The sequence below is a fragment of the Pseudomonas sp. genome (genome assembly GCF_030683065.1).
Lineage (GTDB): Bacteria > Pseudomonadota > Gammaproteobacteria > Pseudomonadales > Pseudomonadaceae > Aquipseudomonas.
This window is the reverse complement of sequence record NZ_JAUXMX010000030.1, coordinates 114,262-166,638: the sequence shown is the minus strand read 5'-3', so window position 1 is coordinate 166,638 and position 52,377 is coordinate 114,262. Positions and strand designations below refer to the sequence as shown.

The window sequence follows — 52,377 nt, the reverse complement described above, 5'->3', positions numbered from 1 at the left end:
AATTTGTGGATTACGTCTGATAATGTGAGGAAAGGCGCCGCCTTGAACGCTGTGCAATTGGCTGAGTTATTGATAAAAAACTATCTGTAAAAGATACTTAGGCATAGAACTGAATAACCTTTCGAGCTTAGCAGCATCGGCTGAGTTGATTGCTGAATGGGGAGTCACCCTCGGGTGAATGCAGGCAGCAACTATCAAGATCCTCTCGGATATCGATAAAAAAAGATAAAACAAGGGATAACGCTATGGTTCGGGTTCGCAAACTGGTGCTGGCAATCGCAGCTGCTTCGGCATTCTCCTCCGGTATGGCGCACGCGTTGGGGCTGGGTGAAGTGACCTTGCAGTCGGCGCTGAATCAGCCGCTGGTGGCTGAGATCGAATTGCTGGAGGTGCGTGACCTGGCTTCCAATGAGTTGCTGCCGAACCTGGCGTCCCCTGAAGAGTTCACCAGGGCGGGGGTTGATCGTCAGTACTTCCTTACCGACCTCAAGTTCACCCCGATCCTCAAGCCCAATGGCAAGAGCGTCATCCGCGTTACCTCGAGCAAGCCGGTGCGCGAGCCCTATCTGAATTTCCTGGTCGAGGTGATGTGGCCCAATGGCCGCCTGTTGCGCGAGTACACGTTGCTGCTCGATCCGCCGCTTTACTCGCCACAAACTGCCGCCGCCGCAGCGCCTCAGCTACCCGTAGCCGCCCCGGGGCCACGCCCGCTAGCCGCACCAGCCCCGCAGGCCAGTGCTCCGGTAGTGCGTGCGCCGGTCGCTGCGCCAAGTACCTTGCAAGGCGACGAATACAAGACCACTGCCAATGACACGCTGTGGGAAATTGCCCAGCGTGTGCGTGGTGGTGGCAGCGTGCAGCAAACCATGCTGGCCATTCAGGACTTGAACCCTGACGCTTTTATCGGCGGCAATATCAATCGCCTCAAAAACGGTCAGGTGTTGCGTCTGCCCCAGGGTGAGCAAGCAGGCAGTCGTGCCCAGGCTGAAGCTGTGGCCCAGGTTGCTGAGCAAAATGCCGCCTGGCGCGAGGGGCGCAGCCTGGCTGCCGGTGCGCGTCAAATGGATGCAACCAGGCGCAGTGCCGCTGGCGCAGCGCCAGCGGAAGCGAAAACTCAGGACAGCCTCAAGCTGCTATCTGCTGATACCGGCAAGGCTGCGAGCGGTAATGATGCTGGCGCCGCCGCCAGCAAGGCGCTGACCGACAAGTTGGCGGTAACCCAGGAGGGGCTGGACTCTACCCGCCGCGAGAATGAAGAGCTGAAAGGCCGCGTGAGTGATCTGCAAGGTCAGCTCGACAAGCTGCAGCGTCTGATTCAGCTGAAAGATGATCAGCTTGCCCAGTTGCAGGCGAATCTCGCCGCGCAAGGGCAGGCTCCGGAGTTGGCGGCTGAAGTACCGGCCGCGGCGGCTGCTGAGGTCGCTGCGCCTGCAGACGCCGAGGCGCCTGACCTTAATTACGCTGAGGAGCCTCAGCCCCAGCAGCCGGTCGTTCAGCCGGCTACTGTTGTAGAGCCCATAGCGCAGCCGGCCCCAGTGGTAAAAGCGGATGAGCCAGTGACTGCTGCCAAGCCAGTGGAGCAGTCGTCACCAGTCAGCACGCTCGATGGTCTGCTCGCCAATCCCCTGTTGCTTGGGCTTGCTGGTGGTGGTGCCTTACTGGCGCTGTTGATCGGGCTGATGATGCTGTCGCGGCGCAACGCACTCAAGGAAGCCGAGTTGCAGGAAAGCCTGGCGGCTGAGAGCAGAGACAATGATTTCGATAGCGACATGGAGCTGCCAGCTGACAGTTTTCCTGACGACTTTCTCGACGCCACCGCCAGCACTGAGCCGGGCGACGAGCGTGTGATTGCACAAACCAATGATGCGCTGGGCGAGGCGGATATCTATATCGCCTATGGCCGTTTTAATCAGGCTGCCGAGCTGTTGCAGAATGCTATCAACGATGAGCCGCAACGCAGTGACCTGCGACTCAAGCTGATGGAAGTTTATGCCGAGCTGGGTGATCGTGACGGCTTTGCTCGTCAGGAAAGCGAATTGGGTGAAATTGGTGGCGCCGCTGCCGAAGTCGATCAATTGAAAGGCAAGTATCCGGCAATAGCAGCTTTCGCTGGCGCTGGTGTGGCCGCAGCCGCCTTGGCTGATGATGATTTTTCCAGCTTCAATCTAGACGAACTGATCCTGGATGAACCTGAGCCGCAGGTCACTGTTGCTGGTGATCTGGATGATGCCTTCGATCTGAGTCTGGATGATCTTGAGTCTGACCTTGAGGCGGATCTTCAGCGTGATCTGAACCCTCCAGGCGCGTCCGACCTGGACAGCCTGTCTCTGGACTCGGATCTGGATTTGGCCGCCTCGGCCGAGCCAGTTGCAGATAAGGATGATCTTGAATTCGATCTGAGCCTTGATGATGCCTCTACCAGCAGCGTAGAGCTGGGTGGAGATCTTGCAGATTTCAGTCTGGATCTGGATGCGCCAGGCACCCTGGAAGAAGCCGATGATGATGAGTTTCTGTTGAGTCTGGATGATGAGCCAGCAGGTAAGCCCGCTGAGCTGGCGACTGCCGATTTTGCTGAGTTGAGTCTCGATCTGCCGGGCGTAACCGAGAGTGATGATTTCGATCTTTCTGACGACTTCGATCTGTCGCTAAGCGACGAGCCGGTAGTTGAGCTCAGCAGCGACAGCTTCGCAGCCCAGCTTGATGAAGTGACTGCGCAGCTTGATCAGTTGTCGGAGAGTCTGGATCAGCCTGCCGAGTTGCCCCAACCGGCACCTGTCGCTGCGCTGCAAAGCGCTGACCTGGATGACGACGATGATTTTGACTTCCTTTCGGGGACCGATGAGTCGGCGACCAAGCTGGACTTGGCGCGGGCTTACATTGATATGGGTGACACAGAGGGTGCGCGTGACATCCTTGATGAAGTGGTCGCTGAAGGTAACGATGATCAGCAGCAGGAAGCCCGCGAGCTGATCGCTAACTTGGTTTGATACATGTCTGATGCACTACCCGCAACGGCAGCCGAATCGGCTGCCGTTTTGGTTTGTGCGTGCCAGTATTTGCACGGCTTTGCGCCCTGTCATTTCCGCAACTATTAGAACCGTTTCCGCAACTACCAGGCTATTTGACCGGGTTTACCACCTTGCCGACACGACGGTATACGCGCCGCGTCATGCCTTGAGTGGTGTGCCCGAGCAGGTCTGACGCATCTTCCAGACTGATGATTTCCGATGCCGCCTTGGGTCGTATGTCACGGAACTGGAACTGCATGATGGCTGCCGCCAGATCGGGGTCTTTGTTCTCGATGGCTTTCGCCGCGGCGCGCTTCCTGGCTGGCTCAAATCGCAGCCGTAGCATGTTCTCGGTGAGCTGGGCGCCCTGGTCGCTGGTAATCAGGTGCGGGCGACTCCGGTCGAGCTGATCAAGCAGCCGGCCAAGCCCGGTGCGTAGCCCGTCGATGTGCAGACGGATGCGCAGCTTGGTCGAGGTCTTGCCCTGGCCGACCATTAGGAAGTCATCGCCCACGTCAGCCCAGCGCATCTTGCGCACGTCGGCCGGTCGCTGCCCGGTGAGGTATGCCAGATCCATGGCCAGCCGTAAGTCGCTCGGTGCCTCGATGTACAGTGCCTGCCACACCTCGTCGGTGACGTACACGTCGCGCGGCTCTTCCTTGTTGCGCCTGACGCCGCGCGTAGGGTTCTCCCGGTTATAGAGCCCCCACTCCCTAGCCATATTGAACGCATGCGAGAGCAGGGCAATCTCCCGGTTTGCCCGCACTGGCGCCGTCCTGGCGTCCCGGTACTGGGCGATTATCTGCGGCGTGACAGCCTCCAGCGGCGCCCCATCGAACGCTTTGAGCAGCTGGGTCAGGCACTTGCGGTTGTCGTTCTGCGTTTTTGCGCCCTTACCTGGTATCACGTCGCGGTCGTAGCGACGCAGCAGGTCGCCGACGGTCTTAGCTGACAGCGGCACCTGCTTGCGTTCGAGCTGCGCCCACTTCACTCGCGCATCGTCGACATCAGTCCCCAGCGGTATCTCCTTGCGCTTGCCCGCCTCGTCACGTCCGGCGTAGTAGTAGCCTGTCCATTTCTCGCCGGACTTCAGCTCGCGCACCCGACGGATCATCCGTGGCGGCAGGTCGCGATTGGCGGGTTTCTTCGGGCGCATGATTTACCCCACGCGAGACAGATCCAGCGACCAAGGTTCAGTCACTGCGTTTACGGTCGACGGCCTGACCCCGGCCAGCTTGAGCCGGGCATACAGGCGGCCAACCACCGGGCGATTTGCTCCGCTGGTGACGAACTCCCAGCTTTTTTGCCGGAGCCAGGCAATCTGTTTTGAGGGTAGACGATAGCCGGTGATCGCCACCAGCTCGCCGTCGCTGAGTGTTTCGGGCTGATGCCCTGACTGCTTTTCTTTGGGCATAGATACCTCCGCGCCCGGCATGAGCGCGGGCGTGATTGATGGGGTTAGGCTGGACGGCTGAGCGTTATCGGGAGCGTGCCGACGAACTCCAGCGCGATCGCCAGGGCGGCCCGCATACCCTTTGACATGTCCTCTGTCAGCGTGACAGAGCAGTCGCTGCCGAAGTCGATGGTGGTTCCGGCCACTGCCCCGTCCTTGAGCTCTTGAAGCTGCCGAATCTTGTTCGCGTGCCAGTCGACCAGGCTCTCCATGGCGTCAGCCACACCCTCTATCTGCTCGACATGGGATTGCAGTAGGCCGTCGACCATGTCGCGCAGCTCTTCCTTCGCCTCTTCCGCGTCAGCCATCGCGTTACCACTGTCGAACACGCCGCCAACAAGAGACCAGGCCGAGGCGAACACCTGGGCTTGCTTCATGATGTGATCGGTGGGCGTTTGGTTTTTCTCAGGCATAGCAATATCCTCGCCGCCGACGCTGCCGGCAGCTTGTTTTATGGTGTGGGTTACTTGCGGAGGGTGGCGAGTGCGGCGTCGATGCGGGCAACTTCCAGCGCCATAACTCGCTTGGCTACGGCCTTCAGCTTTGGCTCCTGCGCCAGCACGGCCGACATTGTGCGAGCTGCGACCTCCAGCCTTTCCAGCAGATCCCTGGGTACGCTGCCCATCTTGCGCGCACCCTCAACATGGTCTGGCGCGCATCGGAAGCAGCCGCTCACGCAACCTGGGCACGCGAGCGGATCGGCGCTGTATACGCCGGTAGATGGCGCAGGGGCTGGGGCGGTGGCGAGAAGTTCGCGCATAGTCGTTTCGAGGTCGCCAGCGATCTGCATTAAGTGCATGTCGTTGTATTGCTGTTCACCGCCTTCTGCTGGCCGATTGTTGCGCAGAAAACGCAGAGCATAGACTGCCGTTTTTACGCAGCCGTTGTACCCCTCTCGCCTCCACTGCTCTGGCCACCAATCCGGCACAGCAGCGCTGGCGTTGAGGCGGGCGACTTCTTCCATAAGGCGCTGGATAAACAAATCGAACTCTTCAAGCTCGAAGTAGTACCCGCTGGCATCGTCGTCGGGCTGACCCTCCTCAAAAGCCATCTGCATGATTTCGTCAGTACCAGGCCATTGCACTACGCTCGGCTGTGCTTTCAGTGCGGCCCCAGCTGATTCGATGGCTCGCATGCAGTCTTCGCGCATGCGCAGGGCGGCGTTGTAGCCATCCATCCAGCTGTCGTCGATAGCATCCTCGGGCTGCTCTGGCATAACTGGCATCGGGATAACGATTGCCGGCGAAGCGGCCGGCAATTCGCCATATTCCCGGCCGATATCCCAGAAGCGCTGCGCCCAGTGGTCGGCTGGTGGTGGGTTGGTGTTTAGCCTGCCGAGCATCATGGCACCCACTACTGCATCCAGTAGGTCGCGCTTGTAGGCGTTGTCGCCGTCGATGGTCAGGCCGCTGGCGCGGAGTTTGTCGAGGATCGCGTCGCCGCTCTGCTGTGAGTTGTCGTCGTTGATCATTGCTGTGCCCTCTGGTGGCTGGCGACGAATTCGGTGATCTCTACGCCGAGCGCCTGGCCGCCGATGGTGGAGTGGGTGCCGACGTAGCGGTTGGCGCGGTTGAGCAGGGCGATCGCCTGGGCCAGGGTGATGCCGTTGGCTTGGGCGTTGATGCGTTGGACGGTGGGGCTTTCGGTCATGTTGCTCATGCGTGCCGTGCCTCGACTGCGTACAGCCAGGCGATAAACTCTTGTGCACCGGGCAGCAGGTGCAGGCCGCGATAGACGGGGATGTGCATGGCGTCGGCGCGGGCGATCTCGGCGAGGGTGCCGGCGCTGTTCTCCCAGCCGTCGACCAGCACGACGGCATCGCAGCGGGTCATCAGCTCCAGGGTGCCGGTCAGCCAGAACTCGTCGTTGTGGTCCAGGTCGAGTTCCATGTGGGCGGTGTTGGCGTGGGGGATCACCGGGTACCAGCCGAGGCGGGCGGCTTGGGTGCCGACCTGGCGGGCTGCGGCGATGTTGGCGGCCACGGCTTCGCGGGTCGCTGCCCGGTACCGGCCGGCGACGTAGATGAGTGGGTGCATGGGTTACTCCTGGATGCAGTAGACGACCAGGCCGCGTTCGCCCTGCTCGAGGTCGTTGGCGGCGGTGTTGAAGGTGCGGGCGAGGTGGCGCAGGTCTGCGGGGTAGAGCCCGCCGCAGAGGCCGGACAGGTTGTCGATCAGTTCGGCCAGTGGCTTGCCGTGCCGGTCTACGGTGTGGCGGATGCTCAGGGTGCGGCGCATGGCGTCGGCTCCTTGGGTGGGTTGCAGCGCAGGCAAGGGCAGTGGCCGATGCGCTTGCCGCTGGTACGGCAGAAGGTTGGGGCGTTCATGCGGGCGCCTTCCCAGCCACCATCGTGGTGTAGCTGACCGAGTAGTGCAGTTCTAGCGAGTACAGGCCGCCACAAACACCGCACTCGGCCTCGGCCTCGTCCTCATACCGATCATCGCTAGACTGCTCGCTGGCGCAGTGCGGGCAGAGAATTGCGTCGGTGTAGGAGCAATCGCTCTCGCTGTGCCCGCTCGCGGCAGCTTTGGCCAGTGCGTCAGCCTTGCGGGTCGCGTCCAGATGGTCCTGGCACGTACCGCATCTGAATCCTTCGCGCTTACCCCAGCGGGTCATGTTCTTGGGTAGTTCGGTGTTGTGGGTGTGGCAGGTGATGCAGCGGTCGTGCTCATGGCAGACGATGTAGCTGTAGCCCTTGCCGCGGTCCAGGCAGCGCTCGCAACCACAGACCCAGTACCAGGCCTCGCCGATGCGCTCGGCATACAGGCCCTTCTCCGGCGGCTCCATCCGCACTTCTGGCAGACCGTTTCTGTGGGGCCGGCCGTGCAGTGCCTCGTTCCAGATGTTGAGGTGACCGCTGCGAATGCGCGCAGTCCAGTCTCCCGGGATCTCTGGGATGAGGATCTTGGTTTTCTTGTCCATGACTGCTACCTCGCCAATTGGCGTGATTGGTAAATGGGGGCGATACTTGCGGGCCATCCGCCCGGCTAGCGCGTCAGGCAGGGAATGGCCGGGTAGGGTGGTTCTGGTTCTGGTTCAGGTTCAGGCTGCAAGCGCCTGGCGCTGATGGCTGCGCCAGGTGTCGTTGGCTGCCGCAATGGCTGCCAGCGGCGGTGGGCTTACGCTGTTGCCGCACATGTGGACTTGCTGGCTCTTGGTGAACTTCCGGCCATCGTGGCCGTGGGTGATGATGTAGTTCGGCGGGAAGCCTTGCGCGGCGTACAGCTCGTGGGGCTGGAGCATGCGCAGGTGGATGTCGACGATGACGTAGGGGTCGCCGCCGATCCACACGGTTACCAGGGCCAGGCGATCCTTTGTGGTGATCGTGCTGACCGTCTCGCCCATCCCGACGATGTTCTCGCCGATGCCGTGGTACTTCATGAGGAAGGCCGCACAGCGCAGGGCGCCCTCTTGCACGTCAGGCGAAAGCTGCAGCTCGACCAGTGCTGACTTGCCACCTCCGCCAGCGGTGATCACCGGGGCGGGTGTGTCCAGGCCTTGGCCTATGCTGGCGCCGAACTGCCGCGACAGGAAGGCGGTAGCCAGGCCGTGGTGCTGGCCGCCGGCACTGATGGTGTGCAGCGGGTCTACAACATCCCTGGCATCGCAGTTGCCGCGCAGGTGCACCAGGTTGGCGGTCACCAGTTGCTGCTGGCTGCCGGTGTTGGTGACGGTGGTCATCGGCTCCGGAAGCGCTTTGGAGTGTGTGGTGTTGAAGCCGCCGTTGGCCTGGGCCAGGAAGGCGGTGGCTACTCCCATTGCGTGCGCCGCACCCGCTGGCCGCTTGCAGTTGCCGCCCGATGTGATGGTAGGCAATGGCTGGTCGAGCGGTAGGCCGCCTTCATCGAAGCGAAACTTCACCAGATGCGGGGTGGCCAGCGCAAACGATCCACCCTTCGGCCATGCCGTGACAGTGTTCAGAGGCTGGTCAACTGGATGCAATGCGTCACGTGACCAGTTGGCGATCGGCACGATGAATGGCTTGGCCTTCTGCAGCACCTCGCGCTGGATGCCCTTGGCGATGCGGCGCATGGTGGCGTCGGCCAGGGGCTTTTTGCGTTCGAAGATGCTTTGGCTGGGCAGGCTGAAGTCGATGCACTCGGCGGCGGTGCGGTAGGGCTGCTGGCCCTTGGCCGGCTTGGCGGCGTGGGTTGGCTGCGGCCAAACGATGGGGTGGCCATCGCGGCGGGCCACCATAAACAGGCGCTCGCGGCTGGTTGGGGCGCCGAAGTCGCAGGCCTTGATGATGCGGTGCTCGACTACATACCCAAGCGCCTCGAGGCAGGCCAGTAACTTGTTCCAGGTGGTGCCTTTGCGCTTCGGGTCGGGCACCAGGAACTGTTCGCCGCGCGGTACCCGCTCGCCCTTGGCGGCAATGCTGCCATCGAGGCGCAGCACTCGGCCGGTTTGCTTGCAGCGCTTGGCGATCAGCGGGCCCCATTGGCGGATCTGCTTCACGTTCTCTAGGCTGATGATGCGCGGCTTGCCGATGCCCGCCCACTTGATCACCACCCAACTGAGGTCGCGGATCTCCTTTTTGCGCGGCTGGCCGCCGGCGGCCTGGCTATGGTGGGTGCAGTCTGGTGAGGCGTGAAACCAGCCGATGTGCCGGCCTGCCAGGACTTCCAGCGGATCCACTGCCCAGACATCGGTCTGCAGGTGCAGCGCGCCCGGGTGGTTGGCCTGGTGCATGCTGATGGCCGCGGGGTTGTGGTTGATGGCGATGTGTACCGGGCGACCAAGGCCCATCTCGATGCCGGTGCTGGCGCCACCGCCGCCGGCGAACAGATCGACGTTGATCTCTTCGTCTTGCTCGTTGAGGGGCAGGCCGTACTGGGTGTGGAAGTCGATCGGGGCGGGCTTCTTCATTGAAGTCATGCGGCGTATTCCTCAGAACAAACTGATCTGCGCCCCCAATACCGCCGTGCGGCCAACGGGTAGCGGTGGGGTGGGTAGGCGCTCGATGATGATCGGTGCTGGTGCTGGTGCTGGTGCTGGTGCTGGTACCGGTGCGCTGGCTGGATCCAGGGCGCTGCCGAGGGCATAGCCGCGGCGCAGCTTTTGGCTCCAGAGGCCGAGGATGTGGGCGGGGGTGTACCAGCGCTCGCGCTCTTCGACCAGCAGGGTGTTGCCGAGGATGATCACGGCGGGGATGTGCAGCAGGCTGAGTTGCAGGTAGGCCATGTGCACGCCGCGTGAGTCGATGTCCTGGGCGGTGACGTGTAGGTGGTGCTGGTAGTTGATGCCCTGCGCTTGCATCGTGGCGGCCATGGCTATGACCATCGCGCCGGCGCCACAGGTTGGCTCGCTGAGAGTGATGAAGCCGCGCGCGGCGATATGCTTGCGGATGTCGGCACCGTCACCTATCTGCATGCCTGCCATCAGCGCGCAGAGTGAGTAGGGCGTGAAGAACTGGCCGCGGGCTGAGTTGCCAAGCTCCAGTTCGCCGAACACTTGGCCGAGTACGTCGGCGGGGCCGAACTCGAGGGCCATGGTTAGCTCGCCGAGCATCTGCGGGAAGCGCTGCACTTCATCTGGCTCATAGCGTTTGATGATTGTCAGGTAGCGCTGCTCGCGTTCGTCGAACTGGGCCAGGTCTACCGAGTTGGCCATGGCCAGGGCCGCTAGTTCGATGAAGTCGCCGAACACTTCCCAGAGGTGACGCCGGCGGCTGTTGGCCTGCAGCAGGTTAACGAGGTTCTTGCGACATTCCGCCTGGGTGCGCGGCACCTGCTTAGCGCGTGCATTCATGCCTCAGACCCTCCGGCCTCGTCGCGGGTTTAGGAATGGTTTGCCGCGCTCTGCGGTGGCCGGCACGAACTGGGTGCAGATCACCACCACGTCGGCGCCGTCATGCCAGTGCACGGGCATGGTATGGAAGGGCAGGTGGCTGCAGTCGTCGAGGCGCTTGGCGCAGGCGCTGCAGCGGCCGCCTTTGGGGTGGTGGATCATGCGGCTGAGCCCTTGGGATCGATGCGGGGTATGAACACGCCAAGGTCTGCGAGCCTGGAAAGGGCGACCGCATTGTCATGGCCGAAAGCGAACATTGCGCTGCCGGCTCCAGAGCGTCCTTTCTTATGGCTGTTCTCGTGTCCGGGTATGAATTCGATTCGGCCAGCAATCAGCAGGGTTGCGGTGGCTGCAGCTATCGCTTCTTGGAACCATGCTGCGTCGGTTCTGCTGAACACCATGGCGATGCCGTTGCCGTGGGAGATGAGGCGCCGCATCCAGAAGCCTGTATCTGGTCCGTATGGCGGGTTCATCCATACCCTCCCGAACCATGGCTGGGCTAAGCCGTTGTCGAACATCGTGTACTTCACCTTGGCTGGCACCGGCGTTTCATAGTCGTGCGGGCTTGAAGGGTCAGTGTCGAATTGCAGGCCGAGACGATCAAAGACCCACGCCGGCGTGTACCACTCGACGCTCTTGTGCTTCGGCTGGGCCTCGCGGGCGCCGATCATTCCTGACATTGGTTGCTCCTGAGCGAAAGACGCCAGGCCGCGTGCTGGTGCTGCGGCGGGTGGGACGGTTGGGTTATTCGGGTTCGGGTGGTGGTCTGTATTCGGCGACCTGTCGCAACATCTCTTCGGTTGGCGTGAATTGGTGTCGCGACACGGCGAGGAAGCGCGCTGCGTCTGCGGGGGTGGCGTCGTGCAGGCGCTGGATGACGGTTTCGAGCAGCTCGCGCCAGTCTTTGAAGCCGTGCGCTTTGCGTACTGATTCGAGCTGGGTGTTGATGCCTGCGGGGATGGGCCACTTGCGGATGACGATGCCGAGGCGTTCGCGCTCGGCGGCGGCTTTGTCGCGGGAGTCTTTGCAGGCCTCGGCGTTGGTCTTGGCCATCAGCGTTTCCTTTCTTGGTTAGCTGGCGGTGGCCATGGCCAGTTCGGCGGCGATGCGGTCGAGCTGGCCGATCAGGTTGGTGATGGTGCTGACCGCACGGTCACGGTTGGCGGCCTGCAGCTCGGGCAGGACTTCCTGCAGGTTGCGGATGTTCTCTTGGGTGAAGCGGCGCTGGCTGAGCAGCTCTTGGGTGGTCATGAATGGCATGGATGCTCCAGGCGTGGCTTGGTCTTTGAGGGCGGCTAGTGCTGGCCTGCTGGTTGTTCGGCGGTGATGTGGCCGCCGATGGCGGGCAGGATCAGCAGCAGGCTGTAAAGCAGGATGGCGATGGCGGCCGATACCCAGGTGGCGCGGCGCTTGGCGCGCTGGTAGTTGGTCATTGGGCAAGCTCGCACACCCAGCGCCCGCCGGATTTGAACGGGGCGCGGGTGAAGGGCACTTCGTTGACCAACAAAAAGCCCTGCATGAACAGGGCTTCGGCAATTCCTTTGAGGCTTCCGGCGATGATGATCACGGGCGCTGCTCCTGTGGTTGGCGTGCATAGGTCGCGGCCCTGGCCGGAAGCAGACGCTTGGGCAAGGTCAGCCGGTCAAGGCCGCGGCGTATGTAGGCGCAATGAAAAGCCCGGCGAACCGGGCTTTTGTTTCGATCAATAAGCCGCCTTACGTGATCGAGCTGGGTTGAGGCCTTAGTCGTGCCGGCCTTGGCAGGGATTCACATGGCTGCGTGCTCCTGTTGTGCGCGCCGTTGGCATGTTGGCGGGCGCTCGCCTGGGTTGGTTGTTGATGCAGATGGCCGGCGCTGATCCCGGCCTGTTGACGCACAGCCAGCCTTTCGGCGCATCGGTCATGGCGGTTACGGGGGATTCAAGCCCTACCTCACCCACTCCATCGGTCAACGTGTCTCCGTCACACGCAGCAACTGCGCATTCATCTGCATCGGGGTGTGATCGGGGGTTGCGTTAGCGCTCCACGGCGTACCAGTTGCGCTGTTTTGCTCCCGTGCAATCACACTCCGATGCAGCCTCTTTCGAGGTGATCGGGACGCTCTTTCGCTAGCTGCGCGCCTACAACTCAATACGGCAACCGGCATTCACCGGCACCTTGGCTTCCTGTTTACTCGAACAGCAGCGCGCTTTGACCCGGGCGCTAACGCCTGGTCTGGCTGGATAAGGTCCAAGCCGCTAACGCTGCTGCATGCCGAACGAGGCACGGCGGTGAAGTAGTGGCCCTGACTGCCAGCGCGGGCGATTCGCTCTCATTACCCTGCGCAGCATCCGTGCGTTGCGGGGTGGCGTCCCGGTCGTTGGGCGGGATTCTTAGTCGGTCAAGCTGATTGATTGCTGACCCATAAGCTTCTTGATCTCTCTAAAGACCTGGCCGTCGAGATGTTCGATTTCCGCAGCAAGGCGGAGAGCCAGAGGTTTTGATACTCGGAACGCTCTGGCCTTGGCGGGTGCCTTTTCGCCCGTGCTCTTGTTCCCCTGGCAAGCGGTACAGTGGCTGGTGCTTGTGTAGCGCTGAGAGCCCCCGCACCGGCTGCAGGTCGCTCCCTGGTAGTACTTTCTGCCAGCCAGTTGGGCCTGAAGCTTTTCCTGGCTTTTCGGTCTTCCAGAAGCCATGTCTAACACCTCCTACTGTCAGTCGACGGCGATGTTGCCGCCGTCTACCCCGCGAATCAGTTTGTTCATCTCGCGCTGCAGTTGGCCGATGGCCCAGGAGGCGGCGAGGATGGCGTGGTCGCGCGGGGTGAAGTTGGCGTTGTGCAGTTCGAAGCCTGCCACCTGGATGCCGTGCTTGGTGATAGTCACCGTGCCGGTGAGCTTGATACGCAGGGGCGCGGTGTTGTCCATCGGTGTCTCCCGGTTGTCATCCCGCTGCACCCTGTTGCCAAGGTGCAGCAGTGATGCCTACTGCACGACGCGCAGTTCGTTGCGCGGTATCCATGCTGCGTCGACCTTGACCATGCAGCCGACGAATGCGGCATAGCGGGTGTCGCGGTCTGTCTGGTAGCCGTAGTAGGCGCAGGCGCCGCGGCTGGCTGCGGCGCTGATGCCTACGACCACTAGTACCGCCGCCACAGCCCACATGGCGAGCCTCCGGCTCATGCCTCGATGCCGAAATCTTTAACGCGCAGGCCGAGCTGGTTGCCGATTTCCGACAGAACCTTCAGTTCTTCCGGGCTGATGTTGCCGTCACCTTCCGCCACCGTGAGCATGTTGACGAACACCTCCTCGGCATCCATCGGGTTGTTCTTGATGTCGTTAATCTCACGCATGATGTTCATGCGCCCGAGACGGAAGCCTGCTTGAAGTTGCTCAGTGAACAGGTTGACCGTGGTGGTGATCTCGCTGCCGAAGTGTTCCAGCGCCTTGTTGGCGCGGATCTGCAGATCGATTTGCGCGGCTTCGTTCTTGCTGATCTCGCCGTCCGCGGCGGCCACCAACAGGCAGCCGCCGACGATGGCCTGCATCAGGTCACGATTCTCCAGCTTCTTCACGGCGCGCTTCGCGCCAAACAGTTTCTTGCCAATACCGAACATGGTGTTTCCTCTGGTTGGGTTGCTCAGCGCATCGCCCTGGTAGAAGGCGATCCGGTGAGCAACCAGGGCGATGGTTCGCCCTGGTGGAGTTATTCCGGTGCGTTAACCTGGGTGAGGCCGTAGTTGCCCGCCCCAAATCGCTGTGTCAGGCTCCGGTGGATGGCTTCAAGCGAGTAGTTGAAGCCGCTCAGGCGCGGCGCCCTGTAGTGGTAGGTGCCGCCTTTAACGAAGTAAGTGCATTGCATGGAGAAGCTCCGATGGTTGGGAAGATCAATCCGCGTTATGGCGTCGAGGTTTATGTCGGCGACTTGTTTGATGTGTGCGTAAAGCAGGAGCGCGATTCTCAGCAAGATGAACACGTGATCATTCTTCACCGGGATGAGGCGAAGGATCTGATTGCACTGCTTCAGGCAGCGATCAGTGAGTCCGAAGAGATCGAGCAGCAGGAAGCTGAAAACGCTTGATTCAACACTCTCCGCGAAGCCCTGCAGCAAGGCTTCCTGGAGAGCATCCGGCCCACGCTTGGCGGGCCGTTATCTCTGGCACTGCGACCCGCTACTGGCGGCGGTCGCGTGCGTTTTACTGATGTCAGTTGTCTCACCGCCGCGCCGGCCTGCCGTGCGCTGAAGCTTGATCTTCTGGGTTGCTGGCCGGGGTTACGCGCCACACCCGGCTGGGCGATGTCTTGTCGTTGCGTTGTCGGTATCACTTAGTGCGCTGTGCTGGTGTTGCGCCTTCATCTCAGGCATCCAGCAGGGAGCGTATTCGGTGCAACCCTTGGCCCGTTCTGCGCTATCGACTCGGTGACTTGAGTAGAGGGAGCGCTCGACCTGGCGTTGAGCAGGCTGGATTCTTCCAGCGATAGCCCGGTTCACGGGCGTAGCAGTCGGTTTTGCCACCATCGCTCAGGCTGTCGGCTTGCGCCGCACCTGTCGGGACTGCTTGGTGCATTGAGTTTTTAAAGAGTGGGCGCCCGGTTGGTTGGGCTGGCACTGCGGTGTTGCTGCGGCGTTGGTGCAACTCTATGCACTGGTGCATATTGTGTCAATGCGCACGTGCAATTATTTATGCATTTAGGCATGCGCCCATAAAAAAGCCCGCGCATTGGCGGGCTTGGTTTTGTTTAGGTGGCTCAGTCGTCTTGCGGGACCACCCAGAAGAGCTGCACGGCGCCGTCGTCGCGGTGGGCGAGGGTGACGTTCTCGGTCTCGGCTATCTCGCTGAGGATCTGCGCCCAGTCGTCTGGCGATTCATCAGGCAGGCGCTCGAGCAGGGCGGCCTTGGCCTTTTGTGCGGACTGGGAGTTGATGATCTTCTGGATGCGGGTTGCCATCAGCTCATAGGGGCTGGGCTGCTTGGGGGTGATGGGCTTTGGCTTGGCCATGGGTGGCGCCTTTACTGTATGGGTGTACAGTAGTTTGCCAGAGTGGGCGGGGAAGGGCGAGAGGGTGGCAGGCAGAAAAAAGCCCCGCGGGTGGCGAGGCTTGCGGTGGGCCGGTAAAGGTTATGCGCACTGGTCGACTTTTCCTTCCCAGCCTTTTTGTGTCTCTTCAAAGCAAAGCTTCCGCTCCTCTCGCTCCAAATCCTTGATCTGGGTAAGCAGCGCCTTCAGCGTCCCATCTTCACTCTGACCTTCTAGGAAGAGCTGGCGGAGGTTGGCGTCGGCGAGCTTGTGAATGCGATTCTCTCCAGACTCCCACTTCTTGATTGCCTCGTCGCTGTAGCCGAGTAGCTCGGCCAGGGTCCGGCGGGACATGCGCAGTTCTGTACGGAGGAATCTGAACTCGTCGCCAGTAAGCACGGACTCTTTCTCAGTCAGCGAGTGCCCAATGGCTCGGTGCAGATCTCGAACCTCTGCGATGCTAAAGAATGGCTCTCCCGCTTCGTCAACGGTCTCAGTGAAGCCGTTGGAAAGCCAGACGTTGGGTAGGCCACATGCGACATAGTGAAACATGTCACTCATCTTCTTTCTCCGCATACAAAACCATTAGTTTGTCTTCAATATTTAGCATTTTGATATCGACATAAATTGTGCAGTCACCGGTATGACATACCAGTTTTGCATAAGTGCCGTCTTCTTCGAAGTGCAAGTGCTCCTCCATGATCTCGCCATTCTCAAGGCAGTCCCAGATGTCGGCCATGAAAACAATCTTGTCCTTTACCAGGGCGTTGATTGTCTCTCTCTGGTAAATGACCTTGTCCAGGTCGGCCGCATAAGCTCTGACGCGGGCTAGAACCCGCGTAGGGTGGCGCCGGATTTCATGGACATTAACCATGTGCACCCCCGCCTTTCGCGAGCAGAGTATAGGTATGCAATACCTGCTTATCAATATAGCAGGTATCTGATACCTGTGCCGCCGGTCTCAAATTCATTCGCGAGCCTTCCCTGCGGTGGTGATGGATCAGAAGAACATGGCGCCCCAGAACACGCGGCCGATGAGGCTGATTTCGCGTTCTTGCATCTGTTCGGGGGTGTATTCCTCGTCGGGGTGTTCGTCGCGGTTGAAGCTGCGCATGCGTATGCCGCCGCCGGGGAGGCGGTAGAGCTGCTTCACGCGGAGCTGGCCGGCGTGGTTGAGGGCGTAGAGGTCGCCGTCGATGACTGTGGTTTTGCTGCGGTCTACGCCTACGGTGGCGCCGCTGCGCAGCACGGGCTCCATGGAGTTGCCGTAGATGGGCACGCACACGGCGTGCTCTACCTGGACGCCCTGCTTGCGCAGGGTGTACTTGCCGAAGCGCAGCTTGAAGCGGCTGCTTTCTTGGATGACCGTGCGTCCGCTGCCTGCGGAGAGTTCTACTTCCTTTAGAAACGGCACTTCTACCTCGTCATCGTCGAGTGGTGTGTCGTCATCCCAGCTGGTGACTGGGGTGATGCCTGGGTGATAGGCGGCGTTCGTCTCGCGGCCGCCGCCCGCTGTCCGACCAGGGGTAGACACGATTTCCGCGCGCCCCCTCATCTGATCGGTAGTGACCCCGAAGTAGTCCGCCAATGCTGAGACGTGTTTGTCCGAAGGGTCGGCGATTTTCTCGCTGAGGATCCTGGATAGGGTCGATTGCGCCACGCCGGATTGGCGTGACACCTCGGTCGGGGTCTTTCCTGATGCGCGAATCAAATCGGCCAGGACGGTGTGAACGGTGCGCTTGTGCATGAGTGCAATGCTGTCTGGCTTAAATGCATAAGGCAAATGCTGTTCTGCATTGACTTCTATGCACTGCCGCATAGAATGGGGGCGAACCATATCGAGACTCCTTGAATGAACGCCACTGACCTGCCTGCAAAAATCGAAGCAATCCGCGCGGCTGGCGTGACCTACACAGCCATCGCCAAAAGATCGAATTGCGATATCTCGACTTTGTTTCGTATCCGGCAAGGCGAGATCCCTGATCCGAAGTATTCGGTCGGCTCGGCCATCGACGCCATGTACATCGAACTCAGCAGCACAGAGACAAGCACCCCAAAGACCGCCGCATAGGAGACGAGCCTATGACACCAGATGCGCACGGAGGCGAAACCCCTTCAGCACGACTGGATGTCATGGCGCGACACCTTGAGCAGCTGACCGCTGACTTGGTGCAGCTACGGGAAGACCTGAAACACCAAGACTGACCGGCTGGCGCGCCTTGAGCGATGTGGTCGCCCGAGTGAAGCCAGCCAGGGCAGGGCCGCCGAGCTGACCACTGAGCAGCGCGGCGTGATGATCGAAGGCGGGCCAGGCCCGCAACTGAATACCCATAGGCAGCGCCGTAAGTAGCGCGGCCAGTAAGCAACGAAGGGCGAGCACTTCGCCCTGGAGTTCGGATAGGTCGGTTGGCATGGGGTCTTCCCTGTTGGTCGAGTGATTGCAGATTGCCAGCGGCCGCATTACGGCGGTACGCGAAACAAGACAGGGGATTCGCAGATGGAAACGTTCGAACGCGCCATTCACGACGAGGTGATCGCCCAGGGCGGCACTGAGTTGGCCAAGCGCATGGGGGTTAACCGCACACGCCTGCTGGATTGCGCCAACCCGAACAGGGAAGAGCACCGGATGAACCTGCAGATGTTCACCCAGGTGCTGGTGCATCTGCCGGATGAGTCGCGGCGGCACATTTTGAGCGTGCTGCTGGCTGAGTTTGGTTATGGGCTGGTGACGAAGGCTCGCCCGGTTACGGCGGGGCCTTTGCACGCGCTGCTGGACCTGCTGGCAGAAACCGCTGATGTGACGCGCGGGCTGCATGACGCGCTGGCGGATGGGCGGATCTGTGGCGCGGAGAAGCTTGCGCTGGCGCGGCATATCCGTGAGGTGGGCGCTTCGCTTGAGGTGTTGGATGCGTCGGTGAAGTCGGCCTGAGGACGCGCATGCGCGGATTAACGGATGCGAGAGAAATATTTTCACGAGGTGGCAGAAAAACGCGATTCCGGGGCCCTTCGGTTTTGCACTTAGTAATTACCGGGACGCAAATCGCAGGCACAAAAAAGCCGGTGGCTAGACCGGCTTCTTCTACAGCAACAAAACTGAGGTCGATTATGGACAACCCAACCACTCAAGGCAATAGCCACCATGTCGCGCCATGTTTTGGCGTTGGCGTGATGGTGTCGCGCAACGCGACGATGACCAGCGAGCAGTTGGCCGAGCTGTTGCAGATCGAGCATAACGAGCTGCGCAAGAAGGCCAACGCAATGGCGGCGAAGGGGCTGTTGGAGTTTCGGGAAGAATCTGCCCGTAACCCCCTCGGCGGCCGGCCACGCCTGGTGATGCACTTTGATAAGCGCAACAGCATGGTGATTGCGGCCAAGCTGAATGACCAGCTTTTGGCCGCGGTTGTCGATCGCTGGATTGCGTTGGAGCAACCCGCCAGCAGCCTGCAAATACCCCAGAACTATTCGGAGGCCCTGCGCCTGGCGGCTGACCTGTCGGAGCAGAACAACCACTTGCAGCTGGTGGTGAGCGAGCAGGCGCCGAAGGTGGAGGCTCTGGAGCGGATCAGTCAGGCACGCGGGACGATGTGCCTGACCGATGCCGCCAAACACTTGGGTGTGCAGCGCAAGCAGTTGCTGGAGTGGATGCGCGAGCACCGCTGGATCTACCGCCGGGAGGGTTCGACTCGCTGGGTGGCGTACCAGCCCCGGGAGGCCGCTGGCCTGCTGGAGCACAAGGTGACGGTGCTGGGCACTGAGGATGACGGCGAGCAGCGCCTGGCCTCTCAGGTGCGTGTGACGCCGAAGGGGCTTGCGATGCTGGCGCAGAAAATTGGGGGTGTGCTGTGAGACGTCCTGCTTTCCAGTTTTACCCGGCCGATTGGCGCAACAACGCGAAGCTGCGTCGTTGCTCTTGGGGTGCGCGTGGGGTGTGGATCGAGCTGATGGGTTTGATGCACGACAGCGATAACTATGGCGTTTTGGCGTGGCCTTTGAAGCAGATTGCACAGGCGCTTGGCGCGCCGATCAAGTTGCTGAAAGAGCTGGTTGATTGCGGCGTGCTTTATGGGATTGAGCAGGGCGACTGTGAGCCGATGATTTATACGCCTGTCAGTGGTCGGGTGAAGGGCGCTCCGGTCGAGCTGGTCGCCGCACAGCCTGGGCCGCTGTGGTTTTCGCCGCGCATGGTGCGGGACGAATATGTACGGCAGAGGAAGGGTGAAAGCACGCGCTTTGGTAGTGATTACGATGCACCAAGCCCTTCACCCAAGCCCCCCATTGGTGAAGGCAAGGGTGCTGCACCACGCCATCGGCAAGGTGACGGCTCTACATCTTCTTCTTCATCTTCTACTTCAGTACCTAACGGTACTTCAGCTGCTGCAGATGCGTGGCAGCGGTTCCCGATGGACGAGGGTTGGCTACCTGACGACGTGAGCCTGGCCAGCCAGCTGCGGGTTGCTGGCTTGACTCGGGACTGCGTCACCGCAGAGGCGGTCGCCGGTTTCATTGGGCACTACCTGACCCTGCCAGACACCGTGGAGAACGCAGCGGGCTGGTGCAAGCGGCTGGTCAAGTGGGCCAAGCGTCAACACGAATTCTCTCGAGGGAACGCCAATGAATCGTCCACAGCACGTGGCAGCCGTCCTGCCAGCGGCATCTCGCTCGCTGACAACCTCAACGACACCAGCTGGGCCGATGGGCTCGGCACTCTGCAGCCAGACTGAGCTGGCGGCGCGGGTGAATCTGATTTTTGCCACGTTCCAGACCGACCTTGGGCTGGCCAACGCCTTCCGCTGGGAGTTCCAGGCCGCTGATCCGCAAGACCCGAAGCTGAAGGCTGCGAAGGCGACGTGGTTTCGCCCTGAGCTGGCTCGGGTGCCGAAGGCGCTGTTCGAGTTGGCGCTGCGCCGGATCGGCCTGGAGTACCAGGTGGGCCGGGCGAGCAAGTCGCTGCCGAGCTTTGGGGATTTTATGGCGCTGTGCCGGCCCTCGCCCGAGGCGATGGGGATGCCGGGCAAGGATGCGGCCTGGGTTGAGGCGCAGCGGCATGCGATGAGCGCCCGGCATCGGTGGTCGCACGTTGCGGTGCTGATGGCGGTGAAGGCGGTTGGCGCGCATGACTTGCGCACGGCCGATGCCTACCAGGCCCGCGAGCTGCGGCAGCGCTTCGATCGGTACTACGAGCAGTTGGTGCTGCAGGTGGCAACGGGTGGCGAGCTGACTGCACCGCTGGCCGCGCTTGGGCATGACGGCAGCAAGCCGGCCACCCAGGTGCAGCAGGAATACGGCGAGCGGATGTTGCTCGAGCAGTTGCAGCGTCAGGGGCTGGCTGGTGCTGGGGCGAATGCCCGCGGTGCGTTGCTGGCGCGCATGGGGATCAAGCGGGAGGTGGTGAATGGCTGATTGGCAGATACCGGAAACGGCTCCGAAGGACCGCCAGATTCTGGCTGACACCGGCTGGCCTTGGCCTGTTGTCGCTGTCTGGAGCGAGTACCAGGGCGAATGGGTGACGGCGCAGCTTGAGGGGAACCTATGCGAAGGCAGGGGCGACCCGGGCTATGTGACTGAGTACGAGCTGACGCTCAAGGGTTGGATGGAATTACCGGAGGTGGTACGTGGGTGAGCTGAAAGAAACCAACCCTAAGGACGCTATCGGCTCGCAGAAGCTGCCGCTGCACCTTTGGCCAACCACCGCGACTGCCATGGGTTGCTTGGGTTTGATGGACGGCGCGTTGAAGTATGGCCGCGCCAACTGGCGGGTTAGTGGTGTGCGAGCTTCGATCTACTTTGACGCCGCAAGCCGCCACCTCAATGCGTGGTTCGAGGGTGAGGCGGTCGACCCTGATAGCGGCCTTCCGCATCTGTCTCATGCGCTGGCGTGCTTGGCCATTCTGGTTGACGCCGATGCGGCTGGGCTGCTGGTTGATGATCGGCAGGTGCCAGGCGGTTACCGCTCGTTGATTGATGCGCTGACCCAGCATGTGCCGCGCCTGCAGGATGTGCACGCTGATCGCTCGCCGAAGCACTTCACCATCGCTGACCAGGTGGGGCGCTGATGGCTTCTGCAATCAAGAGGGCTGGCGCAATGCGCACTACTGGCGACGTTGTTTTGTGGTGGGTTGAGCGTGTGGAGAAGAATCGCGAGACATCTGACAGCTACAAGAAAAACATGCGGTCTATGGTGCGCAAACACATTGTCCCCAAGGTAGGAAAGCTGACCATTGCTCGGCTGACTCGCCGCGCAATCGACGAAAAACTCATTTGGGCGATGCATGAAGAGGGGCTGAAGCCGCGAGTGCAACAAAAGGCATTGCAGGCATTGAGGCAGGCTTTTTTGATGGCCGAGGAAACTACCCGAATTAAGGTCAACCCGATGGCGTCTTTGACGTTTAGGAGCTTTTACAGGGGGGCCCTTCCTAGTAAGCCGGCGCGGCTTTCTAGGATTGACTTGCCAAGCCTTGTGCAGAAATTAGCCGAGAACTTTGATCGTGACCCGGTGAATGGGCTGCTGCCTCTGATGATGCTGGCCCATGGCACGCGCATCGGCGAAACACTGCAGGCGCAGTGGTCGCACATCTCGCTTGCAGAAAGGGCGTGGGTGCTTCCTGAGCTGAACTGCAAGTCTCGGCGTCAGCACATCCTGCCGCTGACCCCTCAGACGCTGGCTTTGCTGGCCCGCTATCGCCAAGCGCTGCCGGATGCTCGGGCGCAGATCGATTGGGTGTTCCCGGTACGCGGCGGTGCTCGCCTGTCGCCAACCACGGCCAGCGCAATGTTCCGTTCATTGTCGGGCGGCAAGTGGTCCAGCCATGACCTGCGCAAGCTGATGCGCGATTGCTTGGCTGACCTGGGCATCGACTTCTTTATCGGTGAGCGGCTGATCAATCACAGCCTCGGCAAGGTATCAGAAACCTACTTGACCCGTGACGTAATGGAGCGTTGCCGAGAAGCGTTGGAGCGCTGGCATGCCCGCCTAGATGAGTGTGGGTTTTCCATTGCTCACGACTTGAATGCGAGCACTCCTGCATATTCACAAAAAGCCGGAAAGGCAGAGCCTACGGGCGCTGCGGTCGATTCCTGACTATTCAGCTGTAGAGGATGAATATGAGCGATAAAGCAGGGTTTGAGGCGCAGACAGTGCTGCTGCCGTGGCCGCCCAAGGAGCTGAGCCCTAACGCTCGAGGCCACTGGGCGAAGCGCAGCCGTGCGGCCAAGGCGTACCGCATGCAGTGCTTTCTGCTGGCTCGCAAGGCCGGGCTAGTTGCGCCGATCGGGCGGCTGCTGCTGTCCCTGGAGTTCCTTCCACCGACAGCTCGGCGCCGGGACGACGACAACCTGCTGGCTTCGTTCAAGGCCGGTCGTGATGGGTTGGCTGATGCCTTACGCATCGACGACAGCGTGTTCGTCAGCCAGGTGCAGCTGAGCAAGCAGGTTCACCCGGGCGGCGTTGTGCGGGTACGGATCAGTCGCTTCGCGGAGGTGGCCGCATCGTGACGACTATCCCGCTCGGCCGCTGCGAGATCTGCCTGGGCAAGGGCGTCATCCAGGGCATCTTCCATCGCATGGAGTGCGCCGGATGCCATGGGGCTGGCTTGGTGCACAAAGAGACCGGCGAGGCCTTGGAGCCGGCGGTGATGGTTGGCCAACTGCGCCAGCGGCTGGGTGGGGTAGCGGGGGTTATTGAACAGCAGCGCCAGCAGCTCGAGCGGCAAGGGCTGGCCGGCGCGGCGAAGGATTATGCAGGGCAGAACAATAAGCGCCATCGGGGCGGTGGCAACTGGACTGGGGATTGAGGGGCATTCATGACCGTATATAGAGACGTTGGGCACGTAATCGCTCGAGTGATGAGCATCGAGACCATCGACGGCACGAAGAAGGCTGGATGGCAGCAGCGGTATCAGGCGGGCTTTCCGGAGGCGCGCAGCGGGGGCGAGGGGTTGTCTGAGCAGGAGCGGTTGACGCAGGACAGCATGACGCGCGCGGCGCTGCGGCGTGAACTGCCGACTATGGCTTGGAATGTCTTGGTGGCGAAGTACAGCATCAATGACGTTGAGGTAGCTGCGGCCATCCACTGGTTGATCCCGCGCGTTGTTTGCCCGGCCCATCATCTGTTCCGGATGAAGTGCGTGACAGCCTGGGCAATCCCCAGGCGGATGCCTGAGGGGTTCTATGTGCTGCACACCTGGGATGCGGACGGCACGCCGGAGGGAACGCTGCGGCGGTGGCGGTCGGTTATGAAGCGCTGGCTGGAGGCGAGGGTGAATGATGCCTTCGGGATGGCTGAGCAGGTCCTGGTAGAGCGTGGACTGATCGAGAGCGAAGCTGCTTGACGTGCGGTGAGCGAGTGAGCACTATTAAGGCCAATCTGCGGTCTGGTGCGTAATCATCAGATCCATCAAAAAGCCCTGGCCTAACCGCCGGGGCTTTTTCGTCTCTGCTCCGCGCTGCTCTCCCCAGTCAGCGCTGATTTGCCCGTCACCTGCGGGCCTTTTTATTCCTGAACTCCGGCGCCACTGCCTGCCTCTTTGCTCCAAGCGGATGGCTGCGCAGTGCTGTGCCGGATCTATTACTACCGGAGACAAACCTATGGCCGAGCCGAGCACAGCAGCCATCGTTGCGGCTGGCGCCCTGGGTGCCGGCTTCGCTGGGATGCTGGCGGGGATCAATGCCGAGGCCGCTGTCGGCGCGCTGTTCGGCGCCCTGCTTTATTTCAGCACCACGAAAGAGATGCCGGTCCTGCAGCGCACGCTGTTCTTCCTGACCTCATTCGTCATGGGTTATCTGTTCTCTCCTGCGGTTGGCGAGTTCGAGCTGTGGGGCATGCGGCCGTTTGCATTCCCCGGGCCTGCTGCGTTCGGCGCCTCGCTGTTGGTGGTGACTGTTTCGCTGGCCGCGATACGCAAGCGCGCGGGAGAGTCGAGAGGGATTGCTGATGATTAGCATCGCACTTACTCACATTACCCTGGCGCTGGCCGCGTCCCTGTTCTTCCGCCTGTTCACGTACCGCCGCGATGGCGCCCGGTTCCGCCGCGGCGTATCCCTGCTGGCAACATTGATCATGGGCTGCGCGGGCGCGGTGATGCTCTATGTGATGCAAGGCAAGCTGGTCGTCCCTGTTTACGCCTGGCCCCTGGTGGTACTGATCGCCGTGTTCACGGCCTCGGTGATGCGCTGCGGCGGCAATCTTTCCTCTGTGCTGCGCAATCCTACGGCCTGGGATGGACGGGAGCGCCGAGAGTGATCCGGATCGAGGTCAAGGGCTTACAGGCTCGCTTGGCCGAGATCACCGACCTCGAGCGTAATCAGCTGCCCTATGCCACCGCCCTGGCATTGACCGAGACTGCGAAGCAGGTGAAGGAGCGGCTTGAGGGTGAGATGCGGTCTGTCTTCGACCGGCCAACCAGCTGGACGCTAAACAGCCTGCGCCTGTTCCCAGCCACCAAGCAGAAGCTGGTCGCGCGGGTCTGGATGAAGAACGAGGCGGACAAGGCGGCACCTGCTACCAGGTGGCTCACGCCTCAGGTGTATGGCGGGCCGCGTGATGACAAGCGCAGTGAGAAACTACTTAGGGCAAAAGGGATATTGCCCGATGGCAAGTACATCGTGCCTGGTCGTGATGCCAAGCTGGACGGCTTCGGCAACATCGGCAGGGGGCAGATACAGAAGATCCTCTCGGGTCTTGGGTCGCAGTTCGACCGCTATTCGAACAGCACCGACAGCCGCCGCAGTATCGGCAACCGCAATCGTTTCTTTGTCATGCGCAAGGGCCGAGAGGCTATAGGCATCGGCGAGCGAGCAGGGCGCGGCAAGGGCAAGGTTAAGCTTGTACTGGCATTCGTTGGGCGGCCCGGCTACCGCAAGGAGTTCGACTTCTTCGCCATCGCTGACCAGGTCGCCGAGGACCAGCTGCCGATCCAGTTCGAGCTGGCACTGGCTCGCGCTCTCGCGACCCGCAACCGATGACGCACCATCATAGTGCGGCCAGGGGCCCCTGGGCGGTCAGGGGTCGTCGAGGGTAATTCGAGGCCCGACGTTTCACTTCATATGAACTTTTTACAGGGTGACCGCTTCCGGTTCCGCTCGGGGTATCCATGGCCACGCAACTTGAAGTTGGCGCTCACATAGATCTGAGCGACAGGCAGGTGCGTAGTTTGGTTGCAGACGGCGTCCTGCCTAGCTCCAAGGGGGCGGGCGGCCTTGATATTGAAGCCTGCCGCTTGGCGTATATCCGATATTTGCGCGGCATGGGCACCGGTCAGGTCAGACCGGAAGTGTCCCCCGATTTTGAGGGCGTTGATCCGTTCGCCGAGGCGCGGCTCACACAAGAGCGCTTGCGACTGACCTCGGCTCAGGCGGAAGGCCAGGAGCTGAAGAACGAGGTCACCAAGCGCAAGTCGGTGCCGTCCGGGTTTGCCACCTTTGTGCTATCGCGCCTGGCCTCGGAAATTGGCTCGATCCTCGACACCTTGCCGCTCACCCTGAAGCGCCGCCATCCGGATCTTGAAGTTCGGCATATCGAATCGGTACAGCGCGAGCTGGCCAAGGCGCGCAACCGGGCGGCGACCTTAAATGACCGCCTGCCCGGATTACTGGATGAATATCTCGACGCCGCAGATTGAAGAGCTGGCCGCCGCCATTCGTGTCGGTTTAGTTCCGCTGTCGCGTCCTTTGCCCATGACACCCGTTGAATGGGCCGACGCCGACGAAGGCTTCTACCTGTCGAGCGAATCGAGCTACCAGGAAGGCAAGTGGGAGACGCTGCCGTTTCAGGTAGCCATGCTCAACGCCATGGGCAATGACGAGATCCGCACGGTAAACGTGATCAAGTCGGCTCGGGTTGGCTACTCCAAGATGCTGCTCGCTGCGTCTGCCTACCAGATCGAACACAAGCGCCGGAACATCCTGTTGTTGCTACCTACAGACGGATCGGCTGAAGGCTTCATGAAGGCCCACGTCGAAACCATGATCCGCGACGTGCCTAGCGTGCGCGCCCTGGCGCCGTGGTATGGCAAGAAGCACCGAGACAACACACTGAGCACCAAGCGTTTCAGCCACTCCAAGCAGCTCTGGTGCCTGGGTGGCGCGGCCGCGAAGAACTACCGCGAGAAGTCAGTCGACACCGTTATCTATGACGAGCTGGCCGCATTCGAGCCGGACGTCGAGAAAGAAGGCAGCCCGACATTCCTCGGCGACAAGCGTATAGAAGGCTCGACCTTCCCGAAGTCGATCCGAGGCAGCACCCCGAAGATCAAAGGCACCTGCCAGATCGAGGCCGCAGCAAGCGAATCTCCACACCTATTCCGGCTTCATGTGCCGTGCCCGCACTGCCAGGCCGAGCAGTATCTGAAATGGGGCGGCAAGGACTGCGTCTTCGGCATCAAGTGGGACCCGCAAAATCCCGGCACTGCCTGGTACCTGTGCGAGCACACCGGGTGCGTGGTCCAGCAGCATGAAATGCAGGATCAGCACGCCAAGGGCCGCTGGATCTGCGAGAAGACGGGGATCTGGACGCGTGACGGGTTCGACTATTTCGACACGGAAGACGAGCCGATCCCGACACCGGACTCGGTAACCTTTCATATCTGGACGGCTTACTCGCCATTCACAACATGGGGCCGCATCGTCCTTGATTTTTATAAGGCCAAGGGCGACCTCAGCAAGCTGAAAACCTTCGTCAACACCACCCTCGGCGAAACCTGGGAAGAAGACGAAGGCGAGAAGGTCGAGTGGGAAAACCTCTATGCGCGCCGTGAAGTTTGGCAAGACATCCCCGCGCGAGCGGTGGTGCTGACTGGCTTCATCGACACCCAGGACGACCGCTATGAAGGCCGCGTTTGGGCCTGGGCAGAAGGTGAGGAGTGCTGGTTGGTACATCGCTGGATCATCTACGGCGACCCCGCAAGTGAGGAGCTGCGCCGCAAGGTCGGGCTACGCCTGCACCAGACCTATCGCCGCGACGATGGACAGTTGATGCGCACGGCACTGTGGGGCTGGGACTCCGGCGGCCACTACACCGACGAGGTCTATGCCGAGAGCCGCAAGCACGGGCTGCACTGGGTCATCCCGACAAAGGGCCACAGCATTTATGGCAAGCCGATCGCCGACTTCCCCAAAACGAAAAACAAGGCTGGCGTCTACCTGACCATGATCGGTACGGACAACGCCAAAGAGATTATCTACAGCCGGTTCAAGATCCAGCCACAGCCCAACCAGGCAGTGCCTGGCTGCGTGCACCTGCCAGCCGATGATGAGGTCTGCGACGAAAGCGAGCTGAAGCAGCTCACGTCGGAGGCGAAAATATCCAAGATCGAGAAAGGGCGCCGCGTTACCAAATGGGACGCCAGGGGCCGCCGCAACGAGGCGCTCGACTGCTTTGTCGGTGCGCTCGCCATGGTGCGCTTAGCCCAGCAGCGCTTCGGGGTTGACCTGCGCAGCTCTCCGGCACCCGTAACCACGCCACCGCCACCCACTCGCCGTAAGGCCGCAAGCAGCTACCTAACTCGGCGTTGATCGCCACAAGAGGCCACCATGAGCACAGCCCAACAGCGCCTGGCTGAAGTCCGGGCGTCGATTAAAGACGTCCTCGAAAATGGCCAGTCCATGCGCAAGGGCGATCGCCAGCTCGACCGCGCCCAGTTGGCTAGCCTGCGCATCCTCGAGGAGCAGTGCGCCAAGGCCGCAGCCCTTGAAGTGGCGGCAGCCTCCACCCGTCCGCGCATCTCGCGCCTGTTTCGCGCAGGCAAGGGGATCTAATGGCCCGGACTAAAGGAATCTCCAAGCGCATCAAGAACAGCTACGAGGCCGCCGGCACAGGCCGCCGCGCCGCGGGCTGGGATGCACCGGAAGGCGCGCTAAATGCCATCGCGCTGCCGGCGTTGCCTGCACTGCGCAAGCGATCGCGGGCTGCGGTGCGCAACGACCCCTACGCCTTCAGCGCCATCAGCAAGCGCGTCAGCAACATCATCGGCACGGGCATAACCCCGCGCGCGACGATCGATGACGCAGGTATCCGCGCCGCCCTGCGCCTGCTGTGGGAGGACTGGACCGACGAGTCAGACGCCGATGGAGTTGCCGACTTCTACGGCCAGCAGGCGCTCATTGCCCGCATGGTCGAGGAGAGCGGCGAATGCTTCGTGCGCATGCGCTATCGCCGGCCAGAGGACGGTTACGCCGTACCGCTGCAATTGCAGCTGCTGGCAGCCGAGTACGTCCCGATCGATAAAAACTTCAAGACCCGCGCCGGCAACATCGTCCGCGCCGGCATCGAGTTCAACGCTATCGGTAAGCGAGTCGCGTACTGGATGTATGGCACCCACCCGGGTGACCCCTCAGCCAGCAATTACAGCTACAACACCCTGCACCGGATACCAGCCAGCGAAGTGCTGCACATCTTCGAGCCAACTGAGGCTGGCCAGCTTCGCGGCTTGCCGCGCCTCTCGCCAGTGTTGCTGCGGCTCAAGTCGCTCGATGGCTACGACGACGCAGTGCTGTTTAGGCAAGAGGTCGCCAACCTGTTTGCCGGCTTCATCACCAAGAAGGCGGCCGCTGATTATCAGCCGGGTATCGACCCGCTCACCGGCCAGCCGATTGTTGCTGACCGTGACGGCGCGCCCCTGGTTGGGCTTGAGCCCGGCTCCATGCAGGAGCTGGGCGAGGGCGAGGAGGTCAAATTCTCCGACCCGCCAGACGCCGGCAACACCTACGTCGATTTCATGCGCCAACAGTTGCAGGGCGCCGCCGTTGGCGTGGACCTGCCCTATGAGCTTTTGACCGGCGACATGGGCGATATCAGCGACCGCGTGCTGAGGGTTTTGCTCAACGACTTCCGCCGCCGCATCGAGCAGCTGCAGTTCGCCGTTTACGTGTTCCAGCTATGCCGCCCCGTTCGCGCCGCCTGGCTGGATACCGCCGTGCTGGCCGGCGCCATCGTGCTGCCGGACTACATCGCTCGCCGCCGTGACTACCTGCGCACGCGCTGGGTGCCGCAAGGGCATCCGTACATCCATCCGGTGCAGGACGTTGAGGGCAAGCTGAAGGAGATCAACGGCGGGCTCAACAGCCGCAGCGAACACGTGCTGCGCACTGGCTACGACGCCGAGCAGATCGACGAAGAAAACGCCCAGGACAACGAGCGCGCCCAGAAGCTGGGCCTCAACTACAACAGCACCGCCACCCCGACGCCGGTACCGGCGAAAGACAAAGAGGACGACGAATGAACATCAAGCGCACCCACCGGCTCGCGCTGGCCGTCGCGATGGCGGCTCTTGGCGTCAGCACCCTTGCGCAGCCGCGCATCATGAACAAGGCTGGCACGCCCGACCTGCAGGCCGAACACTGGTACAGCATCCGCGCGGTTGGCGAGGCTGAGCAGAAGGCTATCGAGGTCTATATCTATGGCGAGATTGGTTACTGGGGTATTACCTCCGGCGACTTTATCCGCGACCTCAAATCCAGGGATGACGGCGTGTCTCCGGTGGTGGTGTTCTTCGACACCATCGGCGGCGACCTCTTCGACGGCATTGCCATCCATAACGCCTTGACCGCACTGGGCGAGCGCGCCACTGCTCGCATCGTCGGCGCCTGCTTCAGCTCCGGCAGCGTGGCAGCCTGTGGCGCCCACCGCGTAGAGATGGCCGACAACGCCCTGTTCATGATCCACAACCCCTGGACCTTCATGGCCGGCGGCAGCGAAGAGCTGCGCAAGATGGCAGACATGATGGACAAGGCGCTCGAGGGCATTGTCGCCAGCTACCAGCGCCGCCCGCTGACCATCGACGAAACTGAGCTGCGCCGCCTGATTGATGAAGAGACCTGGCTAACCCCCAGCGAGGCCTTGGCGCTCGGCTTCGCTGACGAAGTGATGGCCGGGAGCCTGCCGCAGGTCAGCAGCGGCGCACACGGCAAGATCCTCAATCGCTACCGCAATACCCCCCAGGCCGCTCGCGACCTGCTTGCGAGCGCCGACCCTGAGCCTGAGCCAGAACCAATTGCCGACCCTGACCTGCCGCCTGAGCCAGAACCAGAACCAGAACCGACCCCCGACCCCGCCGCCCTGGCCGCGCAGCTGGCCGCTGACTGCCAAGCCGCCGGCCTGAGTAACGTCGCCGCGGTGCTGATCAAGGCCAGCGGCCTCAAGAGCCAGGCCGCAATCAAGGCCCAGTTGGATCGCGCCAAGGCCGTGCGCGACCTGTGCGTGCTGGCCAAGCTGCCAGACGAAGCGGTCGGCCTGATCACCGCCGGCCTGGATGCCGACGCCGCGCGCCTCAAGCTGTTCGACAAAGTTCTGGAAAACAGCGGCAAGGTCGAGATCAGCAACAAACCACCCCTGCCGGAAGACCAGCCGGCGCCTACCAGCAACGCGGTCGACCCCGGCGCCATCTACGCCAGCCGCAAACCCAACGCCTCGAAAGGAGCGCATAAATGAGCATCAAAACCGAAGGCGTACACGCCGGTGAGTTCCTCCTTTCGGAGGCCAACGGCAGCCGCAGCCGCAAAGAAGTCATCATCACCGCTGGCGCCGGCATCCTCGCCGCCGGCACGCTGATCGCCATGATCACCGCCGCCAACGCTGCCGTAGCTACTGCAGTCGGCGGCAACGCCGGCAATGGCGTCATGGGCGGCATCACCACCGGCAGCGCTGCTGTCACCGGCACCTATGTCCTGACCATCACCGAGGCCGTCGCGGCCGGCGGCAAATTCGAGTTGGTTGATCCGCTCGGCAGCCTGGTGGGCGAGGGCAGTGTTGGCGTTGCATTCGTCGGCGGCGGCCTTAGCTTCACCCTGGCTGATGGCGCCAACGACTTTGCGGTCGACGACGCCTTCACCATCGCCGTGACTGCGGCCCTCGGCGAGTACCGCGCCTATGACGACGACGGCACCGACGACGGCCGCCGATCTGCAAGCGGCATCCTGTATGCCCCGGTCGACGCCACCCTCAACGACATCCGTGTTGCAGCCGTGGTACGCGATGCCGAAGTGATCGAGCGCCTGCTCACCGGCCTCGACGATTTCGGTCGCGGCGACTTGGCCACCCTGGGCATCGTCATCCGCCCCTAATCTGCCCCGCCAACCCTGACACCCTAAACCCCGCCATTGCGGGGTTTGTCATTTCTAGGAGCCCACCATGGCCGAGATATCCATTTTTGAAGACGAGGCGTTCAGCGTCACCTCGCTGCTCGCTACCATCAACGAAGAGCATCCCATCCCGGGGCAGATCGCCGCATCGGGCCTGTTCACCGAAGAGGGCAGCACCACTGTCACTCAGCAGATCGAGAAAGACGGCGACGTCCTCGAGCTGGTGGCCGCTGCCCCGCGTGGCGCGCCTGGTCAAGTGGTGATCGGCAGCAAGCGCGAACTGATCCCGTTCAACTGCGTGCACCTGCCGCAAGAGTTCACCATCATGGCGGACGAGATCCAGGGCATTCGCGCCTTCGGTAGCCGCACCGAGTTGCAGGGCGTACAGGAAGTGGTCAATGCCCGCGCCAACAAAGCCCGGCTGCAGCTGGACCTGACCCACGAGTACCAGCGTATTGGCGCCATCAAGGGCCAGGTGCTCGACAAGGACGGCAGCGTGCTGGTCGACTTGTTCCAGCGGTTCGGTATCAAGCAGCTGAAACTGAAGATGGACTTCGGCTCTGCGGATGTCAGCGTTCGCGCCGGCGAAGCACTGGACATGCAGGAAGATGTACTCGGTAACGTCACCGGCACCGGCGCTATCGCCTGGTGCGGCAAGAACTTCTGGGCCGACCTGATCTCCGATCAATCGGTCAAGGAAACCTACCTCGGCCACGAAGCAGCCGCCGCTCTGCGTGGCGATCGCCGCCAGGCCTTCGAGTTCGCTGGCGTGCTGTGGATTCGCTATCGCGGCAAGATCGGCGGCGTGCCGTTCGTAGGCGACGACCACGCCTACCTGGTGCCGGACGGCGTGCCCGGCCTGTTCAAGACCGTGTTCGCGCCTGCCAACTACATGGAGACGGTCAACACCCTGGGCGTGCCGTACTACACCAAACTGGAGCCCATGAAGTACGGCAAGGGCGTGAGTGGTGAAGCCCAGTCCAACCCGCTGCACATGGGCAGCCGTCCGCGCGCCAACATCCTGTTGACCCGCTAACCATGGCCGGCTTCGGCGCGCTGATTGACCGCATGGATGCGGCAATCATGAAGGCACTGAATGACGGCACCGGCGACTACTTCGAGTCTGCCGGCATGCCGGTGGCTCAAGGTATCGAGCTGATCGTTGACCACAACCTGGAGCGCGCCGGCGCCGGCGGGGTATTACTCAGCGATGCCGTCGGCATCACCTGGAACAAGGCCGAGCTGGCCGGCGTCACCCGCGGCGGCTACTTCGTCTTTGACCGCGGGCGCTACATCGTCGAAGACACCATTGCCGATGACGGACACATGGCTACCGCCGTGTGCATGGTGCAGCAATGACCGTCCCCATAAACCTGTTATCCGAAGGCCGCAAGGCGCTGATCACGCAACTGCAAACGATCAGCGTCGACAACGGCTACCGGACCACTGCCGGCTTCAACGTCAAAAGCGGCTGGCTCAACGAGGTGATCAAGGCCTCCGGCGTTGGCTTCCCGCTGATCGTCGTGCAAAAGGCCAAGGGCCGTGTGCCCGAGCCCGGCGCAGGCGGCTGCAAGATGTACCCGGGCTACAACGTAATCGGCGCCGTTGATGTTGGCCTCGACAACTACGAAGACGCCCTCGACGACCTGGAGCTGGATCTGGTGCGTTGCCTCATGCCCCTGCATGGCCGCGCCACAGACTGGACGCCGCGCGGTATCCCCACGCTCAGCTTTGGCGCACCCGAGCAATTCCCGCCGGGCGACGGCTTGTCCGCCGCCACGGTACTGATCCCCGTTTACCTGCACACCCTCATCGAGTAACCACCCAACCCAAACAGAAGCCCGGCCAAGCGCCGGGCTTCTGCATTCAGGAGGCCAATCATGGCTCGCACTGTAGAAACCTTCGTAGTCGGCGGCATCCTGAAGATGCGCAAGGCGGGCCTTGGCGGCCCGTTCGCCGACGTAGGCCTGGTCAGCACCTACCAGCAGGCACATGAAACCAACCAGCTGCGCATCGAGAACACCCGCACCCCACTGGGCGGCACCTTCGACAAGCTCGACCGGGTCACCTCCATGACCCTGGCGCTGTTCTTCCGCGAGTTCAACAGCCTCAACCTGGCCAACCTGCTGTGGGCGGACATCAGCGACGTGCCGTCTGCTGCGGTCGTCGACGAAGTCGCCATCGTGCAGATCGGCAAGACCACCATGCTTGCCAAGATGCCGCTGGAAATCGACACCGTCGTGGATGACGAAACCGGGCTGGTCGAGTTCGACGAAGACATCGACTACAAGATGACCGGCTCCGGCATCGAAGTACTCGAGGGCAGCGCCCTGGCCACCGCCATCGGCGCCGACCTGGACTACAAGGTCAAGGTCGATTACACCTGCGCTGCCTACGACGAGATCGAAGCCCTGACCAACAGCGGCGAGGAGTGGGAGATCCTGTTCGAGGGCGCCAACGCCGTCGGCACCAAGAAACGCGTCAACAACCTGTACTTTCGCTGCAAGTTCGGCATCGCGCAAAGCCTCGACTGGATCAGCGTCGAAGACTTCATGGGCCTGCAGTCCACCTGCGAAGTGCTGGCCGACGACACCCGCATCGGCGCAGGCATCTCGCAGTACATGAAGGTCATGAAGGAGAAGGCTGTGGCGTGACCGTGGGGTGGCCAGGGATGGCCATATTCTCACACCGTCAATGGTGCTGAGGGCGGCGGGAATTGTGATTCGCTTAGTATTTTGATTCGGCCGTTTCGCATTTGCTGAGCAATACCTTCAAGCATGGAACTGGACAGCACTCTGTTCTGGATGTGCGCGTCAGCCACAAACAAATAGTCGGTGTAATAGGACACGCCGCTTGGTGCGCCTCCGGCGGCAAGTATCTGCTCGAAGCAGTTCCGCCTGGTCCGGCCAACGAACGGCCCGGTGAGGGCGCAGATATGGTCTGTGAGTATCAGTGGTTCGGCTTGGACACCAAACATGGCGGAGTACAGGTCACCGAAAAGGGAGGGAGGATTTTTTAGTAGGTCGTAGGCAGTGTCGCGGATGGATTCGGTATCTAAATAGAACGCGCCAATGAATACCAGCAGATCATGCTCAACTTCAGGCGTCCACTGGCCTGGCTCTAAGCCCTTGGCCAGTGCCGTCATGAGCGCGCTATTGGGGTACAGCGCCGCTATACGCGGGTTCGCTTCTAGCCACCAATGAAGGGCGTCCGCACTGACCCTGCTGATGGAGCCATCGCCGATGGCGATCAACACGGCGTCCCTGACGGGGTCGAATAAATTATCGTCGTCCAGCCAGAGGTTACGCGCTTTGCGAATTCGCTTGATCGCTTCTTTGTCCGGCTTGGGCAGTGACATTTGCCGCTCCTTGGCGCGGGCCAGCCTGGCTGGCGTGACCGCTTATGGGTAATGGACTACAGTCTCCCCTCATTTGATGGGAGGGACGCCCAATGCAGTGCCTGAAGTGCAAGTATGAGCCGACCATGTCAGAAATGCAGGCGAGCCCAGATGCCTGCCCGAAGTGTGGTGTGATTTACAGCAACGCCGATGCGAGCGTGGGGCGGGGGTCTTATCGGAGCAAATCCGGCGAACGATCACGTTCCGCTATTTCCAAGATCATCGTGGTTATCGTATTGGCAGGCGCGGCCATCGGCGGGTGGAAATTCTATCAGTACCGCCAGGTGCTAGCTGCCGTGGAGGAGCAGGTCAGGCTTACATCTGCCTACGTTACGCAGATAGTGACCGCCTTAGATGAAGGGGGGTCGATAACATTTTCTGAGTTTTTCGAGAAGGCAAACAAAGGCGTTGCTGAAATCGATGCATCAATGGTTCAGGTTTCAGTTCTTGAGCCTTCTGCAGAAGCATCGGCAGCTGCAATCGTCTATATGAAGAAATCGCAAGAGGTCATTAGGGGCACTGCGCGGTCTATGCGGTCTTTGCTTGATCTAACGACGGCAAAAAAACGGGAGGATAAGGCTTCTGATGATCGTCTTTCTTCCAATGAATATGTGCGTGAAAGAGCGAGCGAGTCCAGGCTCTCGGCGTTGGACGCGCAGCTTAAAGCGCTGAATGATCTGAAAGAGTCGCGCACCAGCTTGGCAGTCGTAGCCAATGAACTCAGGGCGGCCGGGTCAGAGATACATGGCATCAGCGGGTCAGCGTTGCTGAGCCCGCCGATTTACGAGCGATTAACCAACTTCAACAAATAACCCGCTTCGGCGGGTTTTTTATTACCCGGAGAAAAGTATGAGCGACCTCGGCAAAACAGTGGTCAAGAAGTTCGGCGACAAAGAAGTGATCTGCCGGGAGCTTACCGTCGCTGGCACCCGCAAGTTGATCGAGTCCGAGTCATCGGGCGACCTGATCACGGAGGCGCTATTCGAAGATGTGCGCCTCGGCGATCTCGAAGTCCTGACCAGCCTCACCAAGGAAGACATCGAGGGCATGCTGCCTAGCGAGCTGGCGGTCGTGGTTGACGCCTGCAAAAAGGCCAATCCGGATTTTTTCGGGATGCTGGCCAGGCTGGCCAAACCGCGCAGTCCAGCCTGAGCCAGCTCGATGGTCTGATTTGCAAGCTCACCGTGCTCGGTCATCACCGGGTGCTCGATTATCCATGGTCGCTGTTTCGCAGCGCTTTGAAGGGTTAGATCATGACTGACGTCGAGCTGCGGCTGACGGCCGATGTAGGCCAGGCAACCAAGGGCATTAGCGGGTTCCGTAAAGAATTCGGCGATATGGTCAAGGCGCTTGAAAAACCGCTTGGCCAGATCAGCGTGTTGCAGCAGTCCCAGGAAAGTGCCAAGAAGGCCGCCACCGAGTTCTTCGCAGCAAAGCGCAACGTGGAGCTGTTGCGCGATGCATTCCAGCAGGCAGGCCAGCCCGTAAAGGGCTTGGCTAGCGAACTGAGCAAGGCCGAGCGCACCCTGGCACGCACCACCCTTGAGTTTGACCGGCAGAAGGCCAAGGTGCGCGAGCAGCGAACTGAGTTGCGCGCCGCTGGCGTGGATACTCGCAACCTTGCCGGCGAGCAGCAGAGGCTCCAGGCAGAGATCGCCAAAGGTGTGGCGGCTGGCAATGCCGACGTAGCCATGAGGGGTGCCAAGGACACCTTTGGCGTTGGGGCAATCGAGGACACTCAGCGCGCCCTGGTCGATCTGCGCCGGCAATACCAGCTGGTAGCTGCGGACGCGACCCTTACTGGCAAGCAACGTGCGGAAGCAGAGGCCAGCTATCGCCGCAAGGTCTCTGAAACCCTCGAAGAGCTGCGCAGGCTTCGAGCCGGCGTGCAGGCCGGCGCCACTCAGTCAGAGGCCGCCGCTGCCGCCGAAAGGGGCCGATATGCGAGCGCCCGGGAAGGTATTCGCGCCCAGGCCGCCGCCCTGGCCCAGGTTACGCGTGAGCAGCGCCAGGCCAATATCGAAGCGGCCCGTGGCGATTTGGGCGTGAACCGCTATCGGGCCTTGCAGTCAGAACTTGCGCGCACGCAGTCGCAATATGCGCTATTGCGCCGAGTGGGTGGGCTGACCAACAAGGAGCTGGCCGTTGCCCAGCTTGCATACACTCGCCGCGTGAAGGAAACGCAGCTGGCCATGCGTCAGCTGGTTTCTGAGCAGCAGCGTCAGCGCACTGGCGGCGCAGGGATTACTGGTGCTGTCGGCGGAATCGGAGCTGCCTATATTGCGGTGAACACAATCAAGTCCATCGCGCAGACGGCAGACGCCTACAGTTTGATGAACGCGCGCCTGAAGTTGGCGACCGATTCGCAGCAAGAGTTCAACGTCGCCCAATCTGAGCTTCGCAGAATCGCGACCGACACCCAGACCCCTGTGGCCTCGCTCGTTACCCTGTACGGTCGCATTAGTCGCCCGCTGAAAGAAGCAGGGCGCAGCCAGGCCGATATCCTCAAGCTAACTGAGGCGGTGGCCACATCATTCAGAGTTTCAGGCGCTACGGCGACCGAGGCCGAGAATGGCGTTATCCAGTTCGCCCAGGCGCTGGGTGCAGGCGCGTTGCGAGGTGAAGAGTTCAACAGCGTCGCAGAGCAGGCCCCGCGCCTGATGCAGGCGCTCGCCGCTTCGCTGGGCGTGCCAATTGGCGCGCTCAAGGAAATGGCAACCCAGGGCCTGTTGACCGCTGACGTAGTAACCGACGCCATGGTCGGCCAGCTCGAAACCCTGCGCCGTGAAGCCGAGTCGCTGCCGGAGACTGTTGGCGGCGCCATGACCGCGCTGTCGGATCGCTGGAACGAGGCAGTGGGTCAGGCCGATGTGCAGCCGCTGATCGATGCGATCAACGGCCTCGGCGACACTCTGTCCGACCCGGTCGTGATCGACAACCTAGTCAGGCTCGCCTCGGCGCTGGCAACCCTGGCAGGCACTGCCGTGTCTGGAGCATCTGAGTTTGTCGACCTGGGCAATCGTATCGCGTTTATTGCTGCCAACTCTGCAGGTCTGACCACCGAGCTGGATCAGCTGGATCAGGAAATTGCCGACATCGACAAGAGCCTGAGCGGTACCACTACCGTTTACTCGCTATGGTTCACCGAGGAAGAGCTGACCGCAAAGCGCGAGTCCCTGGCAGCCTTCCGCGCCGCCATCGTCCAAGAACAAACCGGCATGAATGCCGAGCTGGAGTTTCTCGCGGAGGTAGCCGCAGGTGCTGCCGAGTTCGCCCGCCAGCAGGAGGTAGACGCCCATAGCAAATACATCGGTGAGCTGAAAAAGCTCCAGGGTGAACAGGTCAAGGCTGCCGAGCAAGGCGCCAAGGCCCTCGTCGGCGCCGAGAGAAAAGCCAACGCGGACCTTAAGAAGGTTCGCGATGACCGGTTAAAAATCGAAGAACGCTACAAGGAAGCGCTCGCGGGCCTGGGTGGCGATGGCAGCGCTACCTACGGCAATGCTCAGGCGCTAAAAGTTGGTGCTCGTGAAGCGCTTGCTGCTGGCGATGTCGAAGGCGCCCAGGCCCAGGCTCAGGCAGCATTGAAGATGCTGCAGGATCTGGCGGCAGCCGGCGAGAACACCTACGGCTTCAGCGGCTTTATCCAAGAGCTGCAGGATATCGAGTTGGCCGCCAACGATATCGAGCAGACCAACGCCGAAGCGAAGATTAAATCTATCCAGGACAGCATGGAGGCGCTGAAAGATGGAGCCAAGAAGCTGCAGGATATGCCTGTCAGCATCAAGTCTGACGAAGCCAGCATTGAGGCGGTGCGAAATCAGATCCAGGCGCTGGTCTCCGAGCTGGGCAACACTGAGATCGTGATTCCGGTAAGGGTTGCGCATCCTGACGGGCCGATAATCAAGGATGTGGCGCCGCTATCAGGTGATTACGTGCTGCAAAATGTTCAGTCGCCAGGCTTCGCTCCTGGCGGCTGGACCGGCCCGGGCAGCAAGTACCAGGAAGCCGGCGTTGTCCACGCCGACGAACACGTCCAGCCCAAGCACATTGTTAACGAGCCGGGCGCGTTGTCGTTCCTGGAGCAGATCCGCCGGCAGGGCTTCCGCAACACCATGAGCCAGCTGCAGGCCCGCCTGGCATCAGGCATGCGCGGCTATGCCGATGGCGGGTTGGTGGCGCCTGCGCGATCGCTACCCAGCATCCCGCAGATGAACCCAGCCTTGATGCAAAGCGCTAACCCGCTCGCTGACTGGGGCAGGGCCACGCTCGACTCTGGCGGCAACAGCGTTGAGGTGCTGATGAAGCAAGACGGCTTCGACAAGGTACTGCGCCGAACCGCAATGAAATTCGGCGGCACCCACAAGTAACAACCGAGGCTCACTATGTCGCAACCCAAAATCACCCTCGGGGGAATCCCGATCGTGCTGCACGCTGGCGCGCCGGACTTGAGCGAAGAGGCCATCGGCGGCGAGACCCTGCTGCGCATGAGCGACGGCGCCGGTGTACCGATGACGCACTGGCAGAAGATGGCCGGCAGCATATCGGGCCAGGGCTGGATGCCGCCGGGCTTGGATGGCTTGGACTACAGCCAGCCGCTGGAACTGCGCAGCACTCAAGTCAACAGCATGCAGGGCGCCGGGTTGGTTTACACCTTGCCCAGCACCCCGCGTCCGGATCAAGCGCCGTGGGCGTTCGCGCTGCTCGGTGACCGCTGGCAGCCCGCTGCTTGCAGCACCGTCGACGGCGTGGCCACGGTCACCGCCGTCAACGGTGCGGAGGCGTATCAGGTGTGGTGGATGCCGGTTTACTCGGTAAAAGCCCGCCGCCCACCGAAACAACAGTCATCTGCCAGCGCCACGCATAGCTGGTCCATCGCCTGGGAAGAACTCTGATGCTCAACGGCTCGCCGCTTAATGGAGCACCGCTCAACGGCGCCCTGGCTGCTGGCGCTGTACCCGAGCCCGAGTACGTCGTGCGGGGCGTCGGCTATCGCTGGCGCCTGCGCCTGATGGTCGGCGGGCTCGACATGACCGCGCAGCTTGCCGGTGGCGCGGACGGTGATCGGGAGGAGGGCGCTGCAGGTGTGGGCGGCTTCGACCTGTACATCGCCCCCGGCACCCCGGTGGTGCCCACCGACTGGCTCGGCAAGGCGGTCAGCCTCGATTACCTCAGCACTACAGGCGGCATCACTACAGAGAGCCGTCGCTACACCGGGCAGATCGCCAGCCCGGTATGGAACCCGACCACGCGCCTGCTCAGCTGCGAGTGCAGCGACCAGGTGCAGCAACGCGTCGAGGCCATGCCCATTGCCGCCATCGACAGCCTAGTCGGCGGATACTGGTCGGCGGACGTGTTCGAGCCGACCGAGGGCCGCAGTCATTGGGACTACGCCATTGAGCGCCTGAGTACCCGCCCGGTCAGCCTCGACTGCTCGCCCACTGGTGCGTTGCGGGTGACCAGCTGGTATGCCGCACCGACGCCGCACTTCGTATTCGGCCCCGGTACCACGATTTACCAAAGCCTGCGCCTCGATTTGGCGCCGCTGAGCAGCATCACCAACCGCGTCGAGATCGAGTTCAGTTATCGCTACAGCCGGCTGTGGCAGCGCAATCAGCAGTACAGCTGGGCTCACCCGGAGACTGCTGGCTCCACGGGCATGAGCGGCTTCTGTTGGTGGCGCGGCTTCCCCAGCGAATTGCCCAACATCGAGATGATCGAGGATGCGGCCAGCGCCAACGGCCAGACCCTGCTCGCGCCGAACTACTACACGCTGCCAGGCACCATGACCGACCCGTGCAACAACGGCGTGGCCTGGATCAACAAATATACCGACCTGCTGCTGGGCGCGAGCTGGACGGGCGCCCGGCGCTGGACGCAAACCGTCACCGAAACCTACAGCCTGAGCCTGGCCACCGCCGCCGGCGAGGCCGAAGAGAGCCGCATCGTCCAGCGCGCGTCCTATTCCTTCGAGATCGAGGACGAAGCGGCCGAGGCCTGGACGGATGACCCGATCACCGGCGGCGAGAGCGGCGCGAGCGACTTGCACGACGAGTCACGCCGCGCTGCCGCGATTAACGTCGCCCTGCGCGCCGGCCAGACCGAGATCATCGCCGGCCACCGCGCCACACTGATCAGCTGGGACGTGCCTACCAGCATGGCCATGGGCGTTGATCTGACCCACACCCTGGAGATCAACAGTGATGGTGTGCACGCCGTCGGCAAGTGCACGCGCATCGCCGACCGCTTCGACCTGGGCAGCGGCTCAGCTGTCACCACGCTGACCATCGCGGTCATGCGCGGCGGCGGCAGCAGTGATCCGCTGACCCTGCCGGCTCGCCTGGGTGCTGGCGTAATAGGTACTGCGGATTCCGGTGCCGGCGAGGATCTGCCGACCCAGCTCTCCGGCTACCTGCTGCCGGGTTACGACGAGACCATGCAGGGCTTTAGCGGCAACAACGACGCCGGCGGTGGAACCGAAACCTTCCCGCGCCGTTTTGATGCCCCTGCCGACGAGATCCCAATCACTGAGCGCGACGAAAACAAACTCACCGCCGAGCAGCTGTACCGCGTCGGCATCCCCAACGACATGCTGGAGTTGTAACCATGGCCACACTGCAGGAGCAACGCCAAGCCATCGCCGCCGGCATGGCCGCCAGTCGCGCCCCGACCGCCGAAGCCGAGCGCAAGGCCATCGGCAAACGCATCATCGAGGAGCGCACCGGCAAAGCAGTAGTTGAAGACCTCAACCGCCTGACCACTCCCGCCCGCCAGCGCAGCAGCCTGCGCCCGGTCGGCGCGGTGGGTGCGCTGCCGGCGAGCGTGGGGCGCGGCGTTTACCAAGAGCCGGCGGCAACTACAGGCGGCATTGCCAGCCCGCTGGCTGAGGATGTCACGCTGCTCGAGGGCAAGTACTACCCCGACCGGGAGTACTGGCCGGAAGGCCACACCAGCAGCGACGGGCTGTTCGTGCTGCCCGCGATAAAAATCCTAAACCTGCGCGACGCCAATGATGCGGTCGTTCAAATCTTCCTTGCGGACCCGGAGGGCACGATTGAATGAACCTGCCGCAATGGGGATGGCCCTGGCATGGCCGGGTAGACACGACGGGGCGCCTGCACCTGCTTAACGGCACGATCATGCCGTACCTGCTATCGGATTGGGCCAATCACACCTACCGGGTAAAAGTGCCGGGAGTGGCGCCAGTGGCCCGCACCACGGAGGAGTTGGCGGCGGATTATGAGCGGGGCAGGGAGTGGCGCAACGAGGCGATCATGCAGGGCCTTGACCTCTACGGGCAATCGTTGGGTGGCTGGATTTACAGTGCCCCGGATGACTCGCGCTGGATCATCCGCCTGAGCGGCAGCGCAACTCGCTTCGGTGTATTGGGCGGCGCGCCGGCTGAACAGACGCTGACCGTGGCGTGGCCAGCGGACGACATCCAGCCAGGCGATGAGCTGACGATCAACAGCAGTCCCGTGGTAGTCAAGCGCTGGATTCTGCCGGTGGATATCGCCCCGGATGGCGCTCGCGCCATCTACATGCTTTACGTCGACGACCCCGCTTATAACGTCGGGGTGCGCAAGTTGCCTGTGGGGTTTCAGTTGGTCACGGTTACCGGCGAGACCGGCGCGATAACCCTGGAGATCAGCACGGTGCGCACCATGCAGCAGACGCTGGGCACGGCGGTGTTCGGGGACGGCAGGGAAACGGAACAGCGCACAAATCGGCAGACTACGCCGCAACACCCAGGCACGTCGCGCCACCTCGCGCCAGACCGCCTCAAGAGCGATGACCCGCCCGGCACTGTGTATGCCACGGGCAGCGCCCAGACCGGCGCCGACTACGCAAAGATCGTCGGTCCCATGAGCAGCAATGTCACTGGCCGGATTTTGGCGCTGTGGTTCGGCTCTGCCGGTGATGTCATTGAATGCACGATTGACCGCCTGCGCGAAATCGATCTGAGCTTCCCTGCGTTCCATCGCGTCCCGTACGAGGGCAACCCGGATGAGCGCGACCGGTGGGCGCGAGTTGCCTCTCGCTTCCTGCGCGAGGAGGGCACGCTGCGGGTCGCTGGTGAGGCGATGGTCACGTTTTGGAATACCGAGCGCTCAGTGCGTGACAGTACCTATCCATCCCTAATCAACACTCTCGATACATACGAGTGGGAGCTGGACGATGGTCGCGGCGAGCTCTTCGAGACGCTGAGCAGCGGATCTAGCCTGCTCGAAGACCCGCTCACCCCGCCGGGCTTTTCTCAGCGCGTCTTTGCTGGCAACCAGTGGCGCCTGCTGACAAACAACGTCGCGGTGCTGCTGCGCGACTACTACATCGAGGGCGCCGCGGCGCAGCTGCAGTACTACGGTTGCGCCACGCCACACGGCCTTGTGTCTATGAGCGGCGTAGTGGTTGGCGCGCTTAACGCAAATCAGGCCGCCGGGCCTCTTGAGTTTGCCTGCTTCAATCCATTCACCGGCGAGGTCTCAGACCCAGCCGGCGACACTATGACGTTCGTGTGAGGGCAGCATGCAACTATTCCTGAACAACTGGTCAGCGGCTCTCCTGGGCGACGCTCTAGAGGGTGACCTGACTATGAGCGTCGATCCAGACCAGGCGGCGATGCTAGCCGGGCTGGGTAGCGGCGACCACTATGTCATCACTGCATTGGAAAGCCTGGGCTCCAGCGAGATAAGCCGGGAAATTATCAAGGTGACCGGCGTTCTCGGCGGCGACCTGACAATTGTGCGCGAGCAGGAAGGTACGGCCGCGCGCTACTGGCCAGCCGGTACAGCGCTCGAGATGCGCCTGACCGCTGCCGCGCTGGAGGGGCTGCGTCCCGCGCCTGGCGATGGCAGCTCGGCTGCTGCTCGGTTCGGCTCGCCGCGCCTGCCGGTCGGCTCAATGGTGTGCCCGTTTGAGCTGACCTCGGCGGGCAACACCTCCTACAGCAACTCCTATATCTACCTTGTGCCGTTCGAGCCGGATTACCCGATTGAAGTAGATCGGCTTGGCGTGCGCATACAGGTGGCCAATGCGAGCGCCTCGATCCGGGTCGCGCTTTATTCCGCCGCCGCAGAGGGCTGGCCCGATGCGCGCATCGACATGGTCACTATTCCGGCGGCATCTGCCGGCCATCAAACGGCAGCCCTGGACGCACCGCGGGCACTTGAGGTTGGGCAGCTGTACTGGTTCGCGATCCAGCCCGTGGGCGCCGCTGTCAACATGATCAACGTCAATAGCCGCCCTGTAGGCATGGCGAGCACGGGGGTATCCGCTCGCATTCTCAAGCGATTCACCGGCGCCGCGCCACCCTTCACCTGGGGTTTCGATGTGGGCGACTTTAGCAGCGCCATCGACGCCGCCCCTTTTGTCTCAATCCGCCGCAGCGCCTAAGACACCTATCCCATCATTTCGGAGTAGCCAGCCATGCAGCCGGCCCGTATCCCCCTGTCCATCATTCAGGGCGCGACCCTGCGCGACACGCTGCGCATCATGCAGCCGCGTTTCGAGTACCGCCCGATCACCGCTATCGCTGCGACGGCGCCAGTGCGCCTGACGTGCGACCACGACCTACCTGGCGACTGGCTGGTGTGGCTGCAGGGCGCGCAGCAGATGCCCGAGCTCAACCGAGCGCCGCGCCGCGAGCATCCGCACCGGGTCGAGGTGATCGACGCCAGCACGCTGGAGATCAACGCGCTGTCGGCAGTCGGGCGCACGCCGTCCGGTGGCCAGCTGATCTACCAGCCTCCGGTTGATTTGACCGGCGCCACCGCGCGCATGCAGATCCGCGACAAGCCGGGCGGCAGCCTGCTGCTGGAGCTGAGCACCACCAATGGCGGGCTGACTATCACCGGCCCCGGTACCATCGCCCGCACCCTGTCGGCCACTGCTACGGCGGCGATCACCTGGGCGACGGCGGTGTATGACCTGGAAGTGACCTATACCGACGGCACCGTGCACCGCTACTTCGAGGGGCCGGTCACTGTCAGCCCGGAGGTGACGCGTGACTGAGCCCGTCGCCCAGGTCGAGGCCTGGGCGGTAGTGGTGGAGGGCGGCTGCGCGCCGCTGGTGATTGAGCATTTACTCGAGTACGCCGTCACCGTCGAACCGCCGCCGGATGTGCTGGTGGTGACCATGGGCGACCAAGGCCCGCCGGGCATTGCCGGCGCACCCGGCCCCGCTGGCGGCAGCGCCTTCCAGCGCACCGCCGGGCACACCCTCAGCGCCCTGCGCGCGGTCTACGAACTCGACGACCAGGTGCATTACCTCGACTACCGCGACACCGCGCACATCGACCTGCTGCTCGGCATCACCCTCAGCGCGGCCAGTGCTGGCTCACCGGTCAACGTCCAGCGCTCCGGCGTGATCGATGACAGCGGCTGGAACTGGACGCCCGGGCGCATCTGGCTTGGCATCGATGGCGCACTCACGCAAACCCCGCCAGCTGACGGCTTCGACGTGCTGATCGGCGCGGCCACTTCGGCAACAAGCATCACCCTGAATTTCACTGACCCTATCGATCTGGAGTAACACACCATGGCTCAAGGCTTTCTGGCTCGCGTTGCGGGCAAAACCAAGCAACTGTTCGCCACCGTCATCTCTTCGGGCGCGGGCAGCTCCGGCAATATCGTCGCGCTCGGTGCGGATGGTCGCCTCGACGACAGCGTGCTGCCGGTCGGTATCGGCGCTGACACCACTCAGGCCGTCGCCAGCGAGACACTGGGCGCGGGCAAGTTCGTCAACTACCACGACAACACCGGCGTGTTCTCGGTACGCCTGGCTGACAACAGCAACGGTCGCCAGGCGGATGGCTACGTGCTCGAGGAGTTCGCCAGTGCCGCCACCGCGACCGTCTACCCACTGGACGGCACCAACGCCGAGTTGACCGGCCTGGCCATCGGCGCCCGTCACTGGCTCGGCACTGCCGGCGGCGTAACCGCGACCCCGCTCGACGAAACCGACACCGGCAACGTCAACAAAATCAGCCAGTACATCGGCGTGGCCAAATCGGCGACCGAGCTGGTCACCGATGACGACGGCTACGTGGTGCTCTGATGACAGCGCGCAGACCGATTGTCCGCGCTGGCGGGCGTGATCAGCAGTTACCGCCCGGCGATACGGTGCTGGGCTTGCCGGTGTACCTGTCCGCATTCCAGCAGGACGGGACGCTGCTGCGCCTGGCTCTTGCCATCAATTACGCGCTGCCGGTTTACCGTGCCGGCGGCCCGCTCAATGTGCAGGTGATGCTCAATGGCTGAAATTAAACCGATAAAGCTGGCCGACCTCGGCGGCGGATCTGGCCGGCTGGAGGAGTTCGGCGAAAGCGACACCCTACCGCTGTCCTCGATGCCGCCGGAGATCCCGGAAGCGCTTGCGGATAAGGTCGACAAGTCCGCCGGCAAAGGCCTGAGCACCGAGGACTACACGACCGAGGACAAGGCAAAACTTGGCGATATCGCAGCCAACGCCACCGCGAACAGCTCCGACGCCGCGCTGCTGGATCGCGGCAATCACACCGGCACGCAGGCAATCAGCACGATTGAAGGGCTGTCGGCTGAGCTGGCCGGCAAGGAGTCTGGCGGCACCTCTGCTGCCGCCGTAGCCGCCCACGTCGCGCAGGATGATCCGCACGCACAGTACGCGCTCGAAACCGCTGTCGCTGCGGCATTGGCCGGCAAGGCAACTACTGCCCAGGGCGCGCTTGCCGATGGCGCGATCCAGTCAGTCGAGAAGGGTGAAGCGCTCGGCGTTGCCACGCTGGACGCCGCCGGCAAGGTGCCAGCTATCCAGCTGCCATCCTACGTCGACGACGTGCTAGAGGCTGCCGACTTCGCCAGCCTGCCGGCTACCGGCGAGGCTGGGAAAATCTACGTCACGCTTGACTCAAACAAAGCATGGCGCTGGGGCGGCAGCGCGTACACCGAAATCAGCGCCTCGCCGGGCACCACCGACAACGTGCCAGAGGGCGCCAACCTCTACCACACCGCCGCCCGCGTGCGCGCCGCGCTACTGACCGGGCTTAGCCTGGCCACCAGCACCGTGGTCGCCGAAACCGACAGCCTGCTGCAGGCCATCGGCAAACTCGCCGGACGGTTGGCGCTGGCATTCGACCGCGCTAACCACACTGGGGCGCAAGCAATCAGCACCGTCACCGGGCTGGGCACTGCGCTGGATGAGAAAGTGGACAAAGCCACTGGCCAATCCCTGATGACAGATGCCGAGCGCATCAAGCTCGGCGATGTTGCTGCAGGCGCCCAGGTAAACGTGGCCACTAACTTGGCTCAAGGCACGCGCACAACTACAACCGTGGTCATCGAGTCCAGCACTGGCGAGGACGCTACGCTTGACGCTGCCACGGATACGCTGGCGGGCGTTATGAGTGCGGCAGATAAAGTGGTAGTTGCCGGGGTGCCTGATGCGCTGGCCGCGAAACAAGACACCCTCATATCTGCCACTAACATCAAAACCCTTAACGGCCAGACTCTGCTCGGCTCGGGGAATATTGAATTAGAAGCGGGCGGCGGGGGCGGCGGGGGCCTCACTTACTTTGAAGACTCGCGCTCTACCGCCTCGCCTAACGCTGCTGTCCCGGTACATGCGCTTACTGCACTAGGCGACGAGGCGAATATAGACTTTGTGATTGCGCCTAAAGGTACTGGGGCTATTCTGGCCCAGGTGCCGGATGGGGCTTCTACTGGAGGTAACAAGCGCGGCCAGGGATCTGTTGATTTGCAGCTTCAACGGTCAAGCGCGGCGCAGGTTGCTAGCGGAAATAGGAGCTTTTTGGCGGGGTCAACTAATACTGCCTCGGGAGCTGCATCCTTTAGCGCTGGGTTCGCTAATGTGTCGTCTGGATCGACATCTTATACATTCGGGCAATACTGCGTAGCGTCTGGCGACTGGTCTTCCGCTACAGGGTTTTACACGACTACTAGAAGCATTGTCGGCGCAATAGCGGAGGGGTTTGCGGCGTCTTCTGGCCGGCAGCAGGTAGAGCGATTCCTCCTGCGTTGGGATACGACAACCGCCGAGTCCCAGCGACTAACAACCGATGGCTACGCACTTACCGCTGCGCGCGCCCCAGTAATGCCCAACAACTCCGCCTACTACTGCCGTATCCGAGTATTGGCCCGCAACACTGGTACTAATGAAGCAATGAGTTGGTCAGGCACAGCACTAATCAAACGGGGCGCTAACGCAGCATCTACAACACTGGTCGGCAGCACTATCACCAGCGACTTCGGAGACGCTGCTATGTCAGATTGCACCGTTACGCTATCTGCCGATACAACTCGTGGGGCGCTTGCTGTAATTGTTACCGGCCTTGCATCAACTTCAATCCGTTGGGTTGCTCAACTTGAAACCGTGGAGGCCGCATAATGTGGATCAATCCCGAAACACTAGAACTATCTGCCGAGCCTGCCGCCAACTTAGAGCGGGTAATGGAAACCCAGTGCCCCCTAACTGAGCGCCTCGAAAAAGCCGTGCCGGACGGCGCCGAATTAATAGACGGCATGTGGCAACAAACATGGCGTATTGAGCCGCTGGATGCCGCAGAAGTTGCCCAGGTGGTAGAGGCTGAGCGGGTTAATTCCGGTCTATCTTTCGGGCAACTGTGTACCAAAAACAACGCCGCCTACGAAACCGCCATCGCCGCACTCACCAGCGCATACCCGCCTAGCGAGATTGCTACGTGGGAACGCCAGCGGGCTGAGTCTTTGGCTTGGTCTATCAACGCAGACGCACCAACGCCGTGGATCGACATTGCGTCTACCGCCCGAGGCATACCGCGTGACGAGTACCTCGCCCGCACGCTTATTAAAGCGACTCAGTTTGCCCAAGCCAGTGCGTACCTGACTGGCCTGCGTCAGCGCTACGAGCACGACATCAAGTCTGCTACCACCGCTGAACAGTTGGCTGCCATCACGTTCGATTACACACTGCCGGTGGCCCCGTGACCGTCCAGCTCGCCCTGTACAAGGGCAAGGGGAAGATTGGCAATGCTGCTATCCGACTGTGGACTGGGAGCGTCTACAGCCACTGCGAGCTGGTGGTCGACGGATGGTGCTACTCGTCCAGCGTGATGGACAAGGGTGTGCGGCGTAAGCGGGTCGGCCCCGACGCCGGCCAGATCAGCCTGGGCGCGCACTGGGATCTGATCGATCTGCCCTGGGCTGATGCCGATGCGGTGGTCGCGTACTTCGCCGCCACCGATGACGACCGCTATGGCTGGCCGTCGCTGATCATGAGCCAAGTATTCAACCGCAACCGCCAGAGCGAGCACGCGCAGTTTTGCAGCGAGTGGTGCGCCAATGCCATCGGCCTGCCCAGCCCGTCGAGCTACAGCCCAGCAACGCTTGGCGCGACCTGCGCCTGGGCTGGCGACCTGATCGCCGCGTAGAGCCACGCCCGCACAACCCATGCCCGCCACTGAGCGGGCTTTTTTACGCCTGGAGAAACCTATGACTCTCTCTGAAATCCGGCGCCAGGCCATTGCGCCTGCGCTGGCGCTTCTGCCTGCGCGCATGTCCGAGCGACTGCCACAGGTCGAGGCGCTGCTGCTGGCCACTCACTTGCAGGAGTCGCCCAATCGCGAGCAGTGCCAGTTGCCAGCGCGCCCCGGCAAGTGCGGTCCTGCGCGGGGCATCTGGCAGTTCGAGCGTGGCGGCGGGGTTGCTGGCGTACTGCGCCACCCGGCAAGCCGCCCGCACGTGTTCACCGTCTGCGCGAAACTTGGCGTAGTGCCGACGCTCGACGGGATCTTCGACGCGCTACCCACTCAGTGCGACGTGCTCGATGCCGCCCTGGCGCGACTGCTGTACTGGACTGACCCCAAGCCGCTGCCGGCCCTCGGCGATGCTGACGCCGCATTGCAGAGCTACCTGCACAACTGGCGGCCTGGTGCCTACACCAACGGCAATGCCGCCAAACGCGCCGAGCTGAGCCGCAAGTGGCACGCCAACTACGCCAAGGCGCTGGCCGAGGTGCGGGCATGATCGCCCTGCTGCAGCACTACCGCTTGGCGCTGATCGGCCTGGCCGTGGCCGTACTGATGGCGCTGTCGGCAGCTGGTGCCTGGCGGTGGCAGAGCAATTTTTACGGCAAGCAGCAGGCCGAGCAGGCCGCCGCGCACGAACACACCCTCGGCGAGATCGCGCGCGCCGCCACCCGCCAGTTGCAGGCCCAGCAAGACAAACGCCAGGCGCTCGAACTGCGCCTGGCTGCCCTCGATTCAAAAGAGCACCAGGAGCTGACCGATGCACAAGCAGAGAACGAACGCCTACGCCGGCTGTACGCTGGCGCTGATGATGAGCGCAAGCGGCTGCGCATCGAAGTCCGAGCTGCCGACGCCGATCGCGTCGTGTCCACCACCACCCGCGCCGGCCGCGTGGTCGATGGAGAAAGCCTCGAACTCAGTGAGCGAGCTGGACGCGCTGTTTGGGATATCCGAGCAGGAGTGATCAGCGACCAGGCGAAGCTGGACTATCTGCAGGGATACGTGTGCGAGCTGAGGCCTGATCTTGCGGCGTGTAAATAGGAGGGGGTAAAGGTGCCCAGGACGGGCGGGGAGGGGGCAAATCGTTTCCGCAACTAAAACACTGTCCCGCGTGGCACTAAGGCCGCAGGCGGGTATAATTGCGCCAATTGCGGAAACGATGTGGCGATAAGCTATTGAATAACATAGAAATCTCGGCAGCCGAATCGGCTGCCGTTGGCATTTACAGAATCGCCCTTGGCGTTGAATACAAAGGCTCGCGTTATCGTGGCTTTCAGCGCCAACGCGCCGGCGTGCCGACAATTCAGGCATCCCTGGAAAAAGCCCTGTCGAAAGTTGCTGGTGGCGTGCCCGTCACCTTGAGCTGCGCCGGGCGCACCGATGCGTCAGTGCATGCCAGCGCCCAAGTGGTGCACTTCGATACGCCGGTCGAGCGCTCCATGCTCGCCTGGGCCATGGGGGCGAACCGGAATCTGCCAAACGATATCAGTGTGGTGTGGGCCAAGCTGATGCCCGCTCATTTTGATGCGCGTTTCTGTGCGAAGGCCCGGCGCTATCGCTACGTGATCTACAGTGATCAGGTCCGTCCGGCGCATATGGCCGAGGAAGTGACCTGGAATCATCGGCCGCTGGATATCGAGCGCATGCGCGAGGCAGCAAAAGCATTTGTCGGTACGCATGACTTCAGTGCCTTTCGTGCGCGCCAGTGTCAGGCCAAGTCGCCGATCAAGACGGTGCATCACCTGGAGCTGATCGAACACGGCCGCTTTATTGTTCTGGATATCCGGGCCAATGCGTTCCTGCATCACATGGTGCGTAACATTGCCGGGGTATTGATGACAGTCGGTGCTGGCGAGCAACCGGTAGAGTGGGCGCGCGCAGTGCTGGAGACCGGAGTGCGCCGCACAGGTGGCGTGACCGCACACCCTCATGGCCTGTACCTGGTGCAGGTTGATTACCCGCCGGAGTTCGACTTGCCTGTGCGTTATCTGGGGCCACACTTCCTCTCGGGATTACCGGATGTGGCGGCAGACGCATAGTGGTTCATTTGCTACCATCGGCTCTTTACTGAGGTATTCGCCCGTTGTCAGTCGTTCGTAGCAAAATCTGTGGAATTACCCGCGTAGAAGATGCACTGGCTGCTGTTGAGGCGGGTGCTGACGCTATTGGCCTGGTGTTTTATGCCAAGAGCCCGCGAGCTGTAACTGTGCCTCAGGCGCAAGCAATTCTGGCGGCGTTACCGCCGTTTGTGACCACGGTGGGCCTGTTCGTCGATTGTGAACGCAGCGAGTTGCGCGCCATTCTCGATGTGTTGCCGCTTGATCTGTTGCAGTTTCATGGTGATGAATCGCCGGCTGCCTGTGAGGGCTTCATGCGTCCTTATATCAAGGCGTTGCGGGTCAGGCCGGGCGACGATATTGCTGCGCAGATAGGTTTGTACGGCTCAGCCTCAGGTGTTTTGCTGGATACGTTTGTGCCGGGTGTGCCGGGCGGTACTGGTGAAGCCTTTGACTGGTCACTGGTACCCCGCGGCTTGCGTATGCCGATTATCCTGGCCGGTGGCCTGACGCCCGAGAATGTCCGCGCGGCGATCGAGCAGGTGCGACCCTATGCCGTAGATGTCAGCGGCGGCATCGAGGCGAGCAAGGGTGTGAAGGACAGTGACAAGATTCATGCATTCATGCGTGCGGTCAGAAGTGCCTGAGGCAGTGACCATGCGATGTGACGACGCTGCAGGCTTGGCCGTCCATAACCCTGATGCAACGATCGCCTTTGGCAGTCGAGGCCAAGGTGGCTGCCGGCCCCTATTGAGACTGCCCTCGTGAATTCGCTTGGATGTACCGGCAAGGCCCTGTGCCAGACGCCTGTTCGAGCCCACAGTTTTGGAGAATCAAGAGCATGAGCAACTGGTTGGTAGACAAACTGATCCCATCGATCATGCGGTCCGAAGTCAAGAAGAGTTCGGTGCCTGAAGGTCTCTGGCACAAATGCCCGTCTTGTGATGCGGTGTTGTACAAGCCTGAGCTGGAGAAGACGCTGGATGTCTGCCCCAAGTGCAATCACCACATGCGCATTAATGCGCGTGCGCGCCTGGATATTTTCCTTGATGCCGACGGCCGTGAAGAAATCGCTGCGGAGCTTGAGCCGGTTGACCGTCTTAAATTCCG

Annotated in this window: 73 protein-coding genes (2 of these 73 cut by a window edge); 47 read left to right on the top strand and 26 right to left on the bottom strand. The window is 62.0% G+C overall.

Annotated features, from left to right (window positions below; genetic code table 11):
* Positions 1–90 carry the 3' end of an aspartate-semialdehyde dehydrogenase gene (locus tag Q8K09_RS08700; protein WP_305254574.1) on the top strand. 921 nt of this gene lie to the left of the window's left edge, so 90 of the gene's 1,011 nt are visible here — the last part of the coding sequence; the start codon falls outside the window, past its left edge; the stop codon is at positions 88–90.
* A gap of 155 nt (positions 91–245) precedes the next feature.
* Positions 246–2,987 carry a FimV/HubP family polar landmark protein gene (locus Q8K09_RS08695; protein ID WP_305254573.1) on the top strand — a complete coding sequence of 914 codons (2,742 nt, stop codon included), beginning with the start codon at positions 246–248 and terminating at the stop codon, positions 2,985–2,987.
* A gap of 130 nt (positions 2,988–3,117) precedes the next feature.
* Here the strand turns inward: Q8K09_RS08695 and Q8K09_RS08690 are convergent, their stop codons facing one another.
* From Q8K09_RS08690 to Q8K09_RS08595, 20 genes are all read right to left on the bottom strand, one after another.
* On the bottom strand, positions 3,118–4,164 hold the full coding sequence (locus tag Q8K09_RS08690) for a tyrosine-type recombinase/integrase (RefSeq protein WP_305254572.1): 1,047 nt from the start codon (positions 4,162–4,164) through the stop codon (positions 3,118–3,120).
* Positions 4,165–4,167: 3 nt separating this feature from the next.
* The gene (locus tag Q8K09_RS08685; protein ID WP_305254571.1) at positions 4,168–4,422 is read right to left on the bottom strand and encodes a DUF4224 domain-containing protein; all 255 of its coding nucleotides are present in this window, start codon (positions 4,420–4,422) and stop codon (positions 4,168–4,170) included.
* 44 nt (positions 4,423–4,466) lie between these two features.
* Entirely contained in the window at positions 4,467–4,874 is a 408-nt protein-coding gene (locus Q8K09_RS08680) for a host nuclease inhibitor protein (RefSeq protein ID WP_305254570.1), read from the bottom strand.
* A 50-nt stretch (positions 4,875–4,924) separates the two neighbouring features.
* Positions 4,925–5,932, bottom strand: coding sequence for a hypothetical protein (locus tag Q8K09_RS21265; protein ID WP_370869498.1), 1,008 nt, complete (start codon positions 5,930–5,932; stop codon positions 4,925–4,927).
* Positions 5,929–6,111: a hypothetical protein gene (locus Q8K09_RS08670; RefSeq protein ID WP_305254569.1), complete on the bottom strand. Its 183-nt coding sequence runs from the start codon at positions 6,109–6,111 to the stop codon at positions 5,929–5,931. Before Q8K09_RS08670 ends, Q8K09_RS21265 begins: the two co-directional genes overlap by 4 nt.
* Positions 6,112–6,116: 5 nt before the next feature.
* On the bottom strand, positions 6,117–6,497 hold the full coding sequence (locus tag Q8K09_RS08665; RefSeq protein WP_305254568.1) for a DUF1937 family protein: 381 nt from the start codon (positions 6,495–6,497) through the stop codon (positions 6,117–6,119).
* A gap of 3 nt (positions 6,498–6,500) precedes the next feature.
* Complete coding sequence (locus Q8K09_RS08660) at positions 6,501–6,698, bottom strand: hypothetical protein (protein WP_305254567.1); 198 nt, start codon at positions 6,696–6,698, stop codon at positions 6,501–6,503.
* Between the two features lie 85 nt (positions 6,699–6,783).
* On the bottom strand, positions 6,784–7,383 hold the full coding sequence (locus tag Q8K09_RS08655) for a hypothetical protein (RefSeq protein ID WP_305254566.1): 600 nt from the start codon (positions 7,381–7,383) through the stop codon (positions 6,784–6,786).
* 120 nt (positions 7,384–7,503) lie between these two features.
* Positions 7,504–9,339, bottom strand: a complete 1,836-nt coding sequence (locus Q8K09_RS08650; RefSeq protein ID WP_305254565.1) for a DNA cytosine methyltransferase — start codon at positions 9,337–9,339, stop codon at positions 7,504–7,506.
* Between the two features lie 12 nt (positions 9,340–9,351).
* Positions 9,352–10,212 (bottom strand): N-6 DNA methylase, encoded by an 861-nt coding sequence (locus Q8K09_RS08645; protein ID WP_305254564.1) that lies wholly within the window; start codon positions 10,210–10,212, stop codon positions 9,352–9,354.
* A 3-nt stretch (positions 10,213–10,215) separates the two neighbouring features.
* A complete protein-coding gene (locus Q8K09_RS08640; RefSeq protein ID WP_305254563.1) occupies positions 10,216–10,413 on the bottom strand; it encodes a hypothetical protein in 198 nt (65 codons plus the stop codon).
* On the bottom strand, positions 10,410–10,931 hold the full coding sequence (locus Q8K09_RS08635; protein ID WP_305254562.1) for a DNA N-6-adenine-methyltransferase: 522 nt from the start codon (positions 10,929–10,931) through the stop codon (positions 10,410–10,412). Before Q8K09_RS08635 ends, Q8K09_RS08640 begins: the two co-directional genes overlap by 4 nt.
* A 64-nt stretch (positions 10,932–10,995) precedes the next feature.
* On the bottom strand, positions 10,996–11,304 hold the full coding sequence (locus Q8K09_RS08630; protein WP_305254561.1) for a hypothetical protein: 309 nt from the start codon (positions 11,302–11,304) through the stop codon (positions 10,996–10,998).
* A gap of 18 nt (positions 11,305–11,322) precedes the next feature.
* Positions 11,323–11,511 (bottom strand): hypothetical protein, encoded by a 189-nt coding sequence (locus tag Q8K09_RS08625; protein ID WP_305254560.1) that lies wholly within the window; start codon positions 11,509–11,511, stop codon positions 11,323–11,325.
* 35 nt (positions 11,512–11,546) lie between these two features.
* Complete coding sequence (locus tag Q8K09_RS08620) at positions 11,547–11,684, bottom strand: hypothetical protein (protein ID WP_305254559.1); 138 nt, start codon at positions 11,682–11,684, stop codon at positions 11,547–11,549.
* On the bottom strand, positions 11,681–11,818 hold the full coding sequence (locus tag Q8K09_RS08615; RefSeq protein WP_305254558.1) for a hypothetical protein: 138 nt from the start codon (positions 11,816–11,818) through the stop codon (positions 11,681–11,683). The genes Q8K09_RS08620 and Q8K09_RS08615 overlap by 4 nt, the downstream gene beginning before the upstream one ends.
* 1,125 nt (positions 11,819–12,943) lie before the next feature.
* Positions 12,944–13,156 (bottom strand): hypothetical protein, encoded by a 213-nt coding sequence (locus Q8K09_RS08610; RefSeq protein WP_305254557.1) that lies wholly within the window; start codon positions 13,154–13,156, stop codon positions 12,944–12,946.
* 57 nt (positions 13,157–13,213) lie between these two features.
* Complete coding sequence (locus Q8K09_RS08605) at positions 13,214–13,393, bottom strand: hypothetical protein (protein ID WP_305254556.1); 180 nt, start codon at positions 13,391–13,393, stop codon at positions 13,214–13,216.
* Between the two features lie 14 nt (positions 13,394–13,407).
* Entirely contained in the window at positions 13,408–13,845 is a 438-nt protein-coding gene (locus Q8K09_RS08600; RefSeq protein ID WP_305254555.1) for a tellurite resistance TerB family protein, read from the bottom strand.
* Between the two features lie 89 nt (positions 13,846–13,934).
* Positions 13,935–14,090 (bottom strand): hypothetical protein, encoded by a 156-nt coding sequence (locus Q8K09_RS08595; protein ID WP_305254554.1) that lies wholly within the window; start codon positions 14,088–14,090, stop codon positions 13,935–13,937.
* Positions 14,091–14,102: 12 nt separating this feature from the next.
* Here Q8K09_RS08595 and Q8K09_RS08590 point away from each other — a divergent pair, with 12 nt between their 5' ends.
* Entirely contained in the window at positions 14,103–14,309 is a 207-nt protein-coding gene (locus Q8K09_RS08590) for a hypothetical protein (RefSeq protein ID WP_305254553.1), read from the top strand.
* A 668-nt stretch (positions 14,310–14,977) separates the two neighbouring features.
* Here the strand turns inward: Q8K09_RS08590 and Q8K09_RS08585 are convergent.
* The 4 genes from Q8K09_RS08585 to Q8K09_RS08570 form a co-directional block, all read right to left on the bottom strand.
* Positions 14,978–15,229: a DUF1654 domain-containing protein gene (locus tag Q8K09_RS08585; protein ID WP_305254552.1), complete on the bottom strand. Its 252-nt coding sequence runs from the start codon at positions 15,227–15,229 to the stop codon at positions 14,978–14,980.
* Between the two features lie 120 nt (positions 15,230–15,349).
* Positions 15,350–15,808, bottom strand: a complete 459-nt coding sequence (locus Q8K09_RS08580; protein ID WP_305254551.1) for a helix-turn-helix domain-containing protein — start codon at positions 15,806–15,808, stop codon at positions 15,350–15,352.
* On the bottom strand, positions 15,801–16,121 hold the full coding sequence (locus Q8K09_RS08575) for a hypothetical protein (protein ID WP_305254550.1): 321 nt from the start codon (positions 16,119–16,121) through the stop codon (positions 15,801–15,803). The genes Q8K09_RS08580 and Q8K09_RS08575 overlap by 8 nt, the downstream gene beginning before the upstream one ends.
* Positions 16,122–16,247: 126 nt before the next feature.
* Positions 16,248–16,994 carry a helix-turn-helix transcriptional regulator gene (locus tag Q8K09_RS08570; protein ID WP_305254660.1) on the bottom strand — a complete coding sequence of 249 codons (747 nt, stop codon included), beginning with the start codon at positions 16,992–16,994 and terminating at the stop codon, positions 16,248–16,250.
* A 105-nt stretch (positions 16,995–17,099) separates the two neighbouring features.
* Here Q8K09_RS08570 and Q8K09_RS08565 point away from each other — a divergent pair, with 105 nt between their 5' ends.
* Positions 17,100–17,318: a helix-turn-helix transcriptional regulator gene (locus Q8K09_RS08565; protein ID WP_305254549.1), complete on the top strand. Its 219-nt coding sequence runs from the start codon at positions 17,100–17,102 to the stop codon at positions 17,316–17,318.
* A 60-nt stretch (positions 17,319–17,378) separates the two neighbouring features.
* Here Q8K09_RS08565 and Q8K09_RS08560 read toward each other — a convergent pair whose 3' ends face one another.
* The gene (locus tag Q8K09_RS08560) at positions 17,379–17,660 is read right to left on the bottom strand and encodes a hypothetical protein (RefSeq protein WP_305254548.1); all 282 of its coding nucleotides are present in this window, start codon (positions 17,658–17,660) and stop codon (positions 17,379–17,381) included.
* A gap of 84 nt (positions 17,661–17,744) precedes the next feature.
* Here Q8K09_RS08560 and Q8K09_RS08555 point away from each other — a divergent pair, with 84 nt between their 5' ends.
* The 23 genes from Q8K09_RS08555 (at position 17,745) to Q8K09_RS08445 (ending at position 33,972) form a co-directional block, all read left to right on the top strand.
* Complete coding sequence (locus tag Q8K09_RS08555; RefSeq protein WP_305254547.1) at positions 17,745–18,176, top strand: phage regulatory CII family protein; 432 nt, start codon at positions 17,745–17,747, stop codon at positions 18,174–18,176.
* A 176-nt stretch (positions 18,177–18,352) separates the two neighbouring features.
* A complete protein-coding gene (locus tag Q8K09_RS08550) occupies positions 18,353–19,093 on the top strand; it encodes a phage antirepressor KilAC domain-containing protein (protein WP_305254546.1) in 741 nt (246 codons plus the stop codon).
* Positions 19,094–19,188: 95 nt separating this feature from the next.
* Positions 19,189–19,968: a DnaT-like ssDNA-binding domain-containing protein gene (locus tag Q8K09_RS08545; RefSeq protein ID WP_305254545.1), complete on the top strand. Its 780-nt coding sequence runs from the start codon at positions 19,189–19,191 to the stop codon at positions 19,966–19,968.
* Between the two features lie 13 nt (positions 19,969–19,981).
* Positions 19,982–20,647 (top strand): replication protein P, encoded by a 666-nt coding sequence (locus tag Q8K09_RS08540; RefSeq protein ID WP_305254544.1) that lies wholly within the window; start codon positions 19,982–19,984, stop codon positions 20,645–20,647.
* Complete coding sequence (locus Q8K09_RS08535; RefSeq protein ID WP_305254543.1) at positions 20,640–20,867, top strand: hypothetical protein; 228 nt, start codon at positions 20,640–20,642, stop codon at positions 20,865–20,867. Before Q8K09_RS08540 ends, Q8K09_RS08535 begins: the two co-directional genes overlap by 8 nt.
* Positions 20,860–21,300: a dATP/dGTP diphosphohydrolase domain-containing protein gene (locus Q8K09_RS08530; RefSeq protein WP_305254542.1), complete on the top strand. Its 441-nt coding sequence runs from the start codon at positions 20,860–20,862 to the stop codon at positions 21,298–21,300. The genes Q8K09_RS08535 and Q8K09_RS08530 overlap by 8 nt, the downstream gene beginning before the upstream one ends.
* Positions 21,300–22,325 carry a site-specific integrase gene (locus Q8K09_RS08525; RefSeq protein WP_305254541.1) on the top strand — a complete coding sequence of 342 codons (1,026 nt, stop codon included), beginning with the start codon at positions 21,300–21,302 and terminating at the stop codon, positions 22,323–22,325. Before Q8K09_RS08530 ends, Q8K09_RS08525 begins: the two co-directional genes overlap by 1 nt.
* Before the next feature lie 23 nt (positions 22,326–22,348).
* On the top strand, positions 22,349–22,738 hold the full coding sequence (locus tag Q8K09_RS08520) for an endodeoxyribonuclease RusA (protein ID WP_305254540.1): 390 nt from the start codon (positions 22,349–22,351) through the stop codon (positions 22,736–22,738).
* The gene (locus Q8K09_RS08515) at positions 22,735–23,037 is read left to right on the top strand and encodes a hypothetical protein (RefSeq protein ID WP_305254539.1); all 303 of its coding nucleotides are present in this window, start codon (positions 22,735–22,737) and stop codon (positions 23,035–23,037) included. Before Q8K09_RS08520 ends, Q8K09_RS08515 begins: the two co-directional genes overlap by 4 nt.
* A gap of 51 nt (positions 23,038–23,088) precedes the next feature.
* Positions 23,089–23,574 (top strand): hypothetical protein, encoded by a 486-nt coding sequence (locus Q8K09_RS08510; RefSeq protein WP_305254538.1) that lies wholly within the window; start codon positions 23,089–23,091, stop codon positions 23,572–23,574.
* A gap of 256 nt (positions 23,575–23,830) precedes the next feature.
* Positions 23,831–24,184, top strand: a complete 354-nt coding sequence (locus Q8K09_RS08505; protein WP_305254537.1) for a putative holin — start codon at positions 23,831–23,833, stop codon at positions 24,182–24,184.
* Positions 24,177–24,485, top strand: a complete 309-nt coding sequence (locus tag Q8K09_RS08500; RefSeq protein WP_305254536.1) for a phage holin family protein — start codon at positions 24,177–24,179, stop codon at positions 24,483–24,485. Before Q8K09_RS08505 ends, Q8K09_RS08500 begins: the two co-directional genes overlap by 8 nt.
* Positions 24,482–25,207, top strand: coding sequence for a hypothetical protein (locus Q8K09_RS08495; RefSeq protein WP_305254535.1), 726 nt, complete (start codon positions 24,482–24,484; stop codon positions 25,205–25,207). The genes Q8K09_RS08500 and Q8K09_RS08495 overlap by 4 nt, the downstream gene beginning before the upstream one ends.
* Positions 25,208–25,335: 128 nt before the next feature.
* Positions 25,336–25,863 carry a terminase small subunit gene (locus tag Q8K09_RS08490; RefSeq protein WP_305254534.1) on the top strand — a complete coding sequence of 176 codons (528 nt, stop codon included), beginning with the start codon at positions 25,336–25,338 and terminating at the stop codon, positions 25,861–25,863.
* Positions 25,838–27,754: a phage terminase large subunit family protein gene (locus Q8K09_RS08485; RefSeq protein ID WP_305254659.1), complete on the top strand. Its 1,917-nt coding sequence runs from the start codon at positions 25,838–25,840 to the stop codon at positions 27,752–27,754. The genes Q8K09_RS08490 and Q8K09_RS08485 overlap by 26 nt, the downstream gene beginning before the upstream one ends.
* Positions 27,755–27,772: 18 nt before the next feature.
* The gene (locus Q8K09_RS08480) at positions 27,773–27,997 is read left to right on the top strand and encodes a hypothetical protein (RefSeq protein ID WP_305254533.1); all 225 of its coding nucleotides are present in this window, start codon (positions 27,773–27,775) and stop codon (positions 27,995–27,997) included.
* Positions 27,997–29,460: a phage portal protein gene (locus tag Q8K09_RS08475; protein WP_305254532.1), complete on the top strand. Its 1,464-nt coding sequence runs from the start codon at positions 27,997–27,999 to the stop codon at positions 29,458–29,460. Before Q8K09_RS08480 ends, Q8K09_RS08475 begins: the two co-directional genes overlap by 1 nt.
* Positions 29,457–30,668: a head maturation protease, ClpP-related gene (locus Q8K09_RS08470; RefSeq protein ID WP_305254531.1), complete on the top strand. Its 1,212-nt coding sequence runs from the start codon at positions 29,457–29,459 to the stop codon at positions 30,666–30,668. Before Q8K09_RS08475 ends, Q8K09_RS08470 begins: the two co-directional genes overlap by 4 nt.
* On the top strand, positions 30,665–31,300 hold the full coding sequence (locus tag Q8K09_RS08465) for a head decoration protein (RefSeq protein ID WP_305254530.1): 636 nt from the start codon (positions 30,665–30,667) through the stop codon (positions 31,298–31,300). The genes Q8K09_RS08470 and Q8K09_RS08465 overlap by 4 nt, the downstream gene beginning before the upstream one ends.
* Before the next feature lie 67 nt (positions 31,301–31,367).
* The gene (locus Q8K09_RS08460) at positions 31,368–32,354 is read left to right on the top strand and encodes a major capsid protein (protein ID WP_305254529.1); all 987 of its coding nucleotides are present in this window, start codon (positions 31,368–31,370) and stop codon (positions 32,352–32,354) included.
* 47 nt (positions 32,355–32,401) lie between these two features.
* Positions 32,402–32,677, top strand: coding sequence for a hypothetical protein (locus Q8K09_RS08455; protein WP_305254528.1), 276 nt, complete (start codon positions 32,402–32,404; stop codon positions 32,675–32,677).
* Positions 32,674–33,138, top strand: a complete 465-nt coding sequence (locus tag Q8K09_RS08450; protein WP_305254527.1) for a hypothetical protein — start codon at positions 32,674–32,676, stop codon at positions 33,136–33,138. The genes Q8K09_RS08455 and Q8K09_RS08450 overlap by 4 nt, the downstream gene beginning before the upstream one ends.
* A 60-nt stretch (positions 33,139–33,198) precedes the next feature.
* Complete coding sequence (locus tag Q8K09_RS08445; protein WP_305254526.1) at positions 33,199–33,972, top strand: hypothetical protein; 774 nt, start codon at positions 33,199–33,201, stop codon at positions 33,970–33,972.
* 29 nt (positions 33,973–34,001) lie between these two features.
* Here Q8K09_RS08445 and Q8K09_RS08440 read toward each other — a convergent pair whose 3' ends face one another.
* Complete coding sequence (locus tag Q8K09_RS08440) at positions 34,002–34,676, bottom strand: hypothetical protein (protein WP_305254525.1); 675 nt, start codon at positions 34,674–34,676, stop codon at positions 34,002–34,004.
* A 125-nt stretch (positions 34,677–34,801) separates the two neighbouring features.
* On the opposite strand from Q8K09_RS08440, the gene Q8K09_RS08435 reads away from it, so the two are divergent.
* The 20 genes from Q8K09_RS08435 to accD all read left to right on the top strand — a co-directional run.
* Positions 34,802–35,527 (top strand): hypothetical protein, encoded by a 726-nt coding sequence (locus Q8K09_RS08435; RefSeq protein WP_305254524.1) that lies wholly within the window; start codon positions 34,802–34,804, stop codon positions 35,525–35,527.
* A gap of 37 nt (positions 35,528–35,564) precedes the next feature.
* The gene (locus Q8K09_RS08430) at positions 35,565–35,867 is read left to right on the top strand and encodes a hypothetical protein (RefSeq protein WP_305254523.1); all 303 of its coding nucleotides are present in this window, start codon (positions 35,565–35,567) and stop codon (positions 35,865–35,867) included.
* A gap of 101 nt (positions 35,868–35,968) precedes the next feature.
* A complete protein-coding gene (locus Q8K09_RS08425) occupies positions 35,969–39,082 on the top strand; it encodes a tape measure protein (RefSeq protein WP_305254522.1) in 3,114 nt (1,037 codons plus the stop codon).
* A 15-nt stretch (positions 39,083–39,097) separates the two neighbouring features.
* Entirely contained in the window at positions 39,098–39,607 is a 510-nt protein-coding gene (locus tag Q8K09_RS08420) for a hypothetical protein (RefSeq protein WP_305254521.1), read from the top strand.
* Positions 39,607–41,316 (top strand): hypothetical protein, encoded by a 1,710-nt coding sequence (locus Q8K09_RS08415; protein WP_305254520.1) that lies wholly within the window; start codon positions 39,607–39,609, stop codon positions 41,314–41,316. Before Q8K09_RS08420 ends, Q8K09_RS08415 begins: the two co-directional genes overlap by 1 nt.
* A 2-nt stretch (positions 41,317–41,318) precedes the next feature.
* Positions 41,319–41,774: a hypothetical protein gene (locus Q8K09_RS08410; protein ID WP_305254519.1), complete on the top strand. Its 456-nt coding sequence runs from the start codon at positions 41,319–41,321 to the stop codon at positions 41,772–41,774.
* The gene (locus tag Q8K09_RS08405; RefSeq protein ID WP_305254518.1) at positions 41,771–43,231 is read left to right on the top strand and encodes a hypothetical protein; all 1,461 of its coding nucleotides are present in this window, start codon (positions 41,771–41,773) and stop codon (positions 43,229–43,231) included. Before Q8K09_RS08410 ends, Q8K09_RS08405 begins: the two co-directional genes overlap by 4 nt.
* A 7-nt stretch (positions 43,232–43,238) precedes the next feature.
* Complete coding sequence (locus Q8K09_RS08400; RefSeq protein WP_305254517.1) at positions 43,239–44,105, top strand: hypothetical protein; 867 nt, start codon at positions 43,239–43,241, stop codon at positions 44,103–44,105.
* A 33-nt stretch (positions 44,106–44,138) separates the two neighbouring features.
* A complete protein-coding gene (locus Q8K09_RS08395) occupies positions 44,139–44,723 on the top strand; it encodes a hypothetical protein (protein WP_305254516.1) in 585 nt (194 codons plus the stop codon).
* Entirely contained in the window at positions 44,716–45,243 is a 528-nt protein-coding gene (locus tag Q8K09_RS08390) for a hypothetical protein (RefSeq protein ID WP_305254515.1), read from the top strand. Before Q8K09_RS08395 ends, Q8K09_RS08390 begins: the two co-directional genes overlap by 8 nt.
* A gap of 6 nt (positions 45,244–45,249) precedes the next feature.
* Positions 45,250–45,768: a hypothetical protein gene (locus tag Q8K09_RS08385; protein WP_305254514.1), complete on the top strand. Its 519-nt coding sequence runs from the start codon at positions 45,250–45,252 to the stop codon at positions 45,766–45,768.
* On the top strand, positions 45,768–45,971 hold the full coding sequence (locus Q8K09_RS08380; RefSeq protein ID WP_305254513.1) for a hypothetical protein: 204 nt from the start codon (positions 45,768–45,770) through the stop codon (positions 45,969–45,971). Before Q8K09_RS08385 ends, Q8K09_RS08380 begins: the two co-directional genes overlap by 1 nt.
* Positions 45,964–48,093: a hypothetical protein gene (locus Q8K09_RS08375; RefSeq protein ID WP_305254512.1), complete on the top strand. Its 2,130-nt coding sequence runs from the start codon at positions 45,964–45,966 to the stop codon at positions 48,091–48,093. Before Q8K09_RS08380 ends, Q8K09_RS08375 begins: the two co-directional genes overlap by 8 nt.
* Positions 48,093–48,671, top strand: coding sequence for a hypothetical protein (locus Q8K09_RS08370; RefSeq protein ID WP_305254511.1), 579 nt, complete (start codon positions 48,093–48,095; stop codon positions 48,669–48,671). Before Q8K09_RS08375 ends, Q8K09_RS08370 begins: the two co-directional genes overlap by 1 nt.
* On the top strand, positions 48,668–49,114 hold the full coding sequence (locus Q8K09_RS08365) for a hypothetical protein (RefSeq protein ID WP_305254510.1): 447 nt from the start codon (positions 48,668–48,670) through the stop codon (positions 49,112–49,114). Before Q8K09_RS08370 ends, Q8K09_RS08365 begins: the two co-directional genes overlap by 4 nt.
* A 61-nt stretch (positions 49,115–49,175) precedes the next feature.
* Complete coding sequence (locus Q8K09_RS08360) at positions 49,176–49,709, top strand: hypothetical protein (protein WP_305254509.1); 534 nt, start codon at positions 49,176–49,178, stop codon at positions 49,707–49,709.
* Positions 49,706–50,251 carry a lysis system i-spanin subunit Rz gene (locus tag Q8K09_RS08355; protein WP_305254508.1) on the top strand — a complete coding sequence of 182 codons (546 nt, stop codon included), beginning with the start codon at positions 49,706–49,708 and terminating at the stop codon, positions 50,249–50,251. The genes Q8K09_RS08360 and Q8K09_RS08355 overlap by 4 nt, the downstream gene beginning before the upstream one ends.
* 134 nt (positions 50,252–50,385) lie before the next feature.
* A complete protein-coding gene (gene truA / locus Q8K09_RS08350; protein ID WP_305254507.1) occupies positions 50,386–51,249 on the top strand; it encodes a tRNA pseudouridine(38-40) synthase TruA in 864 nt (287 codons plus the stop codon).
* Between the two features lie 44 nt (positions 51,250–51,293).
* Positions 51,294–51,914: a phosphoribosylanthranilate isomerase gene (locus Q8K09_RS08345; RefSeq protein WP_305254506.1), complete on the top strand. Its 621-nt coding sequence runs from the start codon at positions 51,294–51,296 to the stop codon at positions 51,912–51,914.
* A gap of 194 nt (positions 51,915–52,108) precedes the next feature.
* Positions 52,109–52,377: the start of an acetyl-CoA carboxylase, carboxyltransferase subunit beta gene (gene accD / locus Q8K09_RS08340; protein ID WP_305254505.1), read on the top strand. It continues 622 nt past the right edge of the window; the window shows 269 of its 891 coding nt (coding positions 1–269); it begins with the start codon at positions 52,109–52,111; its stop codon lies off the right edge, out of view.

Excerpts from the sequence above, each read along its gene's own strand:
- Q8K09_RS08695 (WP_305254573.1), top strand. The coding sequence starts at position 246 with ATGGTTCGGGTTCGCAAACTGGTGCTGGCAATCGCAGCTGCTTCGGCA.
- Q8K09_RS08690 (WP_305254572.1), bottom strand. The coding sequence starts at position 4,164 with ATGCGCCCGAAGAAACCCGCCAATCGCGACCTGCCGCCACGGATGATC.
- Q8K09_RS08685 (WP_305254571.1), bottom strand. The coding sequence starts at position 4,422 with ATGCCCAAAGAAAAGCAGTCAGGGCATCAGCCCGAAACACTCAGCGAC.
- Q8K09_RS08680 (WP_305254570.1), bottom strand. The coding sequence starts at position 4,874 with ATGCCTGAGAAAAACCAAACGCCCACCGATCACATCATGAAGCAAGCC.
- Q8K09_RS21265 (WP_370869498.1), bottom strand. The coding sequence starts at position 5,932 with ATGATCAACGACGACAACTCACAGCAGAGCGGCGACGCGATCCTCGAC.
- Q8K09_RS08670 (WP_305254569.1), bottom strand. The coding sequence starts at position 6,111 with ATGACCGAAAGCCCCACCGTCCAACGCATCAACGCCCAAGCCAACGGC.
- Q8K09_RS08665 (WP_305254568.1), bottom strand. The coding sequence starts at position 6,497 with ATGCACCCACTCATCTACGTCGCCGGCCGGTACCGGGCAGCGACCCGC.
- Q8K09_RS08660 (WP_305254567.1), bottom strand. The coding sequence starts at position 6,698 with ATGCGCCGCACCCTGAGCATCCGCCACACCGTAGACCGGCACGGCAAG.
- Q8K09_RS08655 (WP_305254566.1), bottom strand. The coding sequence starts at position 7,383 with ATGGACAAGAAAACCAAGATCCTCATCCCAGAGATCCCGGGAGACTGG.
- Q8K09_RS08650 (WP_305254565.1), bottom strand. The coding sequence starts at position 9,339 with ATGACTTCAATGAAGAAGCCCGCCCCGATCGACTTCCACACCCAGTAC.
- Q8K09_RS08645 (WP_305254564.1), bottom strand. The coding sequence starts at position 10,212 with ATGAATGCACGCGCTAAGCAGGTGCCGCGCACCCAGGCGGAATGTCGC.
- Q8K09_RS08640 (WP_305254563.1), bottom strand. The coding sequence starts at position 10,413 with ATGATCCACCACCCCAAAGGCGGCCGCTGCAGCGCCTGCGCCAAGCGC.
- Q8K09_RS08635 (WP_305254562.1), bottom strand. The coding sequence starts at position 10,931 with ATGTCAGGAATGATCGGCGCCCGCGAGGCCCAGCCGAAGCACAAGAGC.
- Q8K09_RS08630 (WP_305254561.1), bottom strand. The coding sequence starts at position 11,304 with ATGGCCAAGACCAACGCCGAGGCCTGCAAAGACTCCCGCGACAAAGCC.
- Q8K09_RS08625 (WP_305254560.1), bottom strand. The coding sequence starts at position 11,511 with ATGCCATTCATGACCACCCAAGAGCTGCTCAGCCAGCGCCGCTTCACC.
- Q8K09_RS08620 (WP_305254559.1), bottom strand. The coding sequence starts at position 11,684 with ATGACCAACTACCAGCGCGCCAAGCGCCGCGCCACCTGGGTATCGGCC.
- Q8K09_RS08610 (WP_305254557.1), bottom strand. The coding sequence starts at position 13,156 with ATGGACAACACCGCGCCCCTGCGTATCAAGCTCACCGGCACGGTGACT.
- Q8K09_RS08605 (WP_305254556.1), bottom strand. The coding sequence starts at position 13,393 with ATGTGGGCTGTGGCGGCGGTACTAGTGGTCGTAGGCATCAGCGCCGCA.
- Q8K09_RS08600 (WP_305254555.1), bottom strand. The coding sequence starts at position 13,845 with ATGTTCGGTATTGGCAAGAAACTGTTTGGCGCGAAGCGCGCCGTGAAG.
- Q8K09_RS08595 (WP_305254554.1), bottom strand. The coding sequence starts at position 14,090 with ATGCAATGCACTTACTTCGTTAAAGGCGGCACCTACCACTACAGGGCG.
- Q8K09_RS08590 (WP_305254553.1), top strand. The coding sequence starts at position 14,103 with ATGGTTGGGAAGATCAATCCGCGTTATGGCGTCGAGGTTTATGTCGGC.
- Q8K09_RS08585 (WP_305254552.1), bottom strand. The coding sequence starts at position 15,229 with ATGGCCAAGCCAAAGCCCATCACCCCCAAGCAGCCCAGCCCCTATGAG.
- Q8K09_RS08580 (WP_305254551.1), bottom strand. The coding sequence starts at position 15,808 with ATGAGTGACATGTTTCACTATGTCGCATGTGGCCTACCCAACGTCTGG.
- Q8K09_RS08575 (WP_305254550.1), bottom strand. The coding sequence starts at position 16,121 with ATGGTTAATGTCCATGAAATCCGGCGCCACCCTACGCGGGTTCTAGCC.
- Q8K09_RS08570 (WP_305254660.1), bottom strand. The coding sequence starts at position 16,994 with ATGCACAAGCGCACCGTTCACACCGTCCTGGCCGATTTGATTCGCGCA.
- Q8K09_RS08565 (WP_305254549.1), top strand. The coding sequence starts at position 17,100 with ATGAACGCCACTGACCTGCCTGCAAAAATCGAAGCAATCCGCGCGGCT.
- Q8K09_RS08560 (WP_305254548.1), bottom strand. The coding sequence starts at position 17,660 with ATGCCAACCGACCTATCCGAACTCCAGGGCGAAGTGCTCGCCCTTCGT.
- Q8K09_RS08555 (WP_305254547.1), top strand. The coding sequence starts at position 17,745 with ATGGAAACGTTCGAACGCGCCATTCACGACGAGGTGATCGCCCAGGGC.
- Q8K09_RS08550 (WP_305254546.1), top strand. The coding sequence starts at position 18,353 with ATGGACAACCCAACCACTCAAGGCAATAGCCACCATGTCGCGCCATGT.
- Q8K09_RS08545 (WP_305254545.1), top strand. The coding sequence starts at position 19,189 with ATGGGTTTGATGCACGACAGCGATAACTATGGCGTTTTGGCGTGGCCT.
- Q8K09_RS08535 (WP_305254543.1), top strand. The coding sequence starts at position 20,640 with ATGGCTGATTGGCAGATACCGGAAACGGCTCCGAAGGACCGCCAGATT.
- Q8K09_RS08525 (WP_305254541.1), top strand. The coding sequence starts at position 21,300 with ATGGCTTCTGCAATCAAGAGGGCTGGCGCAATGCGCACTACTGGCGAC.
- Q8K09_RS08520 (WP_305254540.1), top strand. The coding sequence starts at position 22,349 with ATGAGCGATAAAGCAGGGTTTGAGGCGCAGACAGTGCTGCTGCCGTGG.
- Q8K09_RS08510 (WP_305254538.1), top strand. The coding sequence starts at position 23,089 with ATGAGCATCGAGACCATCGACGGCACGAAGAAGGCTGGATGGCAGCAG.
- Q8K09_RS08505 (WP_305254537.1), top strand. The coding sequence starts at position 23,831 with ATGGCCGAGCCGAGCACAGCAGCCATCGTTGCGGCTGGCGCCCTGGGT.
- Q8K09_RS08500 (WP_305254536.1), top strand. The coding sequence starts at position 24,177 with ATGATTAGCATCGCACTTACTCACATTACCCTGGCGCTGGCCGCGTCC.
- Q8K09_RS08490 (WP_305254534.1), top strand. The coding sequence starts at position 25,336 with ATGGCCACGCAACTTGAAGTTGGCGCTCACATAGATCTGAGCGACAGG.
- Q8K09_RS08485 (WP_305254659.1), top strand. The coding sequence starts at position 25,838 with ATGAATATCTCGACGCCGCAGATTGAAGAGCTGGCCGCCGCCATTCGT.
- Q8K09_RS08480 (WP_305254533.1), top strand. The coding sequence starts at position 27,773 with ATGAGCACAGCCCAACAGCGCCTGGCTGAAGTCCGGGCGTCGATTAAA.
- Q8K09_RS08475 (WP_305254532.1), top strand. The coding sequence starts at position 27,997 with ATGGCCCGGACTAAAGGAATCTCCAAGCGCATCAAGAACAGCTACGAG.
- Q8K09_RS08470 (WP_305254531.1), top strand. The coding sequence starts at position 29,457 with ATGAACATCAAGCGCACCCACCGGCTCGCGCTGGCCGTCGCGATGGCG.
- Q8K09_RS08465 (WP_305254530.1), top strand. The coding sequence starts at position 30,665 with ATGAGCATCAAAACCGAAGGCGTACACGCCGGTGAGTTCCTCCTTTCG.
- Q8K09_RS08460 (WP_305254529.1), top strand. The coding sequence starts at position 31,368 with ATGGCCGAGATATCCATTTTTGAAGACGAGGCGTTCAGCGTCACCTCG.
- Q8K09_RS08455 (WP_305254528.1), top strand. The coding sequence starts at position 32,402 with ATGAAGGCACTGAATGACGGCACCGGCGACTACTTCGAGTCTGCCGGC.
- Q8K09_RS08450 (WP_305254527.1), top strand. The coding sequence starts at position 32,674 with ATGACCGTCCCCATAAACCTGTTATCCGAAGGCCGCAAGGCGCTGATC.
- Q8K09_RS08445 (WP_305254526.1), top strand. The coding sequence starts at position 33,199 with ATGGCTCGCACTGTAGAAACCTTCGTAGTCGGCGGCATCCTGAAGATG.
- Q8K09_RS08440 (WP_305254525.1), bottom strand. The coding sequence starts at position 34,676 with ATGTCACTGCCCAAGCCGGACAAAGAAGCGATCAAGCGAATTCGCAAA.
- Q8K09_RS08435 (WP_305254524.1), top strand. The coding sequence starts at position 34,802 with ATGTCAGAAATGCAGGCGAGCCCAGATGCCTGCCCGAAGTGTGGTGTG.
- Q8K09_RS08430 (WP_305254523.1), top strand. The coding sequence starts at position 35,565 with ATGAGCGACCTCGGCAAAACAGTGGTCAAGAAGTTCGGCGACAAAGAA.
- Q8K09_RS08425 (WP_305254522.1), top strand. The coding sequence starts at position 35,969 with ATGACTGACGTCGAGCTGCGGCTGACGGCCGATGTAGGCCAGGCAACC.
- Q8K09_RS08420 (WP_305254521.1), top strand. The coding sequence starts at position 39,098 with ATGTCGCAACCCAAAATCACCCTCGGGGGAATCCCGATCGTGCTGCAC.
- Q8K09_RS08415 (WP_305254520.1), top strand. The coding sequence starts at position 39,607 with ATGCTCAACGGCTCGCCGCTTAATGGAGCACCGCTCAACGGCGCCCTG.
- Q8K09_RS08410 (WP_305254519.1), top strand. The coding sequence starts at position 41,319 with ATGGCCACACTGCAGGAGCAACGCCAAGCCATCGCCGCCGGCATGGCC.
- Q8K09_RS08405 (WP_305254518.1), top strand. The coding sequence starts at position 41,771 with ATGAACCTGCCGCAATGGGGATGGCCCTGGCATGGCCGGGTAGACACG.
- Q8K09_RS08400 (WP_305254517.1), top strand. The coding sequence starts at position 43,239 with ATGCAACTATTCCTGAACAACTGGTCAGCGGCTCTCCTGGGCGACGCT.
- Q8K09_RS08395 (WP_305254516.1), top strand. The coding sequence starts at position 44,139 with ATGCAGCCGGCCCGTATCCCCCTGTCCATCATTCAGGGCGCGACCCTG.
- Q8K09_RS08385 (WP_305254514.1), top strand. The coding sequence starts at position 45,250 with ATGGCTCAAGGCTTTCTGGCTCGCGTTGCGGGCAAAACCAAGCAACTG.
- Q8K09_RS08380 (WP_305254513.1), top strand. The coding sequence starts at position 45,768 with ATGACAGCGCGCAGACCGATTGTCCGCGCTGGCGGGCGTGATCAGCAG.
- Q8K09_RS08375 (WP_305254512.1), top strand. The coding sequence starts at position 45,964 with ATGGCTGAAATTAAACCGATAAAGCTGGCCGACCTCGGCGGCGGATCT.
- Q8K09_RS08370 (WP_305254511.1), top strand. The coding sequence starts at position 48,093 with ATGTGGATCAATCCCGAAACACTAGAACTATCTGCCGAGCCTGCCGCC.
- Q8K09_RS08360 (WP_305254509.1), top strand. The coding sequence starts at position 49,176 with ATGACTCTCTCTGAAATCCGGCGCCAGGCCATTGCGCCTGCGCTGGCG.
- Q8K09_RS08355 (WP_305254508.1), top strand. The coding sequence starts at position 49,706 with ATGATCGCCCTGCTGCAGCACTACCGCTTGGCGCTGATCGGCCTGGCC.